Here is a 40,417-nt window from a genome sequence, read left to right on the forward strand (position 1 = left end):
TTGGTCTGTTGATGATGACATCCTAAATGATGAACTAATCAAAAAATTACATCCTGATGATCAGTTATTGCGTGAAGAAGCACATACGAGCGCTCTTAAAACTGGCAAAATGTCTTATGAAGCGCGAATTGTAAATGATGACCAATCGATAAAATGGGTTAAGGTTAATGGTAAAATTATCAATGACGAAGATGGTAATCCAACAACGATTATAGGAATCATTCAGGATATTCATGAACAAAGACGCTTTGAGGAGGAACTAAAAAAACAGGTTACAGAAAACACAGAAGAATTAAGGCGATCGAACGATGATCTTCTTCATTTTGCCAATGTGGTAAGCCATGATTTGAAAGAACCTGTTAGAAAAATTAAAATTTTTAATAGCCTTCTCAGAAACGAAAGCAGAATTCATTTTGATGAAAATTCAAAAAAATACCTCAACAAAGTAGATCAGTCGGCTCAACGAATGCAGACAATTATAGAAGGAATTCTTGCTTATTCTACTCTTAATAAATCAACGCAGCCAATTGAGAAAATCAATTTGAGTGAAATTGTCGAAAATATAAAAACAGATCTGGAGCTTATTATAAAAGAAAAAGATGCCATATTAATAACCAGTGAACTTCCTGAAATTGAAGGCGCTACTATTCTTATCCATCAGCTTTTTTATAATTTGATTCATAATGCGTTGAAATTTTCAAAAGCAGATCTTCCGCCAAGGGTTACCATATCTTTTAGTGTTATTAAAGAGAATGGTTTGGATTATGCTAAAATAACGATAAAAGACAACGGAATTGGTGTTGATCCAATTTTTGCTGATAAAATTTTTAATGCTTTCGAAAGATTACATTCTAAGGATCAATACGAAGGAAATGGTCTTGGACTTGCACTTTGCCGAAAAATAGCCAAAAGACATAATGGTATTATTGCCTGTGTGAGCGAGATAGATAACGGAGCGGAATTTATCCTGACTTTACCATTAAAACAAATTGCTGAGACAATTTAAAAATATACATAATTTAAAAATATTATATAAAAAAAGGCATTCGCAATATTACGAATGCCTTTTTCTATAAACGCGTATGTGATTTATAATAAACCGCAACGAGTTTTTTTGTTATGCTTTAAGCGAATTCATATCAATTACAAAACGGTAACGAACATCACTTTTTAGCATTCTTTCGTATGCTTCATTAATTTCCTGCATTTTGATAATTTCAATTTCAGAAACGATATTATGTTCACCGCAAAAATCAAGCATTTCCTGTGTTTCAGCAATTCCGCCAATTACAGAACCTGCTACAGATTTTCTTCCCTAATCATTGGTACGGTATTTAAAATTGGTTCTAAACCACCTAGATATCCCACTAAAACCAATGTTCCGTTTATGTTCAATGTAGCCACATAAGGATTTACATCGTGTACATAAGGAACAGTATCTATAATAAGGTCAAATTTGCCTTTTACAGAATTCATCTGATCATTTTCTGTTGAAATAATTACAGCATCTGCACCTAATTCTAAAGCGTCTTTTTCTTTATCCGGTGTTCTTGAAAACAAAGTAACGTGCGCCCCAAGACCTTTAGCCAGTTTTATAGCCATATGACCTAATCCGCCTAAACCAACTACTGCTACTTTACTGTCTTTACCAACATTCCAATGTCTTAATGGCGACCAGGTTGTAATACCTGCGCACAATAATGGGGCAACTGCAGCCAGATTTAAGTTTGCAGGAATCTTTAATGCAAAATGCTCATCTACAACCACTTTTTCAGAATATCCGCCAAAAGTGTGTCCGCCAAGATGTTTGTCTTTACCATTATAAGTTCCTGTAAATCCTGTTAAGCAATATTGCTCCAAATCTTGTTTACAGCTTTCGCAAGTGTGGCAAGAATCTACCATACATCCTACTCCAGCCAGATCACCCACTTTAAGTTTAGTAACTTCGCTCCCAACTTTAGTAACTCTACCTACAATTTCGTGACCCGGAACGGCAGGATATTGACTTCCACCCCAATCGTTTCTTGCCGTATGCAAGTCTGAATGGCATACACCACAATATAAAATTTCGATCTCTATATCTTTTGCCTGCACATCTCTGCGGGTAATTGTCATTTGTTCTAAGGATGCATCAGGCGCTGTTGTACCAAATGCTTTTGTGTTTGTACTCATATGTATTAATTTAATTATTATAAAGTATAAATTTAAAACTACTTTGATCCTGAAAAATAACAGAAAAGAAACATTTACTTAAGAAATTCAAACAATTCTAATACTATGATTTTTATTTTGGTTCCGGATTACTCTTATAATATTTGACTTTATTGTGATCATACTTTATCCGGAAGCAACATAAATTTTAATAATCAAAGATTATTCTTCTGGTTTATTTCTTCTTATTATTTCCCTACGGCTTTTTGCAAATGTGCCGGATATCGATCTCCTTGTATAGTGGTTTGAGCAAAAGCATCGTCGATTTTCTTAATATCATCTGTAGAAAGATCAATAGATGCGCCGCCAATATTTTCCGTTAATCGGTGAGATTTTGTTGTACCTGGAATTGGTGCAATCCACGGTTTTTGTGCTAAGAGCCAACCTAAGGCAATTTGTGCCGGAGTTGCGTTTTTATCTCCTGCAATTGCAGCTAAAAGAGCGACAAGTTTTTGATTTGCTTTTCTGTTTTCTTCACTAAAACGAGGCAGATTATTTCTAAAATCAGTACTTTCAAAATGGGTATCTTCAGTGATTGCTCCTGTTAGAAATCCTCTTCCTAACGGGCTAAAAGGCACAAAACCAATTCCTAATTCTTCAAGTGCAGGCAAAATTTCTAATTCCGGTTCTCTCCACCAAATCGAATATTCGCTTTGTAAAGCCGTTACGGGTTGTATTGCATGTGCTTTTTTAATAGATGAAACACTGGCTTCAGAAAGTCCGAAGTATTTTACTTTTCCTTCCTGAATAAGATCTTTAATCGTTCCCGCAACATCTTCCATTGGCACATCCGGATCGACTCTGTGCTGGTAGAATAAATCAATAACATCTGTGTTTAAACGTCTCAAAGATTCTTCGGCAACAGCTCTGATGTTTTCCGGACGACTGTCTAATCCTTTGGTAGCGTCCCCGCCTTTAAAACCAAATTTAGTCGCAATAACTACCTCTTTTCTAAACGGTTTTATTGCTTCGCCTACTAATTCTTCATTGGCAATTCCGTATGCTTCGGCAGTATCAAAAAAGGTAATTCCCTGTTCATAGGCTTCTCTGATTATTTTTATTGCTTGTTGTTTCTCAATTACAGATCCGTAAGCATAACTTAATCCCATGCAGCCCAATCCCAGAGCTGATACTTCTAATCCTTGCGTTCCTAATATTCTTGTTTTCATAATTTCAGTTTTATATTATTATTTTTAAAATGTGGTTGCTACAGATTTTAATATCACCCACTTTCCATTTCGTTTTTCAAGATCCATCGTTTGTTGTAAGCGCCAGTTATGTCGTGTTCCCCAAATTCTGGCATCTAAAAGGTTCTGACCAACAAATACAGCTTTGTCTTTATCAATTGTTACCGAAGTTTTTACTTCTGAATAAGCATAATATTTCATTCGCTCACTTTCAATCTCAGAGAACCATTCCTTTTTTGACTGGACATAACCTGTAATGTGTGTAAGAGTAAAGTGTTCGTCTAAAATCCGGTTCAATTCTATTGTATTTCTGTCAATCATCAATTGAGTCAGTTGGCGAGTTGTATCCAGAACTTGTGAGCTATCTTCTGTTTTATCTTTTTCCATACTAGATATCTATGTGTATGATTTTTATGAGTTACGCTAAGCTTTTGTTCTTTATTCTTCTGACAGACCAAGCAAATCTTCATTTAATCTTGCTCCCTTGAAAGTTATGTTAGAAAGTCCTTTTTCGATTTCCTGTAAATCATCTATAGAAAGTTTCACATTGACAGCTTTACTGTTATCCGTGACATATTCTATTTTATCCATTCCTGGAATTGGTACTATAAAAGACTTTTGAGCTAATAACCAAGCCAATGCAATTTGAACCGCTGTAGCATTTTTTTTGTTAGCAATTTTCGTCAGCAATTCTACCACTGGCATATTTGCTCTAATCGCTTCTGGGGTGAAACGAGGAAAAACGGCACGTAAATCTGTATCGCTGTCAAATTTGGTATCAGGTGTAATTTTACCAGTTAAAAAACCTGTGCCTATTGGTGCCCAAGGAACAAAACCAATTCCTAATGTTTCGCAAAGCGGTAAAACTTTAGCTTCTGGTTCTCTTGTCCAGATCGAATATTGATTTTGAACTGCTGAAACTCGCTGAACATTATGAGCACGCTCAATCGTGTCGGCACCCGCTTCTGACAATCCAAAATATTTTACTTTTCCTTCCTGAATTAAATCTTTTATCGTTCCTGCAACGTCTTCAATAGGTACATTAGGATCTACACGATGTTGATACAACAAATCAATATAATCTGTTTGTAATCTTTTTAAAGATGCTTCGACAACTTTACGAATGTGTTCTGGTTTGCTATTAATTCCGGTGTCTGAAATCATTCCAAATTTCGTGGCAATAATTACCTCTTTACGAAAAGGTTTCAGCGATTCGCCTACTAATTCTTCATTTGTAAAAGGTCCGTAAGCTTCTGCCGTATCAAAAAAAGTGATTCCGTTGTCATATGCAGAACGAATTACTTTAATTCCGTCGCTTACAGAAGCTGCTTTTCCAGTTCCAAAACTTAAATTCATGCATCCCATTCCAAGTGCAGAAACTTTTAATCCTTCGGTTCCTAATATTCGTGTTTTCATATTGATTTTTTTTGACTATTTTGTCTATCATTTTGTCAATACAAAGTTCCTTTAATAGCAAAAGCTTTCTTTTATACAGATTACTGTTATTATTACCATTTTTACTGATTTCAACATTCAGGCTAACACACTAATAATGTGAATACTATATTTGTACTATAAATTTAAAGAATACAAAATGGATCCTATTATAAAACTCGAAAAAGTTGCTCAATACAATCAATTAAAAGATGTTAAAACCCAACATCCCTTAATAAGTGTATTTGATAATGCAAGTACAAAAGCATTACCCAATCATACACGAATGCATTTTGGTTTTTATTCTATATTCTTGAAAGCCGGCAATTGCGGCGAATTAAAATACGGACGCAATAATTATGATTATGATGATGGTACGATGGTTTTTATTGCTCCGGGACAAGTTCTTGAAGTCAATAATCCGGATGATTATCAACCAACTGGTCTGGCACTTTTATTTCATCCTGATCTAATAAAAGGTACTACACTGGCAAAAAATATAAGTCAGTATTCTTTTTTTTCTTATGATTCGCACGAGGCGCTTCATTTATCTTTGAAAGAACAGCAAATTATAAAAGATTTATTTAGTAAATTAGAGTATGAATTGAAACAGTCTATTGATAAACACAGCAAAAGTATCATTACTAATACTATTGAGCTGCTGCTAAATTATTGTGTACGATTTTACGACAGACAATTTATAACGCGTGAGAATATAAATACTGATATTTTATCGAAGTTCGAAACGGTATTAAACGATTATTTTCTATCAGAAAATGCACAAAATGCTGGTTTGCCTTCTGTGAGTTATTTTGCGGATCTTTTGCATCTTTCTCCCAATTATTTTGGTGATTTAATCAAAAAGGAAACCGGTAAATCTGCTCAGGAACATATTCAGTTAAAATTAATTAACTTAGCCAAAGAACGAATTTTTGATACTGAAAAATCCATAAGTCAAATCGCATTTGAACTTGGTTTTAAGTATCCTCAGCATTTTAATCGAATGTTTAAAAAGAATACCGGTTACACACCAATTGAATACAGAAGCTTAAATTAAAACACACAAAACCAAATACCATAAACCACAAGAATGCTTGATAACTTTCCTTTTTACCTGGGTATATTAATTGTTATTTTATTGCTGATTATGTTGGCCAATAAAATAAAAGTTGCTTATCCTATATTACTCGTATTGGCCGGACTGGCAATTAGTTTTATTCCCGGAGTACCTATCATAAATATAGAACCGGAACTAATCTTTTTTATATTTCTGCCTCCGTTATTGTATGAAGCCGCATGGACAGTTTCCTGGAAAGAAATGTGGCGCTGGCGCAGAATCATTACTAGTTTTGCTTTTATCGTTGTTTTTGTTTCGGCATTATCTGTCGCATTGGTCGCCAATTATTTTATTCCCGGTTTTTCATTGGCATTAGGTTTTGTTTTAGGCGGTATTGTGTCTCCTCCTGATGCAGTAAGTGCCGGTGCAATTTTAAAATTTGTTAAAGTACCCAAAACTATCTCGTCTATATTAGAAGGCGAAAGTTTACTGAACGATGCATCTTCGTTAATCATTTTTAGATTTGCAATGATTGCCGTGGCAACAGAGCAGTTTATATTTTATAAAGCGGCTGCCAGTTTTAGCTGGATGATTATTGGCGGTGTGGCAATTGGTTTATTAATAGGCTGGCTTTTTATGAAAGCCCATAAATATTTGCCTACAGATGCTAATGTCGATATCGTTTTATCATTGCTGACTCCTTATATTATTTACCTCGCTGCTGAAGAAGTTCACAGTTCAGGAGTATTGGCGGTTGTATGTGGCGGATTGCTTTTATCGAATAACAGACACCGTTTCCTGAGCAGTAAATCTCGTTTGCAGGGTATAAATGTTTGGGAGAGTTTTTGCTTTATATTAAATGGTTTTGTCTTTATGCTTATTGGTTTAGATCTACCACAAATTACAAAAGGGCTTGCAATTGAAGCCGTTAGTGTTTCTACAGCAATTGGTTATGGTGTTCTTATTACGGGTGTTTTAGTCGTCAGCAGGATATTATCTACTTATGGCGCCGTAGTTGTTACCTTGATTGCCCGTAATTTTATAACGGTTGCTGACAGAAGAAATCCGGGTTTAAAAACTCCTTTTATATTGGGCTGGACCGGAATGAGAGGTGTTGTTTCATTGGCAGCCGCTTTATCAATACCTGTTTATCTTAATAATGGTAACGGTTTCCCGCAACGAAACCTGATTTTGTTTATCACTTTTATTGTTATTCTTTTAACGTTGGTAATTCAGGGATTAACGCTTCCTTATTTTATCCGAAAAATTAAACTTAATGATGTTTACGATGATGGCGTATCAAAAGATGAAGCTTATAATTCGTTACGAAAAGAATTAGCAGAATATGCTTTAGAATATCTCAAGACAAATTATAACGATCATGTCGAAAATAATATTTCACTACAGCAATTAATCCTAAAATGGGAACAGCTGAGCAACGAGATCGATAATGAATCTATAAGTAAAGATCTAAAACATATTTATATTGATTTATTAAACCAGCAAAGGCAATGGTTGATTAATAAAAACAGGGCTGATCAAACTCTGGACGAATCTATCATTAGGCGACAAATGCATTATCTGGATATTGAAGAAGAAAAGTTACGCTATATCTAGATAAACAAATTGAATCAAGGCAGTTATCTAAAAAACGAAATCGTATCCGTTAGGTTTTCCCTATTGATGAACTCAGTTATAAATTCGTGAACTTCATTTTTAGTTTCAAGGGCAGTTTCAAAAGAGTTGATATGATATTCATCATCCTGATCCAGAATATGTATGATTTCTGTGTATCCTTTTGAAATTAAAGTGCCCTTTAATTTAATGATATTCAACTGTTGTTGACCGTCTAATTCCTTGCGGACTTTTAGTTTTATAGCTTTTTCCATTTTGAATATATTTTAAATTAATTTATAGGAATTATTCTCAAATATAAAAATTAATCAGTTTCATACACTGTTAAAATATGTAATATAATTCACTACTTATCAACACATTACAAAGGCAATTGTCAGTTTTATTTTATTTTAAAGATTTGATAAGTTTCATGCTGTTTTAAGTTAAAAAACTGTCAAATTATATCATTTCGCCCGTAAATTACATCCATTTACTTCCTTTATACAGCCATTGACCTGTTTGCTGGCTTTAATTACAAAAACAGGTATTTATACGTAATAAAGAGTCATTATATATTTTTAACTTCAAACAAATTAAGAAAGTAGTTTTTTTCTTAATTCTTAGTACACGATTTAAGCTTTGAGACCATGTATAGTTATTAACATTTCTTATTCATAGTTTATGTTATAAGAATAAAAATTGGGGAGTTATCATGAAAATAGGAATTATAGGAGTTGGAAATATAACCTTAGAGTTAGCCAACAGATCTGCACAATCCGGACATGAAGTATTAATAAGTAATCCGCGTGGTATTAGTACGATCAAGGATTTGGTACAAAATATGGGAACCAATGTAAAACTGGTGCAAACCTGCGAAGCTGCAACAGCCGAAATCATAATATTATTTGTGCCTCGCGAGAATCTTGAAGTTTCCTTAAATGGTTTACCGGATATGACGGGGAAAATAATTTTACATACTAACAATCCTATTTTTAATGTAAACACGATTTCATGTACGGCATCAGATCAATCCTCTTGTTCTGTTTTAGCCTCTTTATTGCCTAACTCTCATGTTGTAAAAGTATTTAATCCGTTAGAGCCAATGGTGATGAATCATAACAGGACTAAAATATTTTTTACGGGAGAAAATCAAAAAGCAAAAAATAATGTAAAAGCTTTCTTGTACACTTTAAACTTATCCGGAATTGATCTTTCAGAATTAAATACGTAGCCGGATTTAAAGATATTATAGTAATATAAAAACCCCTCTACCAAATAAGCAAAGGGGTTTCTTTTTATTATTCAAAGAATATTATTAGAAATATATCTTGATTAATTTTTAATGAATTTCTGTACGTAATTCGCTTTATCAGTAACGATATTAATAATGTACATTCCTTTTATAAAATTACTTACGTTTATTTGATTGTTAGAAACCGATGCATTGATAGCTTTTCCTGTAAGATCATAAACCGTTACATTCAATACCTCATCTTCTGTTTGAATATTCAGAATTTCTGAAACCGGATTTGGATAAATTGCCAGGTTTAATTTCTTAAATTCTCCTGTTCCCAAATTAGTTGTTACGTTTACGGTTACAGCTTTTTCTGTTATTTTACCATTAGAATTAAAACGAATTACTACTGTAGCATTTCCTGCCGTTTTTGGCGTAAGAATTAATTCATCATTAGTATTTATTACTGCCGAAACGATTTCTGTATCACTATTTGATTTTACCGTTTTTACAATCGCAACCGATAAATTATCTGTGTCAGATACCACATTTTTTAAGTCGATTACAGTTGGTGTATTTACTGAAACCTGCGAAGGCAATGCCGCGCTTACAACAGGCGTAGCGTTATCAGGGAAAACTGCTACTGCCGGAAACCAGTAATAATCATCTAAAACCTTAGTATTTATAAGTGTTCCTGAAGTATTATAGGTATGAATCCAGTTTTTTTGGTAATGTGCTCCGTATCCGCTTTCTGTCGTATTTAGAATTAAGTTGCCAGATACAGGATCGACACGTAATGCGGCTCCGTAAGGAATTTGCTTGTACGTACCTGTTTGTCCCGGAACTGCTGCAAAAGTCTCGTTGAATGTTTTTGCCGCAACATCAAATCTCACAATTTGAGATCCTGAACTAAAACTGTTAATCGAGTTAATCCAGTATAAAGCGTTTTGCTGCGTGCTATAGGTAAAGCTTCCTGCATTCCATGCTCCCCAAGCTCCAATATATTTAGTTGTAGGAATTGTGTATGTTGTTGTTGCAAAAGTAGTCGCATCAATATTGACTAATTTTTGATCCTGAATTGCCCAAACACTTCCGTCTTTTGCCTGAACAACAGAGTGAAATGCTCCTGTAATAGTTTTAATTACAGTATTTGTAGCTGGATCGATTATCAAAACTCCTGCATTTTGTTTTACAGCAAATACATATTGAGACGTACGAATCATGTTACCAACTTGTCCGGAATATTGGCTCCCGCCACCAGTTCCCGGTATCAGGGTTCCTATTTGCATATTGGCAATATCAAAAGTAAAGATTCCGTTTGAAGCACCAATATAACCCGTATTTTCGTTGACACCTACAAAAGAGCGTCCGTCACCTCCGCCAATATTATCAAATCCTGCAATTTTTTGCATGTTTTGCGCATTGGCAACAACTAATCTTCCGCCCGGCGTATACATACTGTCTCCTCCATCTGCAGCTTGTTTTGAGATAAAGTAAAATTTATCTCCGTAAATTGTTCCGTTTTGTGTCGTTGCACCAAAAGCCTGACTGCTATTTGCAGTACTATATACTCTGTAATTAACACTGCCATCATTATTTATAAAATTCACAGATCCGTTTGTATGACCAAACCATTCTTCGTTTACCATAAAAAATCCGTTGGTAAAATCTGTTGCCATAACATATGGCGTAACCGGAGTAAATGTTTCTGCAATATCAGGTCTATTCATTTGCGGAGCATAATTCCAAGCATCCCACGAACCATTTTCTAAAACACGGCTACTTACTCCAACATTTGAATAATCAAAATTAGCATCAGCAGGATCTTTCACATTATACGACCAATAACCATTATACCATCCTGATTGCCAGTGGTCACTTGCATCTATAGCGGTATAATTATCAAAATCATAAACGGTAGTATTTATAATACCATTTACCGGATAATAAGGGTACGTTACATTTCCATCTTTATAAAGTCCGTTACTGTTTGCGCCATTTAGGTCGTAGCCTAATCCTCCTAGCGCAGTCCCAAATTGCGTTCCCTGATAAAGCAAAGAGAAAAAGCGGTGATCTGCTTTTAAAATTGCTTTCATCATATCTTCACCCGTTGCGGTACCATCCCATCTAAATCCCCAAACTAAGGCATCAGAATTTTTACCGTCATTCCATTGTATTACAAACGCAGCCTGATTAGAACCTGTACCTACCCAATATTGAATATCAGCAAAAGTGGTTGTATTTGCAACAGCCTTTTTAGTGCTTTTTGCCGTTGTATTTTGTTTAAGATCTGGTCGCGGTATTCCCTGTATTGTTACCTGCGCATTGCCAATAAAGGCAAAAAACAACATTACTAATAAAAAGTAATTTTTCTTCATGTTATATTTAATTTAAAAATTTATTAATTATTTAAGATGTAAGTCATAAGCTCCTGCTACTTCTGTAGAAACTTCTCCCAGCCAACCGGCTTCCTGATTGATTGCTGTATAAATTTTAATGAAATCTATTCCGGGAAGTTTTACATAATTTCCGTTTTTATCCACAGCCCACGAAATATCAATGTTCGAAGCTTCGTCATTATTAGGGGCATTATCTGCGTAACCAAAATCGAAGGATTTACCTACCCAATAATTTCCTGTGCCGCTCTGATCATAAAAATTGTCCTGAATTCTAGTTCCTTTCAAAGTATAAGATGCTTCCGCAATCCAGAGCGGATAATAACTTTGTTCGTGAAACGCATTTTTTGATTTATATCCTGTATTACCCAGATTATCCTGCCACTTTACATATTCTTTGTCCATTTGCCAGAATTCCTCGCCTGTAACGGCTTCTTTATTGGGATCTGGTTTTATATAAGTTATACTGTAATTTTTTAGGGTTGTACTTTTAAAATATTCACTTCCTGCAATTTCATACCATTCGTCATCGTCGGGCTTTCCGTTTTTATTTTTGTCGTAAGCCACTACAATAATTCCGGCTTCACAAGATCCTGAACGGGCTTCATTGGCTTCGCTTCCCCAAAATGCATTTCCTAAAACCTTAAAATCACGTCCATTCATATTAGGGATTGTGTGATCAAAACCCAATACAACATATCCGCCAAAACCGCCTAAGGAAACCATACTGGTATTTGAACCAACGAGGGCTTTTTTTGCTGCACTGATAAGATTGGCTTCTGTGTTTCCGGCTACATACTGCGGAATTTCGTTTGTAAACTGCCCAATTGCCGGACGAAAATCCAGAACATTTGCTATGTATTTACTGTAAGTTCCTGCTTCTTTAGTAACATTAATAACTGTAGTATAAGTTTTTACCACGCCATTAATTTCTACTTTTAGAGTCAGTGGATAATTTTTTTGATACGGACTAATAAAATCCAATTGTGCATTTTGCGAAATAACAGAATCATTAACGCTCCAGGTTACCTGAGAATTTGTGCCCAGATTCGGGACAATATTCAGCACCTTGAATCGGTCGATTGTATAAGATTCTTTTAGTATTTCTACAGGCGGTTCAATTAACAAATCTTCTTCCTTATCTGTTCCGCAGGCAATAAATTGCAGTAGAAAAATGGATAGTAAGGAGAATTTTAAAATTTTGAAAGAGTGTATTTTCATATTCATAAATTTATTTTTGTTCTTTTATTTTTTAGTTATAAAAGCAATATGGGCAGGAATATTTCCTGCAGTGGTTTTCCATTTTAATTTACCTTCGGGCGTAAAGCAATAGATATAGCCTGTTACAACATAATTCTGGGCATCTGTGATATATATTTCTTTTGTTTCCGGATTTACCTGAAGTCCGTACGGAATCATGATTTGCTTGTCTGTACCGTCTGTAATGACTTTATCGCTGATTATTTTCTTGGTTTTTGTATCAAGTATTCCGTAGGTTACTTTATTACTATTTGTGAGGTAACTCCACGATACACTGTAGAAATAGAGTAAATCGTCTACGAGGCACATTCCGGAAACGGGAATATCGAGCTGTAGTTTTTTCTCTTGTGTTTTAGAATCAATCACAAAAAGATTAGAAGGTACTGTATAGTAATCGCCTCTTGAACTCACATAAATATCGCCTCGACTGTCGATTTGCATACTCGAAAGATTTATACCAACATCGATTTTTTTTGTTTCGGTAAAAGTTTCAAGATCAATTACAGATACGGTTCTGTCGTAATTAGGAACTCTGTATCCACCGGAATTTGCTACAAAGAGTTTTCCATCGTGTACGACCATTTGCTCGGGCTGATATCCAACGGTTACTTTTCGTTTTATTTCTAATGATGTGGTATCAATCTCTGCCACAAAACCAATCTCTGCATTAGGATTAATCGCTACAGGACCAGAATAAGAACTTATATAGGCTTTGTTTTTATAAAAAGCTACGTAACGACAATTGGGAATGTCTATTTTTTTGATTCGTTTTGCAGACCATTTATCAATTATTTCGACTTTATTAGAACAATTAATTACGGCATAAACCTTGTTGCCGTATATTTTTATATCGTTGCCTACATCTCCTAATTCTTTTACCACTTCAGGATTCCGTTCCGAATAAATATCTGTCGTGTAATTTCCTGTTCTGTAATTAAACACGTCGATACTCGCGCGGTTCATACCCATATTGCCTTCGTTTAGCAAATAAAAACCTTCTATATTGCCATCTCCTCTTGGTGCAGCAACGCTTATGTCTGAAGATGGAAAAATGGTTTCTTCTTCCCTGCAGGAAACAAAAGCGATCGCTATAAATAAGCTCAGGAATAATTTTGTGGTTCTCTTTTTCATAGCTCAATACTGATTATAAATTTTAGCGTACGACCTGGCATTGGATAATTGTAAATGACTTCGTATTGCTGATTGAGTGCGTTGTTAAGTTCAATCGCGCCTTTCATTTTATAATGCTCAAAGGCAAACGATTTTTGTATCGCTACGTCATGTGTGTACCAAGGCTGTACTTCGTTGACTTTTATATTATTGACATTACCATTATATCGTTTGCCTACATAAACAAAACTGTAGTTAAAATTCCAGGTTTTGTAATCGGCATTAAGAATTCCGGATCCGCTATGCCATGGCGTATACGGAATCTGGTCTCCGTAAGAGGATAATTCGAGACCGGCAAATTTGGTATAATCCCTACTTTCAGAGTAGGTATAAGTAAGATTCGTTGTCAGGTTTACGTTGTCAATATGCATTCCCATATTAAGCACGGTTTCTATTCCTTTTCCTTTTACCTGCCCAATATTGGTCATCATCCATCGAAACAAATTTCCTGTTGGCGCCGCTACAATTTTATCTTTTGTATTGGTATAATACCCATCGACCTGAAAGGATATTTTATCAAAGAAGTTTTTTTCTGTCAGAATATTATAAGTAAAACCTACATCGTACTGGTTCATATATTCTGGTCTTAAAGTACTTGAACCAACCATTGTATAGTATAAATCATTAAAAGTTGGCATTCTAAAAATACGTTTTGCAAACGCTCTTACATTAAAATCATATGCTTTAAAAGGGGTATATCCTAAAAATAATGCAGGAGTAAATTCGGTTTTATCCGGCGCTTTGGCATTGTATCGCACTTCTTCCTGAACGTGAGTTCCTACAACACTTCCCAAAGCTTTAAAGGCACCCGATCTATAAGAACTTGCCAAAGAAAATAAGGCAGTATATCGCTCCGGAAATGAGAATTGGGTTTGGATTCCTCTTCGGGTTGCATTTAATCTGTTGTATTGAAAATCTGTAGACAGCGAAATATCCCAAGTGGGTAATATACTGTACATATTAACGGCTGAAACATAATATTCCTGCTGGAAATAACTATCATCAGATTGTGCGCCTTCGGTAACAATTTCTCCTAATATATTGGTTGTATCTCTGGCTACATAATGGGTATAATCATACGCATATTTTGCTTTTGCCTGAAACTTATATCGTTTCGTAAAATCTTTTATTAAAGTTCCCTGTGCAAAAAAGTTCTTGTCGTATTGCCTGAAACCGTCAGAAAATTTATTTTCTACAATTGCTCCGGGCGCTCCTCTTTCTGAGTCGTAGTAATATACTTTTGCATCCCACGAACCATTATTCATTTTTCCGTAAAGACCGGATTCAAATCTTAGCGCTTCAATATCGCTGTTCATTCTGGTTGCGGTAGTATCATAAGCAACGGTACCATCGAGATTTTTTCTTTTATATCTAAATTTATATTGACCGTTAGACTTGATATATTCTGAGCTTACACTCAGGCTGACTTTATCGCTCAGTTTTTGTTCTAATCGAAACGACGGATCAAAATAATTTATCGACATGGTTTTAAACGTAACCAATAAATTCGTTTTTTTATCGCCAACAAAAACTGGTCTTCTCGTTCTTAAGTAAATCGTTGATGCTGCCGAAAAATCTTTAGCCGACTGAAAAATTTCACTTTTTTGTCCGTTATACATCGTCAGGGATTCCATATCATCTAAGGAATATTTCCCCAAATCCGTAACTCCGTTTTGTGCATTGCCCAGTTGTACACCATCATAAAAAACACCCACATGATGCGTACCCATATTACGAACATCAACGGTTTTAAGACCGCCAAGTCCACCATAATCCTTAATTTGGGTTCCGGCAAAATACCTCAGGGCGTCAGCAACATTATGGCTGGCTAAATTTTCAAGTAGTTTTCCGGAAAGGCTTTGTACCGGAATCACTTCCTGATAGGGTTTTCCTTTAAGGATAACTTCTTTTAAAACCCTCAAACTATCATTCGATACTTGCGAATGAATCACAAAAGGGATAAAAAATATAAAAATAAATAAGAGTAATTTTCTTGTATTATACATCACTGATTTAATTAAATAAATTTCGTGGATGTACTTAAAAAGCAAAAAGAGAGAATCCCGTTATATAATAACAGGTCAATTCTTGTTGTTCAACTTTATTCCACGAAAGTCTCAAACTATGTGATTGTGGCAGGTCTCCTGACTTGTTCCATCTTTAAAACAACCTTCTCATTCGCCGCAGCAAACAATGGCATTAGTAACGTTTAAAGACTTATATAGAACTTACAGTAGCGGGTCTGTTCAGGATTTGCACCTGATTCCCTTTTAACTGTTACTTTTAAAATTTAAAAAATAACAGACCAAAATCTGGTGCAAAGATATAATTATCTTTAGAAAGAATAAAAGTTATTCTATAATATTGTGATTACAGCAATAAAAAGAGAATTATTCTACATAATATGCAAAATGATCTTAACCAGATTTTCGGAATAATTTTGACTGATTGAAAGAAAATAAATTTGCTAAAAACCGAACATAATATTTTATTCCTACATGAAAATTTTAGAATAAACGCTCTTAATATTATAACTACTTCTTACATTTAATAAATAAATTGCTGTGGTATGAAAACAAATCCGGATGTACTTATTATTGGTGGTGGACTTGCCGGATTAGCCGGAGCTTTGCACTTGTCCCAGAAGGGATTAAAGGTAACGCTTATCGAAAAATCAAGTTATCCCAGACATAAAGTATGCGGCGAATATGTATCTAATGAAATCCTTTCGTATCTGAATTGGCTTGATGCCGATATTTCAAAATTAAATCCTACGACTATCTGCAAATTCGAATTTTCGACACGCAACGGGAAACTGGCATCGGCTAATCTTCCGTTGGGAGGTTTTGGTGTCAGCAGATATGAACTCGATAATTTTTTATACCAAAAAGCAATAGCAAATGGCTGTACAATTATCAATGAAATGGTTAATGCTGTTTCTTTTGATAATGATTTGTTTAGTATTACAACTTCAAACCAAATTTTATCGGCAAAAATAGTTCTTGGTGCTTATGGCAAACGATCTAATATTGATCAGGTTTTATCGCGTGATTTCTTTACTAAAAAATCCCCCTGGTTAGCAGTCAAAGCACATTACAAAGGCAATTTTAATGATGATGTTGTTGCGCTGCATAATTTTGATGGCGGTTATTGTGGTGTTTCTAAAGTCGAAAATGATATTATAAATATTTGTTACCTGGCAGATTACGCCACTTTTAAGCAATATAAAAATATCGAAGATTATCAGCAAAATGTGCTGTATAAAAACAAGCATCTTAAAACTGTTTTTGAAAACAGTTCTCTCCTTTTTGATAAACCAATCACAATAAGTCAGATCTCTTTTGATAAAAAGCAACCTGTAGAAAATCATATTTTAATGATTGGCGACACGGCCGGACTTATTCATCCTTTGTGTGGCAACGGAATGGCGATGGCGATACACAGCGCTAAAATAGCATCAGAATTGGTATTGGATTATTATAATGGAAAGATCATATCAAGGGAAGTATTAGAAAAAAAATACGCTCAAAACTGGAAAAAACATTTTGGCAAACGCTTGTATATGGGACGGCTTTTGGCAAGAGTTTTAAGAAACAAAACCATCACAAATACCTTGATAGCTATTACGGTAGCATTGCCAAAACTGCTTCCTGCAATAATTAAACAAACCCATGGTAAACCCATACTAATAAATTCATGAGCATAAACACGAAATACAGAACACAGGAAACGGAGATTATGGATGATTTTTTTCTGCAGGGAAAAGAATTACAAGATGCTCTTGACAAAATTGCTCACATTAATCAATTATTAGGAGGCAACAAACTCACGCTTCACGGCATAAAAAAATTATTAAAAAAATCTGATACTTCTAAAACAATCACTATTGCTGATATAGGATGCGGAAATGGCGATATGCTACGAATGATGGCTGATTATGGCAGAAAAAATAATCTTGATTTTAAGCTTATTGGTATCGATGCAAATGCTTTTACGATTAATTATGCCAAATCATTATCTGCTGAATATCCTAATATTGAGTATCTGTGTGTAGATATTTTTAGTGATAATTTCGACTTTATAAAATATGATATCGTTTTGTGTACGCTGACTTTGCACCATTTTTCTAATGAGCAAATATTAAATATAATTACTACCTTTAATAACAATGCCGGAATTGGGATTGTCATTAACGATTTGCATCGCAGTAAATTAGCCTATCGTCTCTTTGCCTTAATTTGTGTTGTTTTTAATTTAAACAGAATGTCACGCGAAGATGGGCTTGTGTCTATACTAAGAGGATTTAAGAAAAAAGAACTGGAGGATTTCTCTAAAAAACTAAATTTAAAAAACTATACCATAAACTGGAAATGGGCTTTTCGTTACCAATGGATAATTGCTAAAACATGAGTGTAAAAATTATAACTGTTGCCAAGCAACTACCCCAATATTCGCGTGCAACTGCAGATATACTTCCGTTTCTGGACGGATGGCTGCACGGACAGGAAGAACGCTTTATAAAAAAAGTAAAAAAGATTTTTGAAGGCGCTGCTGTCGACAAACGTTACTCAATTATGGATCCGGAAGAAGTTTTTACGGCAACCTCTTTTGAAGATAAAAATGATATTTACAGTCGGGAAATGATCATTTTGGGCGAGCAGGTATTAGAAAAAGCACTCAAAAAATCAGGTTGGGATCCTCAAACGCTTGACTATATTATTACGGTAAGCTGTACCGGAATTATGATTCCGTCGTTAGATGCTTATCTTATCAATAAAATGAAGTTAAGACAGGATATCGTTCGGCTTCCTGTGACCGAAATGGGTTGTGCTGCAGGAATATCCGGTATTATATATGCTAAAAATTTCCTGAAAGCAAATCCCGGAAAACGTGCCGCGGTTATAGCGGTAGAATCTCCTACGGCAACATTTCAGCTTGATGATTTTTCGATGCCTAATATTGTGAGTGCCGCCATTTTTGGTGATGGAGCTGCTTGTGCGCTTTTATCCTCTTATGAAGAAGATCGTGGACCTGAAATTCTGGATGAAGAAATGTATCACTTTTATGATGCGGAACATATGATGGGTTTTAAATTAACGAATAGTGGTTTGCAAATGGTTTTGGATATTGAAGTTCCGGATACTATTGCGTCACATTTTGGCGATATTATTCATCCGTTTCTGAAAAAAAACAACCTTGAAATTAAAGATATAGATCATATGATATTTCATCCCGGCGGAAAAAAAATAGTCACAACAGTTGAATCTCTGTTCTCCGGATTAGGTAAAAATATCGATCATACTAAAGAGGTTTTAAAACAATATGGCAATATGTCGAGTGCAACGGTATTATATGTTCTGGAACGTATTATGGATGGAAATCCAGAATCCGGAGAAAGAGGATTAATGTTAAGTTTTGGTCCGGGATTTTCTGCTCAACGTGTTTTGTTGCAATGGTAGTATTTGTGCGTTGATTATTGTTATATAAAATTAGACGCGGATTTTACTGATTCGCTAAACAAAGACGCGGATTAAAACGGATTTAATTCATTTAAAATATTGAAATTTTGTTTACTTTAAATCAAGAAAAAAATCCGTTTTTATCCGCGACTTTACGAAGTAAATCCGTTTTATCCGCGTGCAATCAGACACCAACTCATTAAACAAAACAAATTATGATTTTAAAAAATATTTTAGCAAAATTACCGTACAGCAAGCCTTTTTTGTTTGTAGATGAATTGTTGCAAGTTGATGAAAACAGTGTTACGGGAACTTTTACTTATACCGAAGATCTTGATTTTTACAAAGGTCATTTTAAAGATAATCCGGTAACTCCGGGTGTAATTTTAACCGAAACAATGGCGCAAATTGGTATGGTTTGTCTGGGTATTTATTTATTGGGTGACGCTTTTAATAAAGATACAGTTATTGCTTTTACATCAGCAGATATGCAGTTTTTAAAACCTGTTTATCCTAATGAAAAAGTAACGGTAACTTCTCAGAAATCATTTTTCAGGTTTGGAAAACTGAAGTGTGATGTGATTATGAAAAATGAAGCGGGACAAGAAGTCTGCAAAGGTATTCTTGCCGGTATGATTACTAATAAATTATGAGTAAGAGAGTTGTCATAACAGGTTTGGGTGTAGCGGCTCCTAACGGGGTTGGAATTCCTTCGTTTACTGATGCCATAAAAAACGGATTATCAGGAATCAGGCATGATGCCCAATTACAGGAATTACAGTTTTCCTGCCAGATCGCCGGGCAACCAGAAATTACAGAGGAACTTAAATCCCGATATTTTACAGAACTTGAATTGCGTGGTTTTAATAGTACAGGAATTCTGTACGGTGTTATTGCAGGAATAGAAGCCTGGAAAAATGCGGGACTGTCTATAGAAAATAATCAGGATCCGGATTGGGACAGCGGAACTATCTTTGGATCCGGAACATCAGGAATTGATAAATTTCGCGAAAGCATTTATAAAATCGACGAATTACAAACCCGCAGGTTAGGCAGTACTGTTGTGGCACAAACCATGAATAGCGGCGTAAGTGCTTATCTGGGAGGAAAATTAGGACTTGGTAATCAGGTTACTACAAATTCATCTGCTTGTGCAACAGGAACAGAAGCTATTATGATGGCTTATGACCGCATACAATCCGGACAGGCAAAAAGAATATTGGCAGGAAGTACCAGTGACAGCGGTCCTTATATCTGGGCTGGTTTTGATGCTTTACGGGTTTGCAGTTCTAAATATAATGAAGCTCCCGAAAATGGCTCAAGACCAATGAGTGCAACTGCAGCAGGTTTTGTGCCGGGCAGCGGCGCCGGAGCATTAGTTATAGAAGAATTAGAAAGTGCCCTGGATCGTGGTGCAACAATTTATGCCGAAATATTAGGCGGAAATGTAAACTCAGGCGGACAACGCGGTAACGGAAGCATGACGGCTCCAAACAGTATAGCGGTTCAGCAATGTATTAAAAATGCTATCGCTAATTCAGGGATTTCGGCAAAGGATATCGATGCCATAAACGGACATCTCACGGCAACTACAAAAGACAGTCTGGAAATCGAAAACTGGACGAAAGCATTAGACCGAAGCGGAACTGATTTTCCTTATATAAATTCCTTAAAAAGTATGACCGGACATTGCCTTAGTGCAGCCGGAAGTATCGAAAGTGTAGCAACTGTTTTGCAATTGCAGGAAGGTTTTGTATTTGGTAACATCAATTGCGAGGATATTCATCCGGAAATAACAGAACTTATAGATTCCTCAAAAATTCCTTTGAAAACTATAGAAACCAAGCTGAATATAATTGCGAAGGCAAGCTTTGGCTTTGGTGATGTAAATGCGTGTATAATATTTAAAAAATTTGAAAACTAATATGACTAAAGAAGAACTTATTGCCCAACTAAAAGTGATCATAAAGCCTTATACTACAAATACTGAAGCATATGATAATCTTACAGAAGATACAGATTTCATAAACGACTTAAGCATCAACTCTGCAAATCTGGTTGATATTATTCTGGATATCGAGGAAGCATTTGATGTTGTTATTGATAATACGGATATGGAACGAATGCTTGATGTAAAAACTTCGGTAGAAATTATAGCTACTAAACTTGCAGCAAAATGATAGGCAATGATGTGATCGATATTATACAATCACGTCAGGAAAGCAACTGGCAGCGTAAAGGGTTTATTGAAAAACTCTTTACTCCTGCTGAACAATTGATTATTGCTCAAAACCCTGAGCCGGAAATTATAATCTGGCTGCTCTGGAGCATGAAAGAAGCGGCTTATAAAATTTATAACCGACAAACTAAAATAAGGGAATTTATTCCTCAAAAACTGATTTGTACTATACTATCAAAAACCGATATTTATAGTACAGGTCAGGTTATCTGCGGTGAAAATATTTACCATACAAAAACAACTATTACTCCTGATAGTTTGCATACAATAGCAGTTGCCACTTTAGGCAATCTACATAACGTTATTGAAATTGAAAAAAAAGATATTATCAAAGACAAAAATGGGATTCCGTACCTGTCTGATTCTTCCTTACATACAACAAAAGATGTTTCTATAAGTCATCACGGTCGTTTTGAAAAAGTGGTGATCATTAATGAGATTTAATTATTTCAAGATTAAATCATAAAAACCCCTATGCTCTCAGCATAATTTTTTAAACCTATAAACCTTAATTTTAATTGGAGAAAGAATGCAGTAAAAAATGCATTTCTTCTACATCACTATTATAGGTATACTTTAAAGGTTATTCCTGTTTTGAATTTTCCTTACTTCCTCCCTACTTCCTGTTTAAATAACACGATTTACAAAAAATTGAATTCTTTTAAGATTGTCCTCATTATTTTACATGACATCTAAAACAGATTTCATGACATAAAATATCCGTCCTGTAACATATTTCTGTTTCATCAACCAATCCATCCATAATTTTAACCTAATTAAAACAAAAAATAAAGTTAAAAAAAATATAAAGTGATTCTAAAAACACGTAAAAACACCTGCTTCTGAGCCACTTATATAAACTACTTTAGCATTGTAGAAAAATTCTTTCATGAGGTTTTCTTACAACATATACGCAGATAAAACAATTAACTATAATCATTAACCTAATATTATTAAACTATGGAAGAATTCATTGGAATCGTAAAGCTATTTGCTGGAAATTTTGCCCCAAGAGGCTGGGCTTTTTGTAACGGTCAAATATTGTCTATCGCACAAAACAGTGCCTTATTTGCCATTTTAGGTACTACTTATGGTGGTAACGGGCAAACGACTTTTGCACTGCCTAATCTTCAGGGTTCTACAGCCATTGGATGGGGAAATGGTGGTGGATCAAACTACGTTCTTGGACAAGTTGCCGGTGCACCAAATGTTTCTATTTTAACAAGCAATTTACCAGCACACGTTCACGCAGGACCTGGTAAAATATCTGTAAGTGCATCAAATGCAACAGATTCAACACCTGTAGCTGGTGCGTCGATAGCTATACCGGGATCTGTTGTTTCAAGAGTTTTTACTCCAACATTAGGATATGCAACGGCAACTCCAAGTGTTGATTTAACCACTAATGTTACAACTGGTGCAACGGGTTCGAATATTCCTATTTCTGTAATGCAGCCTTATGTAGCATTAAGTTACATTATTTGTCTGGAAGGTATTTTTCCGTCAAGAAATTAATAGGGATTATTTACAATTAATCTTTTAGGAAGTAAGACCATTTTGGCATTTCGCTAAAATCGTACACTAACTGAATGCCTGAATAATCATTAATACTGTAACGGGATACCAGACAATACGGGTTTGTAATATAAGACTCTGCGGTTTTTAACTCGATGTTGTCAAATATCTTAAGCTCGGTAAAAATGCAAATATCAGGATTGTTGTCAAAGTTTGCCGGCAGGTCATAAAAGTTACTTTCAATTTTCGAATTGGGAATTACACTGCCAAAAAGTTCTTTGTTTATTGTAAATAATCTATCAACAAATACATTGTGAGGATAGGGCTGCATTTGTTTGTGGCCCTTTACCTCTTGTTTGGCGTTTTTAAGCGATGGCTCGTGATCAAAGAAAGTATAAGCGAGATCGATTCTTATTTCCTGCGGAATCAAAATTCCATGAGCCGGTAATTGAGAAACAATATTTCGTGTAATGGCTACTTGTGGTTCACTGGTAAGTGCATAATGCATGGTCTCTGAAATGGCAAGATCTATGGTGAAATTTTCAGGTTTTATATACGTGGTTGCGTCGGTTTCTATTATTTGTAATTGGTATTTATCAAGACCTGTAACTGACAAAAGATGCTGCACAGATTCTATTGATTTTGCATTGATATCTAATAAAATAGCGTTAATTCTATCTTCATCAAATAAAGGAAGTAAAGGCAGAATTAATGTTGCATAAGGCCCACAGCCTGCATATAGGATATTAATGCTTCTTTCAGGAAAATCATCGCTCAGTTTGGTTAAAGCCTTATATATGCCTTTAATAAAAAAAACAGTACGCAGGTAATCATCAACACAATCTGCCGCTCCTGAACTTGATAATGCGATACCGCCTTTAACTAAAGTTTCGTTGGTTTTAGAATGTTGTACTGTAGAAATTTTACTGTAGAAATCTGAAAGTTCCTTCGCGCGTTTTACATGTTCATCAACCGTATTTGACGCAATGATAGATTGCACAATAACCAAAAGTTCTTGTTTATACATGATATCAACTTTAATTATAGATTGGAGTTAGAGATATAAACTAAAATAAATAACAAGAATACAAAATGATAAATCTAATATCAAAACATTATGAAAAAACTTTACTTATTATTAATTTTTCTGTTTTTTGCAACGCAGCATATAACTGCGCAAACAACACTGGAAACATTTGAAAGTGCTCCCGTTTCTGCAGCAACTTTTACAAGCGGACCCAAAACATTTAATCTGACCAGCAGTTATGGTACATTTACTGTATATAATGGTCCTGGTCTTGGTTATGCAACTTCAAACCGATTTATTCAGGTTTCCGATTCTGCCGGGCCAGAAGCTTTAGGGCAATTTGGTACTTTTACTGCAGCAGCAGGAAGTTTTAAGGTAAATAGCCTTTGGATTTATGTTTCAGGAGATGCTAATCAAAATGCGGGAGTTACCAGTAACTCAGCCGCAGGATCTATTACTTTTAGAGGTAAACTGGGTGGTGTTACACAATTTACTGTTATAAAAAATACTACTGGTGCTAATATTGGTTACGCTCTACCAGGTAATGGTTTTATCTCTACTAATTTTGCTACGGATGGTGCATCCGATTATACCAATGTTATTATTGATCAGCTTGAAGTTCAATTAAGTGCGAACTACGATTATTTTGCTATTGATAATTTTACATTTGCAAACGGAGCTGTAGCGCCAACTGTTGTTACAACAGCAGCTACAACTGTTAAATCTGTTTCTGCTGTAATTGGCGGAAATGTAACTGCAGATGGCGGTGATGCCACAATACAAAGAGGTATCGTTTGGGCAACAACACCTAACCCAACTATTTTAAGCAATAAATTTCAAATTGGCACCGGGACGGGATCATTTACAAATACTGTAACTGGACTTACTCCCGGATCACTTATTTATTACAGAGCTTATGCTACAAATAGCGCAGGTACTTCTTACGGTAGTGAATTAACACTTACTACAGGAGCAGCTTTGAGCACTTCGTCTACACCACAAACCAATGTGAGCTGTAATGGAGGATCTAACGGTACAGCAACTGTTAATGCAACTGGTGGTACAACTCCATATACTTATTTATGGTCTAATGGCGCTACAACAGCTACTGTAACCGGACTTGGTGTTGGGCCAATATCAGTAACTATTACTGATAATGAATTAACACAAATTACCAGAAACTATACAATAGTACAGCCTTCAGGGCTTAACGGAACTGCATCTACAACGGCAGTTTCTTGTTTTGGAGGATCTAATGGTACAGCAACAATTACTCCAGCAGGAGGTACTCCCGGATATACTTATTTATGGTCTAACGGAGCAACTACCGGAACAGCAAGCGGACTAAGTGCAGGAACTTATAGCGTAACTATAACTGATGCTAACTCTTGTCCAAGAACTATAAACAATATTATTGTAGGACAACCTGCGGCCACTGTTAACGGAACTCCAAGCGTAACAAATGTTTCTTGTTTTGGAGGAGCTAATGGTACAGCAACTATTGTACCTGCCGGAGGAACACCAGGATATACTTATTTATGGTCTAACGGAGCTACAACGGCTACTACAACAGGATTAATTGCAGGAACTTATAGCGTGACTATAACTGATGCTAATTCTTGTCCTAGAACTATAAACAATATTATTGTAGGACAACCTGCTTCAAGTCTTAACGGAACTGCATCTACAACAGCAGTTTCTTGTTTTGGAGGATCTAATGGTACAGCAACTATTGCACCTACTGGAGGAACACCAGGATATACATATTCATGGGCTCCATCAGGTGGTACTGCAGCAACAGCAACAGGACTTACAGCTGGTACTTATAGCGTAACTATCACAGATGCCAATTCTTGTACAAGAATAATAAATAACATTATTGTTGGACAACCAGCTACTCCTCTTAACGGAACTCCATCTACAACGGCAGTTTCTTGTTTTGCAGGAGCTAATGGTACAGCAACAATTGCACCTACTGGAGGTACTCCGGGATATACTTATTTATGGTCTAACGGGGCGACTACAGCATCAGCAACAGGATTAGTTGCAGGTACTTACAGTGTAACTATTACAGATGCTAACGCTTGTACGAGATTGATAAGCAACATTGTTGTAGGAACGCCAACAGCTATTATTGCTAATGCAACTCAAGTTAATGTAAGTTGTAACGGAGGTTCTAACGCATCTGCAAGTGTTGCGCCAACCGGAGGTGCAGGATCTTATACGTATCTTTGGATAAACGGAGCAACAACTGCATCAATATCTGGTCTTTCAGCAGGAAACTATAGCGTAACTATTACAGATGCTAATACGTGTTCAATCACACAAAATTTCACTATAACACAGCCACCAGTTTTAATTGCATCTCAAGGAACAATTAATAATGTTAGTTGTAACGGAGGAGCTAATGGTACGGCAACTGTTGTCACTACCGGAGGAGCCGGCGGATATACCTATTCCTGGTCACCTTCTGGCGGAACTGCAGCTACGGCTACCGGACTAACAGCAGGTACTTATACCGTAACTGTTACAGATGTTAATTCATGTCAGACATCACAGGCATTTACTATTACACAGCCAACTCTATTGGCCGCAACAACTACTCAAAACAATATATTATGTAATGGAGCTGCAACAGGATCTGCAACTGTTGCAGCAACAGGAGGAACTGGTACCTATACGTATTCATGGTCTCCATCAGGAGGAACTGCAGCTACGGCTACAGGATTAACAGCAGGAACTTATACGGTAACTATTACAGATGCTAACACATGCCAGACAACAGCAACTGTTACTATTACACAACCTGCATCAGCATTAGTTGCATCACCGGTATCACTGACGAATATAGGATGCCGTGGAGAAGCAACGGGATCTGCTACAGTTAATGCAACTGGCGGAACTGGTACCTACACATACTCATGGGCTCCATCTGGAGGAACTGCAGCTACGGCTTCAGGACTTGCTGCCGGAACTTATACGGTAACTGTTACAGATTCTAACTTATGTCAGGCATCTCAATCATTTACTATTACACAGCCAGCAGCAATTCTTTCTGCAACTACAGCCTCAACGGGAGTTAGTTGTTTTGGAGGATCAAATGGTTCTGCAAGCGTTACTGTATCAGGAGGAACACCCGGATATACGTATGCATGGGCACCTTTAGGAGGTACAACATCAACAGTTACAGGCAGACCTGCAGGAAACTATACGTGTACGATTACAGATGCTAATGGATGTACATTAGTAAAAAATATCACGATTAGCACACCTATTCAATTCTCTGCAACAGTTTCAAAAACAGATGTTTCCTGTAATGGAGGTACGAATGGTGTAGCAACAGTAACAGCAACGGGAGCAACATTTCCTTACACTTATTCATGGTCTCCATCAGGAGGTACAGGAGCTACGGCTTCAGGATTAGCAGCCGGAAATTATACGGTTACTGTTCAAGATGCAAATACTTGTACCTATACAGTAAATGTTACTATAAATCAGCCTGCTGCCTTATCAGTAACATCTTCTCAAACCAATGTTCTTTGTAATGGTGGAGCGACAGGAACAGCTTCTGTAGTTGCTACAGGAGGAACACCGGGATATACCTATGTTTGGTCACCTGCCGGAGGTACAGCTGCAACAGCAACTGGGTTAACAGCAGGAAGTTATACTTGTATAGTTACAGATAACAACGGCTGTACTTATATGCAGAACTTTACTATTGTTCACCCTGCAGCCTTAAATGCGACTACTACTTTAATAAACGCAACATGCTCAACAACAGGACAGGCATCTGTAGGTCCGGTTGGAGGAACTTCACCATATACTTATTTATGGTCTAATGGTGAGACAACACAAACCGTAACGGGATTATCTGCCGGAAACATTAGTGTTACCATTACAGATAATAATGGTTGTACGGTTACAAAAAACTTCACAGTAACCACAACGAATACTTTAGTGGCTACTACATCTCAGGTTAATGTTTTATGTAATGGTTCTAATACAGGATCTGCTACAGTAGTTCCTTCAGGAGCAGCAGGACCTTTTACTTATCTATGGGCACCTGTTGGTGGTACTGCAGATACAGCAAGTAATCTTACTGCAGGTAACTATTCAGTAACTATAACAGCTGGCAATGGTTGTTCAATAGTTAAGACCTTTACTATCACAGAACCAGCTGCTTTAGCGGTTACTCCGTCTCAAACTAATTTAGCTTGTAATGGCGGAACAAACGGAACTGCTTCTGTAAACGTAACAGGCGGAACCGGAGCATATACCTATTCATGGTCTCCTTCTGGTGGTACAGCTGCAACTGCAACTGGATTAACTGCAGGAACTTATACCGTAACAATTACTGACGCTAATTCATGTCAGACAGCACAAAGTTTTACCTTAACAGAACCTGATGCTCTTACCGCTACTACTATTGTTACAAGTGTTTCTTGTAATGGAGGAAGTAATGGAAGTGCTTCTGTAAACGTAACAGGCGGAACTGGTGTTTACACCTATTCATGGTCACCTACAGGCGGCAATGCAGCAACTGCAACCGGATTAGCTGCCGGAACTTATACGGTAACTATTACAGATGATAACAGTTGTTCAATAACTGAAACTGTTACTATCACTGAGCCAACAATTCTTGATGCAATAGTGACACAAACTGATGTAACTTGTATTGGATCTGCTGACGGATCTGCAACTGTAAACGCAACTGGCGGAACTGCCGGATATACATATCAATGGCTTCCATCTGGTGGTACTGATGCAACAGCAACAGGATTGATTGAAGGAAATTATACCGTAACCATTACAGATGCTAACGGATGTAGCGTTATAAAATCAGTAAGTATATTAACAATTCCTGATGTAACAGCACCAGTTCCTGATGTCTTGAATTTACCGGTTATTAATAGTGACTGTTCTATTTCATCTTCTCAGATTCCTGTGCCTACAGCGACAGACAACTGTGCTGGAATTATAAATGCTACAACATCTAATCCTTTAAATTATACAGCTGTAGGTAGTTATGTAATTACCTGGACTTATGATGACGGACATGGTAATATTTCAAATCAAAACCAAACGGTTAATGTAAATGCGTCTCCTTTAAACCTGGTAACTTTTAGCAATGCTGAATTTACTTATAATGGAAGTGTTCATGCAGCACAAGTTGCTAATCTTCCTGCAGGAGCTACTGTAGCTTATTCTATTACACCAGCGGGAAGCACTCCAAATGGTGCAATCAATGCAGGAGTTTATACAGTTACAGCAATAGTATCTCCGGCAGTAAGTTCACCTAATTGTTCACCAATTACGTTAACTGCGCAACTTACTATTAAAAAAGCGCCACAATTGATCACTTTTGCAGCAATTGCTCCAAAAACTCTTGGTTTACTTAACAACTTCAGTTTAGAAGCTGTTGCAAATTCAGGATTAGCGATTCGTTATTCTTTTACTTACACTTCTGCCCTTCCTCCTGCTAATGTTACAGCAGCTGGTTTAGTTAGTTTGTTAAGATCAGGAGAATTGCTAATTGTAGCGCATCAGGATGGTAATAATAACTATTTACCAGCAGCAGATGTTTCGCAACTTCTTGTAATCAAAAACAATGATGTTAGTGTAACTGAGATTAAAATTGGAAATAAATCGTATCCAAATCCAGCCAAGGAAATTAGATATGTAATGCAATGTGGTGAGAACAATGTAAATATTGCGATCACAAATCAAACGAATGCTATTATTACTCCATCGGCTAATTTTACGATTACTCCTCCTAAACCTGGAATTTATACACAAAATGTAGGTGTTACTTCTCAGGACGGAAGCACAACGGCAAATTATGCTATAATTGTAGAAAAGCCTTTTGGATTCTATGATATTGTAGTTCAAAAATTCAACAATGTATTGCTTGTAAATAACAATCCTCAAACAAATGGCGGTTACGAATTTGTAGCATACCAATGGTTTAAAAATGGTGTATTGGTAGGAACAGGACAATATTATTCAGCGGGAGAAGATATGGCTAACACCTTAGATACTTCTGCAGACTTTAGTGTTAAAATGACTACTAAAGATGGAAAAGTTTTAAGCACTTGCAGTACTAAAATTTCGATTCAAAAACCAGTATCTGCTAAGTTATATCCTAATCCTATTCAAACAGGAAAAGTGATTACTGTTGAAGCTGACTTCCCTGAAGAAGAATTAGAAAATATGCAAATTAGCTTATATTCTGTTTCTGGTCAATTGGTAAAAACATTGAAATCTTCTACGGTAAAAACTGAAATTCAGTTACCTGATGCTGAGAGCAATATGTATATTGTAGTTCTGGAAACTGCAAATATCAAGAAAACTCTAAAAGTAATAGTAAATAAATAAAATCTGTCAGTGCTGTTTTCGGACAGCACTGACTTAAAAAAAAATCAAGATGAAAAAATATATACGAAACTATATAGCATCACTATCAATGCTTACTCTACTTTTAGGATTTTGCCTAAATAGTTACGCTCAGGATAAAAAGCAGGAAATCTCAATTTCTGTTGCCGGACCTTCTTCATTTCTTAACTATAATACGCCTGGAAATATTTTACCGGGAAACGGGATAAGTGCAGGAATTCGTTATTCATATTATTTAAATGAAGGATTAAGTATTGGGATTGGTGTAGAATATCAAACCTATAATTCTGATGTAAAATTTGGATCTCTTAGCGGACAATATAATACTGTTGATGCCGAGGATGAAGCTTTTCAATTTAGATACAGAGGAACAAATTTAAGAGAAGAGCAAAAATTAGGATACGTAAATATCCCTATTGGTATTCAGTTTGAAACTCCGGGAACATCACAATTATATCTTGCTGCCGGAGCTAAAATAGGATTTGCCACAAGCGGAAGTTACGAATCAAAAATGGACAATCTGACTACAAGCGGTTATTATCCGCAATATAATGTAGAGTTATTTTCTCCTGCATTTGCCGGTTTTGCAAGCACTAATAATGTAAAGACAAGCAAACAGGATATTGATACAGATGTATCTTATTCAGCAACTTTTGAAACTGGTTTAAAACAAAAGATTGGAGACAGAAGTGCTATTTATATTGGAGTTTATTTAGATTATGGTTTAAATAATATCTATGACAAAAGCAATAACAAACCTCTGGTTGAATATACTCCGGAATTACCTGTTGTGCTAAAAAATAATAGCGTACTTGACTCTCCGTTCGCAAATGATATCAGATTGGTGTCTTACGGACTTAAATTAAGATTCGCTTTACGTTAAATTAGAATAATTTTATTCCGTAAGGATGAATTAACTAAGCCGATTTCTTGGGGGAAATCGGCTTTTTTATTTGTATAAAAATGCTAATTTTTTAATGGATTTATTATACGTCTAAATTCTATGTCATTCTTCTATAAATATGACATCCCGCTGGGATTTAAAATTCTCTGGAAGTCATATTATCAAAGCTCCAGCGGAGCATAATATTTATAGCCAATGAAATACGTGCGTTAATCAAAGCTCCAGCGGAGCGTAATATCTATAGCAAATATTTACAGCCAATTAAATACGTGCGTTATCAAAGCTCCAGCGGAGCGCAATATCTATAGCAAATATCAATAGCAAATATTTATAGCCAATGAAATACGTGTGTTAATCAAAGCTCCAGCGGAGCGAAATATCTATAGCAAATATTTATAGCAAATGAAATACGTGCGTTATCAAAGCTCCAGCGGAGCGACATCTTTACAAATAGCCATAAAAAAAAGCTGCAAGGTTTTCTTGCAGCTTTTCAAATTAACAATTTTTAAAAAAATTAATAACAACAGAATACTATTTATTTCATTGAAACAATGATAAATTCACTTCTTCTGTTTAATTGATGTTCTTCTTCTGTACAAGTTACATTATCAGAACAATTATTTTTCAATTGGCTTTCGCCATATCCTTTTCCGGATATTCTATTAGCCGAAATTCCTTTTTTTACCAACCAGTCAATTGTTGCTTTTGCTCTTTTGTTAGAAAGAACCATATTGTATTTTTCAGTCTGTCTACTGTCGGTATGCGAACGAACATCTATTTTTATATCCGGATTTTGATTCATTACGGCTAACACTTTTTCTAATTCAAAAGCTGCTTTTTCTGTAATAAACGACTTGTCTAAATCAAAATAAATAATCGGAATATTTAAAGTTTTAGCTAAATCAGTTCCAACACCAATTTGTTCGATTTGCTTATCCAGTTTTACATTTAATTCTGCTTTATCATTTGATGGCTGAATTGTAATTGTATTTTCATTGGTTTCATAATCTTTCTTTGCAGCTCTTACTGAATATGTTTTGTTGCATTTAACATCAAAATTATAAGTTCCGTCAGTAGCTGAAACTGTTTCTGAAATTTGCTGAAATTTATCGTCAAACAAAATAACTTTTGCATCGCTTAAAGGTTCGTTTGTTTTAGAATCTAATACGGTTCCTGATAATTTTTTTTCACAATCCAGTCTTCTTGTTTCTGTGAATTTATAAATATCATCATTCCCTATTCCTCCTTCTTTATTCGATGAAAAGAAACCTTTTCGTGTATTACTGTCAATTATAAAAGCAAAATCATCAAACTTACTATTTACCGGTTCTCCAATATTCTGAACTTGATCAAAAGTAGCATCTTCTTTGATTTTTGCCACAAATACATCCAAACCTCCTAATCCCGGACGACCGTCACTGGCGAAGTAAAGTTCATTATCTGCTGCTATAAAAGGAAAAGTTTCTCTTCCTTCGGTATTAATTCCTGCACCAAGATTTTCAGGTTTGCCAAAGGTTCCGTCTGCATTTATAGTAACACTAAACAAATCAGATTGTCCTAAACTTCCCGGCATGTCAGAGGCAAAATACAACTTCTTTTCATCTGTGCTTAAAGCGGGATGCGCTATACTGTATTCATCACTGTTAAAAGGTAAGGCAGTAACATTTGTCCATTTATCGTTTACAAGATCTGCTTTGTACAACTTTAATAACGTAATTCTCTTGTTGTCTTTTCCTTTTTTTCCACGAAGAAAATTGTTTCTTGTAAAGTACATTGTCTTTCCGTCTTTGGTAAAAACTGGAGTAGATTCATTGAATTTAGAATTTATCTTTTTCTCAAATCGAATTGGATTTTCTAAACTTCCGTCAGCTTTTAATTCTGCAGCAAACAAATTCGTAAAAGATTTGTTTGTCCATTTGAATGTTTTTTTGACAACAATTCCGGTATCTCTTGCAGAAGCAAAAACAAGTTTATTATTAAAAACCGTACTTCCGTAATCAGATTGTTTCGAATTAATTCCTGCATCTGTTATTTCGAATCTGCCAGAATTTGATTTAATCTGCTCCAGGTAGTTTTTATTATTTTCAAATAAAACTCCCCTTGCATCTGTTTTAACTTTCGAATTAAAAATCTCAAGCATCTTATCAGATTTGGCATAATCCCCAACAGATTTAAGCGCTTGTGAATATCTGTAATAATACTCCGGTTCCTGCTGATCGTTGAACGCAAATAAAGCATCATACCACTTTACAGCTTTTGTTAACTCGGCATTAAAATAATAAGCGTTTCCTAATCTCTGAAACATTTTCTCGTCTTTATACCCGCTTTCGGCTACTTTTTCATAAATAGAAATAGCGTCTACATAAGCATATTGATTGTACTCTTTCTCTGCTTTATTTAATACTGTTTTCTGCGCCATTCCGTTAAAAAAAACAGAAGACAAAAAAGCGGTATAAATTAAATTTTTAACTTTCATAATTAGAAAAATCTTGGTGAAGTTATTCGGCCATATTTATTTAAGAATTCAAAACGCAAAAATATCTCGTGCGATCCTGAATTATAATTTACCAGTTTGGTTGTTTCGCGATCATAAGCATACCCTATATATAAACTATCTGTTATCTGAAACCCTGCTAATGCACTCACAGAAGCGCTCCATCTATAAGCAACACCAATTACGAATTTGTCGTTGAACATAAAATTCGCAGATGCATCTACTTGTAATGGCGAACCTTCGACCATTTTTGTTAACAAAGCCGGTTTGAATTTTATGGTTTCATAACGATCCAGATCAAACACATAACCTGCTATAAAATAATAGTTAATACGGTCTTTGTATATGGCAATATCATTGTCGTCGTAACGATTGGTCTGAATAAAATTTGGAACAGATAAACCTACATAAGCCTTATCAGTATGCCAGTAAACTCCGGCTCCAACATTGGGTGTAAATTTATTTTCGAAATCCTGAAACTGGGGATCTCCCTGATTCTCCGGTCTTAATTTAGTTGGATCAAGTTTAAATATATTAGCTGATCCTTTTATACCAAAGGAAAGTTTGGCTGTTGCCGATGTTGGAATCGAATACGAAAAATCAGCTGATAAATTGTTCTCGTTCGTGGGACCAATTTTATCATTTACTAACGAAACCCCAAGTCCTACATTATTACCAACTGGTGTATTTACAGAAAAACTACTTGTTTCCGGTGCTCCGTCTAACCCAACCCATTGTGTACGATACAATCCAAAAACACTCATAACGCCTCTTGAACCGGCATAAGCAGGATTTATATTTATGGTATTATACATGTATTGTGTAAACTGCGCATCTTGCTGGGCAAAACCTGCAACGGAACAAAACAATAAAACTAAAACTAATTTTCTCATTTCTTTTATTTTTAAATAATGGCTTAGCCGTAACTAAGCCATTTTAATTTGTATAGTGTTACTTAGTAAGGTATAAATACCCCGCTTCCTGGTGCGGATTAGACTGCATATCTTTATACTTAATGATATAGTAGTAAGTTCCTTCAGGTAATCCGTCTGAGTCTTTGATAGTAACACGACCTTCTGATATACCTCTAAAAGCAATGTCATTATTATTATAATGATCTCTTTCGAACACTAAAACTCCCCAACGGTTGTAGATCTGTACGGTATTATCCGGGTAGCATTCTAAACCTTGAACATAGAATCTTTCGTTTTTGTCATCTCCATTTGAAGAAACAGCATTAAAGATTTTGATCACACAACCACTTAATGTTATAACAGTTGGTTTTTCTCCGTCGATATCACTAGAATCTGATTTGTCCATAACAATAATTCCGCTTTTCGTAATTCCTGATGCAGTTGCCTGATTGCTTATGCTGCTAGAATTTACATCTGCCTGCGTTAAAGTATAAGTTCCTGTTATTGAAGAATTATCACTTTGACCAACTCCTAAATTAATTGGACCTCCGCTCATTACTATTCCAGGTAAAGGATCAGAAACCAATATGTTTTCAAGATCTGTATTTCCTGTGTTTGTAATCGTGAAATTATAAGTTAAGGTCTCTCCTGCTTCAGCATATCCGTTACTGTTAGTATCATTTAATACAACAGTTTTTACAATTGCAATTGCCGGAACTTCAACAAAAATCTTAACTGTTGCCGTACTGCAATTAGATGAATTTGCTACTTCGCATATTTGATATGTCAGTGTATAATTTCCACCTTTTGTACCCGGAGCTACATCAAGCGTACCATCTGCATTGATAGTAATACCTGTTGGTAAATTCAGACCTTTTAAAATAACATCTGAAGGTTTAACAGGAACACTGTTTAATTTATCATTAGCAAGAACATTGATTACTTCTAATGAACCGTTAAGTCCGTCAGCAAGAGTTACATCATCGTCATTACCAGCCTGAATACCAAAAGTTGGCATTGCATTACAACCCGTTATTGCTGATGGATAATTAACCACAACTGATTGTGTAGGGTTTAATGTAAACTGCATTGTAACGGCAGGTCTTGTTAATTCAAAACCATCATTTCCTTGCGTCCATTGTCCGTTTACTAATACCCATCCTGGCCAGTCTGTTGGGTTATTATTAGCATCAACAGTTGCTCCCGGCCATAATACGCTACCGCTTAATGCCATATTACTTTGTGTTGCTACAATGTTGTTAGCACTATCCAACCAATTGATTGTTAATAAATCTGTTGGCGTAAAATTATCTGCTGTTACAGTGTAAGACACATATGGCGTATTATTAGAACAATAACTATTTGCTGTTACCGTCATAGTTGGCGAAACAACCTTAACCGTAACTGTAGCAGGACTACAATTAGAAGGATTCGCTTTTTCGCAAATTTCGTATGTCAATGTATAATTTCCAGCTGGTGCATTTGGAGCTAACTCCACTGTACCGTCAGGTTTTAAAGTTAAAATTCCTGTTGGATCCGGAGATGGAATATGTAAATCAACATCTAAAGGATTTAAAGGACTATTATTTAAAGTATCATTATTGAAAATATTTGTAACCGTTACCGTTTTATTGATTCCCACAACTGAGTTTATAGGATCAGAAACTGCAACCAGAACCGTTTTATCAACTACAATAGTAATTACTGCAGGACTCGCATCGATTGCTCCGTCATTGTCAGTCGCTGTAAAAGTAAAAGTATCATTACCTGAAAACGCTCCACTTGGATCATAAGTAAGCATACTTACTTCTAGTGGCGTTAATACTTGATTTACCAATACCGCTGTTCCTGATAAAGCTAAAACTCCATGAGCTGGTAAGCTTAAAACAGTATAACTTACAACAGTTCCGTCAGTATCTGTAGCTATTAAAGCATTGATAGGCGTTGCTCCTGCTCTTGAAGGAATACTTGCATTAGTATCATCCTGAGCAACTGGTGCATTGTTCCCAACCGGAATTGTGATTGTTGCACTTGGTAAAGCTACAGCACCAAGATCATCTGTCGCTGTAAAAGTAAAAGTATCATTACCTGTAAATGTTCCGCTTGGTGCATATGTAAGTGATGCAGCTTCGGCTGGTGTTAAAATCTGATTTACGGTTACCGGAACTCCAGCTAATGCTAAAACTCCGTTTGTTGGTAAACTTAAAACCGTATAACTAGCAATTGTTCCATCAATATCTGTTGCTGTTAAAGCATTGATTGTCGTTGCACCAGCTGTTGAAGAAATGATAGGATTTGTATCATTATTAGCAATTGGCGCATCATTAACCGAAGTTACTGTAATAACTTGGTTTGCTGTAGCAGTTCCACCTTTTCCATCACTAATTACATAAGGGAAACTAATTGCCGTAGCCGAATTAAAGTTCGCATCAGGAGTGAAAGTAATAACACCTGTAGCTGAGATATTTACTGTTCCGTTTGGTACTGTAATTGTTTGTGCAGAACCTGTTAAAGTTGTTCCGTTGATTGAAGTAATTGTCAATGTATCTCCGTCAACATCTGAATCTAAAGCAAGTGGATTTAGAGTTAAACTTCCGTCTTCTGCAACTGTATAAACATCATCAACTGCAACCGGATTATCATTAACCGAAGTTACCGTAATAAGCTGATTCGCTGTAGCAGTTCCGCCTTTTCCATCACTGATTACATAAGGGAAACTAATTGCCGTAGCTGAATTAAAGTTCGCATCAGGAGTAAAAGTAATCACGCCCGTTGCCGAGATATTCACTGTTCCGTTTGGTACAGTTATACTTTGAGCTGAACCTGTTAAAGTGGTTCCGTTGATTGAAGTAATTGTCAATGTATCTCCGTCAACATCTGAATCCAGATTTAAAGGATTTAATGTTAAACTTCCGTCTTCTGCAACTGTATAAGTATCATCAACTGCAACCGGATTATCGTTAACCGAAGTTACCGTGATAAGTTGGTTTGCTGTAGCAGTTCCGCCATGTCCATCGCTGATTACATAAGGGAAACTAATTGCCGTAGCTGAATTGAAGTTCGCATCCGGAGTAAAAGTAATAACACCCGTTGCCGAGATATTCACTGTTCCGTTTGGTACTGTAATTGTTTGTGCAGAACCTGTTAAAGTTGTTCCGTTGATTGAAGTAATTGTCAAAGTATCTCCGTCAACATCTGAGTCTAAAGCAAGTGGATTTAAAGTTAAACTTCCGTCTTCTGCAACTGTATAAACATCATCAACTGCAACTGGATTATCATTTACAGAAGTTACCGTAATAAGCTGGTTTGCTGAAGCAGTTCCACCTTTTCCATCACTAATTACATAAGGGAAACTAATTGCTGTCGCCGAGTTAAAGTTCGCATCAGGAGTAAAAGTAATCACGCCTGTTGCCGAGATATTTACTGTTCCGTTTGGTACAGTTATAGTTTGAACTCCACCTGTTAAAGTCGTTCCGTTGATAGAAGTTATTGTCAATGTATCTCCATCAACATCTGAATCTAAAGCAAGTGGATTTAAAGTAACTGTGTTATCTTCTGCAACTGTGTAAACATCATCAACTGCAACCGGATTATCATTTACAGAAGTTACCGTNACCTGTTAAAGTTGTTCCGTTGATTGAAGTAATTGTCAAAGTATCTCCGTCAACATCTGAATCTAAAGCAAGTGGATTTAAAGTAACTGTGTTATCTTCTGCAACTGTGTAAACATCATCAACTGCAACCGGATTATCATTTACAGAAGTTACCGTAATAAGTTGGTTTGCCGTAGCAGTTCCACCTTTTCCATCACTAATTACATAAGGGAAACTAATTGCCGTAGCAGAATTAAAATTCGCATCAGGAGTAAAAGTAATTACGCCAGTAGCAGAAATAGTTACTGTTCCGTTTGGTACTGTAATAGTTTGTGCTAAACCTGTTAAAGTTGTTCCGTTGATTGAAGTAATTGTTAAAGTATCTCCGTCAACATCTGAATCTAAAGCAAGTGGATTTAGAGTTACTGAGTTATCTTCTGCAACTGTATAAGTATCATCAACTGCAACCGGATTATCATTTACAGAAGTTACCGTGATAAGTTGGTTTGCTGTAGCAGTTCCACCTTTTCCATCACTAATTACATAAGGGAAACTAATTGCCGTAGTAGAATTAAAGTTAGCATCAGGAGTGAAAGTAATCACGCCAGCAGCAGATATATTTACTGTTCCGTTTGGTACAGTTATAATTTGAACTCCACCAGTTAAAGTTGTTCCATTGATTGAAGTTATTGTTAAAGTATCTCCGTCAACATCTGAGTCTAAAGCAAATGGATTTAGAGTTACTGAGTTATCTTCTGCAACTGTATAAATATCATCAACTGCAACAGGATTATCATTAACCGAAGTTACCGTGATAAGTTGGTTTGCTGTAGCAGTTCCACCTTTTCCATCACTAATTACATAAGGGAAACTAATTGCAGTAGCCGAGTTAAAGTTCGCATCAGGAGTAAAAGTAATTACACCCGTTGCCGAGATATTTACTGTTCCGTTTGGTACTGTAATTGTTTGTGCAGAACCTGTTAAAGTTGTTCCGTTGATTGAAGTTATTGTCAATGTATCTCCGTCAACATCTGAATCTAAAGCAAGTGGATTTAAAGTAACTGTGTTATCTTCTGCAACTGTGTAAACATCATCAACTGCAACCGGATTATCATTTACAGAATGAATCTAAAGCAAGTGGATTTAAAGTAACTGTGTTATCTTCTGCAACTGTGTAAACATCATCAACTGCAACCGGATTATCATTTACAGAAGTTACCGTGATAAGTTGGTTTGCTGTAGCAGTTCCGCCGTTTCCATCACTAATTACATATGGGAAACTAATTGCCGTAGCCGAGTTAAAGTTTGCATCAGGAGTAAAAGTAATTACGCCCGTTGCCGAGATATTTACTGTTCCGTTTGGTACTGTAATGGTTTGTGCTAAACCTGTTAAAGTTGTTCCGTTGATTGACGTAATTGTCAATGTATCTCCGTCAACATCTGAATCTAAAGCAAGTGGATTTAGAGTTAAACTTCCGTCTTCTGCAACTGTGTAAACATCATCAACTGCAACCGGATTATCATTAACCGAAGTTACNATCTGAATCTAAAGCAAGTGGATTTAGAGTTAAACTTCCGTCTTCTGCAACTGTGTAAACATCATCAACTGCAACCGGATTATCATTAACCGAAGTTACCGTGATAAGCTGGTTTGCTGTAGCAGTTCCACCTTTTCCATCACTAATTACATAAGGGAAACTAATTGCTGTAGCCGAGTTAAAGTTAGCATCAGGAGTAAAAGTAATTACACCCGTTGCTGAGATATTTACCGTTCCGTTTGGTACTGTAATTGTTTGTGCCAAACCTGTTAAAGTTGTTCCGTTGATAGAAGTAATTGTTAAAGTATCTCCGTCAAMATCTGAATCTAAAGCAAGTGGATTTAGAGTTAAACTTCCGTCTTCTGCAACTGTGTAAACATCATCAACTGCAACCGGATTATCGTTTACAGAAGTTACCGTGATAAGTTGGTTTGCCGTAGCAGTTCCACCTTTTCCATCACTAATTACATAAGGGAAACTAATTGCTGTAGCCGAGTTAAAGTTAGCATCAGGAGTAAAAGTAATTACACCCGTTGCTGAGATATTTACCGTTCCGTTATGATATTTGTATTAGTNGTAGCAGTTCCACCTTTTCCATCACTAATTACATAAGGGAAACTAATTGCTGTAGCCGAGTTAAAGTTAGCATCAGGAGTAAAAGTAATTACACCCGTTGCTGAGATATTTACCGTTCCGTTTGGTACTGTAATTGTTTGTGCCAAACCTGTTAAAGTTGTTCCGTTGATAGAAGTAATTGTTAAAGTATCTCCGTCAA

27 protein-coding genes, 4 pseudogenes and 1 riboswitch (1 of these 32 running past the window's edge) are annotated in these 40,417 nt (G+C 35.9%); of the genes and pseudogenes, 14 read left to right on the forward strand and 17 right to left on the reverse strand.

Features of this window, described 5'->3' with window-relative positions; genetic code table 11:
- Positions 1-1,006 carry the 3' portion of an ATP-binding protein gene (locus ASF10_RS07705; protein ID WP_056247354.1) on the forward strand. 503 nt of this gene lie to the left of the window's left edge, so the window shows 1,006 of its 1,509 coding nt (coding positions 504-1,509); its start codon lies beyond the left edge, outside the window; it ends in the stop codon at positions 1,004-1,006.
- 111 nt (positions 1,007-1,117) lie between these two features.
- Here ASF10_RS07705 and ASF10_RS07710 read toward each other — a convergent pair.
- From ASF10_RS07710 to ASF10_RS07725, 4 genes and pseudogenes are all read right to left on the reverse strand, one after another.
- Positions 1,118-2,172: pseudogene (locus ASF10_RS07710) on the reverse strand (NAD(P)-dependent alcohol dehydrogenase).
- Between the two features lie 227 nt (positions 2,173-2,399).
- A complete protein-coding gene (locus ASF10_RS07715; protein WP_056247358.1) occupies positions 2,400-3,380 on the reverse strand; it encodes an aldo/keto reductase in 981 nt (326 codons plus the stop codon).
- A 24-nt stretch (positions 3,381-3,404) separates the two neighbouring features.
- On the reverse strand, positions 3,405-3,785 hold the full coding sequence (locus tag ASF10_RS07720; protein WP_056247361.1) for a nuclear transport factor 2 family protein: 381 nt from the start codon (positions 3,783-3,785) through the stop codon (positions 3,405-3,407).
- Between the two features lie 51 nt (positions 3,786-3,836).
- Positions 3,837-4,814, reverse strand: coding sequence for an aldo/keto reductase (locus ASF10_RS07725; protein ID WP_056247363.1), 978 nt, complete (start codon positions 4,812-4,814; stop codon positions 3,837-3,839).
- 178 nt (positions 4,815-4,992) lie between these two features.
- Here ASF10_RS07725 and ASF10_RS07730 point away from each other — a divergent pair, with 178 nt between their 5' ends.
- Together ASF10_RS07730 and ASF10_RS07735 are read left to right on the forward strand one after the other, a co-directional pair.
- The gene (locus ASF10_RS07730; RefSeq protein ID WP_056247365.1) at positions 4,993-5,889 is read left to right on the forward strand and encodes a helix-turn-helix domain-containing protein; all 897 of its coding nucleotides are present in this window, start codon (positions 4,993-4,995) and stop codon (positions 5,887-5,889) included.
- Between the two features lie 33 nt (positions 5,890-5,922).
- Positions 5,923-7,506 (forward strand): Na+/H+ antiporter, encoded by a 1,584-nt coding sequence (locus ASF10_RS07735; protein WP_056247367.1) that lies wholly within the window; start codon positions 5,923-5,925, stop codon positions 7,504-7,506.
- Between the two features lie 23 nt (positions 7,507-7,529).
- Here the strand turns inward: ASF10_RS07735 and ASF10_RS07740 are convergent, their stop codons facing one another.
- Positions 7,530-7,778, reverse strand: a complete 249-nt coding sequence (locus ASF10_RS07740) for a hypothetical protein (RefSeq protein WP_056247369.1) — start codon at positions 7,776-7,778, stop codon at positions 7,530-7,532.
- Positions 7,779-8,218: 440 nt separating this feature from the next.
- On the opposite strand from ASF10_RS07740, the gene ASF10_RS07745 reads away from it, so the two are divergent.
- Positions 8,219-8,737, forward strand: coding sequence for an NADPH-dependent F420 reductase (locus ASF10_RS07745; RefSeq protein WP_056247370.1), 519 nt, complete (start codon positions 8,219-8,221; stop codon positions 8,735-8,737).
- A gap of 101 nt (positions 8,738-8,838) precedes the next feature.
- Here the strand turns inward: ASF10_RS07745 and ASF10_RS07750 are convergent, their stop codons facing one another.
- The 4 genes from ASF10_RS07750 to ASF10_RS07765 are packed head-to-tail and all read right to left on the reverse strand — an operon-like array spanning position 8,839 to position 15,572.
- Positions 8,839-11,118 (reverse strand): DUF5074 domain-containing protein, encoded by a 2,280-nt coding sequence (locus ASF10_RS07750; RefSeq protein WP_056247372.1) that lies wholly within the window; start codon positions 11,116-11,118, stop codon positions 8,839-8,841.
- Between the two features lie 27 nt (positions 11,119-11,145).
- Positions 11,146-12,357: a hypothetical protein gene (locus ASF10_RS07755; RefSeq protein WP_056247421.1), complete on the reverse strand. Its 1,212-nt coding sequence runs from the start codon at positions 12,355-12,357 to the stop codon at positions 11,146-11,148.
- 24 nt (positions 12,358-12,381) lie between these two features.
- A complete protein-coding gene (locus tag ASF10_RS07760; RefSeq protein ID WP_056247375.1) occupies positions 12,382-13,527 on the reverse strand; it encodes a DUF5074 domain-containing protein in 1,146 nt (381 codons plus the stop codon).
- The gene (locus ASF10_RS07765; RefSeq protein ID WP_056247377.1) at positions 13,524-15,572 is read right to left on the reverse strand and encodes a TonB-dependent receptor; all 2,049 of its coding nucleotides are present in this window, start codon (positions 15,570-15,572) and stop codon (positions 13,524-13,526) included. Before ASF10_RS07765 ends, ASF10_RS07760 begins: the two co-directional genes overlap by 4 nt.
- Before the next feature lie 110 nt (positions 15,573-15,682).
- A riboswitch (cobalamin riboswitch) is annotated at positions 15,683-15,891 on the reverse strand.
- Positions 15,892-16,135: 244 nt separating this feature from the next.
- On the opposite strand from ASF10_RS07765, the gene ASF10_RS07770 reads away from it, so the two are divergent.
- The 8 genes from ASF10_RS07770 to ASF10_RS07805 all read left to right on the forward strand — a co-directional run bounded on the left by ASF10_RS07770 (position 16,136) and on the right by ASF10_RS07805 (position 22,779).
- Entirely contained in the window at positions 16,136-17,266 is a 1,131-nt protein-coding gene (locus tag ASF10_RS07770) for an NAD(P)/FAD-dependent oxidoreductase (protein WP_056247378.1), read from the forward strand.
- Complete coding sequence (locus ASF10_RS07775) at positions 17,263-17,976, forward strand: methyltransferase domain-containing protein (RefSeq protein ID WP_056247381.1); 714 nt, start codon at positions 17,263-17,265, stop codon at positions 17,974-17,976. The genes ASF10_RS07770 and ASF10_RS07775 overlap by 4 nt, the downstream gene beginning before the upstream one ends.
- Positions 17,973-19,025, forward strand: a complete 1,053-nt coding sequence (locus ASF10_RS07780) for a type III polyketide synthase (RefSeq protein WP_056247384.1) — start codon at positions 17,973-17,975, stop codon at positions 19,023-19,025. The genes ASF10_RS07775 and ASF10_RS07780 overlap by 4 nt, the downstream gene beginning before the upstream one ends.
- Before the next feature lie 215 nt (positions 19,026-19,240).
- Positions 19,241-19,678 carry a 3-hydroxyacyl-ACP dehydratase FabZ family protein gene (locus tag ASF10_RS07785; protein ID WP_056247387.1) on the forward strand — a complete coding sequence of 146 codons (438 nt, stop codon included), beginning with the start codon at positions 19,241-19,243 and terminating at the stop codon, positions 19,676-19,678.
- Positions 19,675-20,949, forward strand: a complete 1,275-nt coding sequence (locus ASF10_RS07790; RefSeq protein WP_056247389.1) for a beta-ketoacyl-[acyl-carrier-protein] synthase family protein — start codon at positions 19,675-19,677, stop codon at positions 20,947-20,949. Before ASF10_RS07785 ends, ASF10_RS07790 begins: the two co-directional genes overlap by 4 nt.
- Before the next feature lies 1 nt (position 20,950).
- Complete coding sequence (locus ASF10_RS07795; protein ID WP_056247393.1) at positions 20,951-21,205, forward strand: acyl carrier protein; 255 nt, start codon at positions 20,951-20,953, stop codon at positions 21,203-21,205.
- Positions 21,202-21,708: a 4'-phosphopantetheinyl transferase superfamily protein gene (locus tag ASF10_RS07800; protein WP_056247395.1), complete on the forward strand. Its 507-nt coding sequence runs from the start codon at positions 21,202-21,204 to the stop codon at positions 21,706-21,708. Before ASF10_RS07795 ends, ASF10_RS07800 begins: the two co-directional genes overlap by 4 nt.
- Positions 21,709-22,224: 516 nt before the next feature.
- A complete protein-coding gene (locus ASF10_RS07805) occupies positions 22,225-22,779 on the forward strand; it encodes a phage tail protein (RefSeq protein WP_056247397.1) in 555 nt (184 codons plus the stop codon).
- Positions 22,780-22,795: 16 nt separating this feature from the next.
- Here the strand turns inward: ASF10_RS07805 and ASF10_RS07810 are convergent, their stop codons facing one another.
- Positions 22,796-23,806, reverse strand: a complete 1,011-nt coding sequence (locus tag ASF10_RS07810) for a hypothetical protein (protein ID WP_056247399.1) — start codon at positions 23,804-23,806, stop codon at positions 22,796-22,798.
- A gap of 90 nt (positions 23,807-23,896) precedes the next feature.
- On the opposite strand from ASF10_RS07810, the gene ASF10_RS07815 reads away from it, so the two are divergent.
- The gene (locus ASF10_RS07815; RefSeq protein WP_056247400.1) at positions 23,897-30,181 is read left to right on the forward strand and encodes a T9SS type A sorting domain-containing protein; all 6,285 of its coding nucleotides are present in this window, start codon (positions 23,897-23,899) and stop codon (positions 30,179-30,181) included.
- 49 nt (positions 30,182-30,230) lie between these two features.
- Positions 30,231-31,082, forward strand: coding sequence for an outer membrane beta-barrel protein (locus ASF10_RS07820; RefSeq protein ID WP_056247402.1), 852 nt, complete (start codon positions 30,231-30,233; stop codon positions 31,080-31,082).
- A gap of 556 nt (positions 31,083-31,638) precedes the next feature.
- Here ASF10_RS07820 and ASF10_RS07825 read toward each other — a convergent pair.
- From ASF10_RS07825 to ASF10_RS24690, 7 genes and pseudogenes are all read right to left on the reverse strand, one after another.
- Positions 31,639-33,579, reverse strand: coding sequence for an OmpA family protein (locus ASF10_RS07825; protein ID WP_056247404.1), 1,941 nt, complete (start codon positions 33,577-33,579; stop codon positions 31,639-31,641).
- Positions 33,580-33,581: 2 nt separating this feature from the next.
- The gene (locus ASF10_RS07830; protein ID WP_056247406.1) at positions 33,582-34,490 is read right to left on the reverse strand and encodes a type IX secretion system membrane protein PorP/SprF; all 909 of its coding nucleotides are present in this window, start codon (positions 34,488-34,490) and stop codon (positions 33,582-33,584) included.
- A gap of 58 nt (positions 34,491-34,548) precedes the next feature.
- The coding region (locus ASF10_RS07835) for a gliding motility-associated C-terminal domain-containing protein (protein ID WP_206743356.1) at positions 34,549-38,124 on the reverse strand (3,576 nt) is incomplete at its 5' end.
- A 1-nt stretch (position 38,125) separates the two neighbouring features.
- A pseudogene (locus tag ASF10_RS24680) lies at positions 38,126-39,232 on the reverse strand (Ig-like domain-containing protein); the annotation flags it as partial.
- Positions 39,216-39,641 (reverse strand): Ig-like domain-containing protein (locus ASF10_RS07845; protein ID WP_206743357.1); only part of this gene is annotated, 426 nt, incomplete at its 5' end. The pseudogene ASF10_RS24680 and the gene ASF10_RS07845, both read right to left, overlap by 17 nt.
- A gap of 1 nt (position 39,642) precedes the next feature.
- Positions 39,643-40,191: pseudogene (locus tag ASF10_RS24685) on the reverse strand (Ig-like domain-containing protein); the annotation flags it as partial.
- Between the two features lie 27 nt (positions 40,192-40,218).
- Positions 40,219-40,417, reverse strand: a pseudogene (locus ASF10_RS24690) (Ig-like domain-containing protein); the annotation flags it as partial.

The organism is Flavobacterium sp. Leaf82, assembly GCF_001422725.1.
Lineage (GTDB): Bacteria > Bacteroidota > Bacteroidia > Flavobacteriales > Flavobacteriaceae > Flavobacterium.

Bases quoted from the DNA above. Each gene is read 5' to 3' on its own strand.
- ASF10_RS07740 (WP_056247369.1), bottom strand. From the start codon at position 7,778: ATGGAAAAAGCTATAAAACTAAAAGTCCGCAAGGAATTAGACGGTCAA.
- ASF10_RS07725 (WP_056247363.1), bottom strand. From the start codon at position 4,814: ATGAAAACACGAATATTAGGAACCGAAGGATTAAAAGTTTCTGCACTT.
- ASF10_RS07770 (WP_056247378.1), top strand. From the start codon at position 16,136: ATGAAAACAAATCCGGATGTACTTATTATTGGTGGTGGACTTGCCGGA.
- ASF10_RS07790 (WP_056247389.1), top strand. From the start codon at position 19,675: ATGAGTAAGAGAGTTGTCATAACAGGTTTGGGTGTAGCGGCTCCTAAC.
- ASF10_RS07825 (WP_056247404.1), bottom strand. From the start codon at position 33,579: ATGAAAGTTAAAAATTTAATTTATACCGCTTTTTTGTCTTCTGTTTTT.
- ASF10_RS07735 (WP_056247367.1), top strand. From the start codon at position 5,923: ATGCTTGATAACTTTCCTTTTTACCTGGGTATATTAATTGTTATTTTA.
- ASF10_RS07760 (WP_056247375.1), bottom strand. From the start codon at position 13,527: ATGAAAAAGAGAACCACAAAATTATTCCTGAGCTTATTTATAGCGATC.
- ASF10_RS07830 (WP_056247406.1), bottom strand. From the start codon at position 34,490: ATGAGAAAATTAGTTTTAGTTTTATTGTTTTGTTCCGTTGCAGGTTTT.
- ASF10_RS07815 (WP_056247400.1), top strand. From the start codon at position 23,897: ATGAAAAAACTTTACTTATTATTAATTTTTCTGTTTTTTGCAACGCAG.
- ASF10_RS07800 (WP_056247395.1), top strand. From the start codon at position 21,202: ATGATAGGCAATGATGTGATCGATATTATACAATCACGTCAGGAAAGC.
- ASF10_RS07765 (WP_056247377.1), bottom strand. From the start codon at position 15,572: ATGTATAATACAAGAAAATTACTCTTATTTATTTTTATATTTTTTATC.
- ASF10_RS07730 (WP_056247365.1), top strand. From the start codon at position 4,993: ATGGATCCTATTATAAAACTCGAAAAAGTTGCTCAATACAATCAATTA.
- ASF10_RS07775 (WP_056247381.1), top strand. From the start codon at position 17,263: ATGAGCATAAACACGAAATACAGAACACAGGAAACGGAGATTATGGAT.
- ASF10_RS07820 (WP_056247402.1), top strand. From the start codon at position 30,231: ATGAAAAAATATATACGAAACTATATAGCATCACTATCAATGCTTACT.
- ASF10_RS07715 (WP_056247358.1), bottom strand. From the start codon at position 3,380: ATGAAAACAAGAATATTAGGAACGCAAGGATTAGAAGTATCAGCTCTG.
- ASF10_RS07780 (WP_056247384.1), top strand. From the start codon at position 17,973: ATGAGTGTAAAAATTATAACTGTTGCCAAGCAACTACCCCAATATTCG.
- ASF10_RS07805 (WP_056247397.1), top strand. From the start codon at position 22,225: ATGGAAGAATTCATTGGAATCGTAAAGCTATTTGCTGGAAATTTTGCC.
- ASF10_RS07745 (WP_056247370.1), top strand. From the start codon at position 8,219: ATGAAAATAGGAATTATAGGAGTTGGAAATATAACCTTAGAGTTAGCC.
- ASF10_RS07810 (WP_056247399.1), bottom strand. From the start codon at position 23,806: ATGTATAAACAAGAACTTTTGGTTATTGTGCAATCTATCATTGCGTCA.
- ASF10_RS07785 (WP_056247387.1), top strand. From the start codon at position 19,241: ATGATTTTAAAAAATATTTTAGCAAAATTACCGTACAGCAAGCCTTTT.
- ASF10_RS07755 (WP_056247421.1), bottom strand. From the start codon at position 12,357: ATGAAAATACACTCTTTCAAAATTTTAAAATTCTCCTTACTATCCATT.
- ASF10_RS07750 (WP_056247372.1), bottom strand. From the start codon at position 11,118: ATGAAGAAAAATTACTTTTTATTAGTAATGTTGTTTTTTGCCTTTATT.
- ASF10_RS07795 (WP_056247393.1), top strand. From the start codon at position 20,951: ATGACTAAAGAAGAACTTATTGCCCAACTAAAAGTGATCATAAAGCCT.
- ASF10_RS07720 (WP_056247361.1), bottom strand. From the start codon at position 3,785: ATGGAAAAAGATAAAACAGAAGATAGCTCACAAGTTCTGGATACAACT.